34 protein-coding genes are annotated in these 44,097 nt (G+C 59.2%); 21 read left to right on the top strand and 13 right to left on the bottom strand.

Annotation, left to right across the window (positions count from 1 at the left end; genetic code table 11):
* Positions 1-107: 107 nt before the first annotated feature.
* A complete protein-coding gene (locus tag ABIA96_RS34630) occupies positions 108-605 on the bottom strand; it encodes a L,D-transpeptidase (protein ID WP_502918877.1) in 498 nt (165 codons plus the stop codon).
* A 441-nt stretch (positions 606-1,046) separates the two neighbouring features.
* On the opposite strand from ABIA96_RS34630, the gene ABIA96_RS34625 reads away from it, so the two are divergent.
* Together ABIA96_RS34625 and ABIA96_RS34620 are read left to right on the top strand one after the other, a co-directional pair.
* Positions 1,047-2,594, top strand: a complete 1,548-nt coding sequence (locus ABIA96_RS34625; RefSeq protein WP_354141399.1) for an acetolactate synthase large subunit — start codon at positions 1,047-1,049, stop codon at positions 2,592-2,594.
* 176 nt (positions 2,595-2,770) lie between these two features.
* Entirely contained in the window at positions 2,771-3,301 is a 531-nt protein-coding gene (locus ABIA96_RS34620) for a hypothetical protein (RefSeq protein ID WP_354141398.1), read from the top strand.
* Between the two features lie 408 nt (positions 3,302-3,709).
* On the opposite strand, the gene ABIA96_RS34615 is transcribed toward ABIA96_RS34620, so the two are convergent.
* Complete coding sequence (locus ABIA96_RS34615; protein WP_354141397.1) at positions 3,710-5,254, bottom strand: peroxidase family protein; 1,545 nt, start codon at positions 5,252-5,254, stop codon at positions 3,710-3,712.
* Positions 5,255-5,853: 599 nt separating this feature from the next.
* On the opposite strand from ABIA96_RS34615, the gene ABIA96_RS34610 reads away from it, so the two are divergent.
* From ABIA96_RS34610 to greA, 3 genes are all read left to right on the top strand, one after another.
* Positions 5,854-6,204, top strand: a complete 351-nt coding sequence (locus tag ABIA96_RS34610; RefSeq protein WP_354141396.1) for a hypothetical protein — start codon at positions 5,854-5,856, stop codon at positions 6,202-6,204.
* A 155-nt stretch (positions 6,205-6,359) separates the two neighbouring features.
* On the top strand, positions 6,360-6,839 hold the full coding sequence (locus ABIA96_RS34605) for a hypothetical protein (RefSeq protein WP_354141395.1): 480 nt from the start codon (positions 6,360-6,362) through the stop codon (positions 6,837-6,839).
* 98 nt (positions 6,840-6,937) lie between these two features.
* Positions 6,938-7,420: a transcription elongation factor GreA gene (gene greA / locus ABIA96_RS34600; protein WP_354141394.1), complete on the top strand. Its 483-nt coding sequence runs from the start codon at positions 6,938-6,940 to the stop codon at positions 7,418-7,420.
* A gap of 142 nt (positions 7,421-7,562) precedes the next feature.
* Here greA and ABIA96_RS34595 read toward each other — a convergent pair whose 3' ends face one another.
* The 4 genes from ABIA96_RS34595 to ABIA96_RS34580 all read right to left on the bottom strand — a co-directional run bounded on the left by ABIA96_RS34595 (position 7,563) and on the right by ABIA96_RS34580 (position 13,996).
* On the bottom strand, positions 7,563-8,765 hold the full coding sequence (locus ABIA96_RS34595; protein WP_354141393.1) for a calcium-binding protein: 1,203 nt from the start codon (positions 8,763-8,765) through the stop codon (positions 7,563-7,565).
* 250 nt (positions 8,766-9,015) lie between these two features.
* Positions 9,016-10,218, bottom strand: a complete 1,203-nt coding sequence (locus ABIA96_RS34590) for a calcium-binding protein (protein ID WP_354141392.1) — start codon at positions 10,216-10,218, stop codon at positions 9,016-9,018.
* 907 nt (positions 10,219-11,125) lie between these two features.
* The gene (locus ABIA96_RS34585) at positions 11,126-12,310 is read right to left on the bottom strand and encodes a tyrosine-type recombinase/integrase (RefSeq protein WP_354141391.1); all 1,185 of its coding nucleotides are present in this window, start codon (positions 12,308-12,310) and stop codon (positions 11,126-11,128) included.
* Between the two features lie 1,407 nt (positions 12,311-13,717).
* Positions 13,718-13,996 (bottom strand): hypothetical protein, encoded by a 279-nt coding sequence (locus ABIA96_RS34580; protein WP_354141390.1) that lies wholly within the window; start codon positions 13,994-13,996, stop codon positions 13,718-13,720.
* Positions 13,997-14,449: 453 nt separating this feature from the next.
* Between ABIA96_RS34580 and ABIA96_RS34575 the strand changes: the two genes are divergently transcribed.
* Positions 14,450-15,082: a DUF4145 domain-containing protein gene (locus ABIA96_RS34575; RefSeq protein WP_354141389.1), complete on the top strand. Its 633-nt coding sequence runs from the start codon at positions 14,450-14,452 to the stop codon at positions 15,080-15,082.
* A 339-nt stretch (positions 15,083-15,421) separates the two neighbouring features.
* Here the strand turns inward: ABIA96_RS34575 and ABIA96_RS34570 are convergent, their stop codons facing one another.
* From ABIA96_RS34570 to ABIA96_RS34560, 3 genes are read right to left on the bottom strand one after another with little or no spacing between them, the layout of a single operon-like run.
* Positions 15,422-15,802 (bottom strand): hypothetical protein, encoded by a 381-nt coding sequence (locus ABIA96_RS34570; protein ID WP_354141388.1) that lies wholly within the window; start codon positions 15,800-15,802, stop codon positions 15,422-15,424.
* A gap of 10 nt (positions 15,803-15,812) precedes the next feature.
* Complete coding sequence (locus ABIA96_RS34565) at positions 15,813-16,481, bottom strand: toll/interleukin-1 receptor domain-containing protein (protein WP_354141387.1); 669 nt, start codon at positions 16,479-16,481, stop codon at positions 15,813-15,815.
* Between the two features lie 6 nt (positions 16,482-16,487).
* Positions 16,488-17,567, bottom strand: a complete 1,080-nt coding sequence (locus ABIA96_RS34560) for a hypothetical protein (RefSeq protein WP_354141386.1) — start codon at positions 17,565-17,567, stop codon at positions 16,488-16,490.
* Between the two features lie 310 nt (positions 17,568-17,877).
* Between ABIA96_RS34560 and ABIA96_RS36660 the strand changes: the two genes are divergently transcribed.
* A complete protein-coding gene (locus tag ABIA96_RS36660) occupies positions 17,878-18,147 on the top strand; it encodes a hypothetical protein (RefSeq protein ID WP_502918876.1) in 270 nt (89 codons plus the stop codon).
* A 377-nt stretch (positions 18,148-18,524) separates the two neighbouring features.
* Positions 18,525-19,301: a hypothetical protein gene (locus ABIA96_RS34555; RefSeq protein WP_354141385.1), complete on the top strand. Its 777-nt coding sequence runs from the start codon at positions 18,525-18,527 to the stop codon at positions 19,299-19,301.
* Between the two features lie 221 nt (positions 19,302-19,522).
* Here the strand turns inward: ABIA96_RS34555 and ABIA96_RS34550 are convergent, their stop codons facing one another.
* The 3 genes from ABIA96_RS34550 to ABIA96_RS34540 form a co-directional block, all read right to left on the bottom strand.
* Entirely contained in the window at positions 19,523-19,975 is a 453-nt protein-coding gene (locus ABIA96_RS34550; RefSeq protein ID WP_354141384.1) for a hypothetical protein, read from the bottom strand.
* Positions 19,972-21,276: a recombinase family protein gene (locus tag ABIA96_RS34545; protein ID WP_354141383.1), complete on the bottom strand. Its 1,305-nt coding sequence runs from the start codon at positions 21,274-21,276 to the stop codon at positions 19,972-19,974. Before ABIA96_RS34545 ends, ABIA96_RS34550 begins: the two co-directional genes overlap by 4 nt.
* 77 nt (positions 21,277-21,353) lie before the next feature.
* The gene (locus ABIA96_RS34540; protein WP_354141401.1) at positions 21,354-21,650 is read right to left on the bottom strand and encodes a DUF2924 domain-containing protein; all 297 of its coding nucleotides are present in this window, start codon (positions 21,648-21,650) and stop codon (positions 21,354-21,356) included.
* A 533-nt stretch (positions 21,651-22,183) separates the two neighbouring features.
* Here ABIA96_RS34540 and ABIA96_RS34535 point away from each other — a divergent pair.
* The 10 genes from ABIA96_RS34535 (at position 22,184) to ftsZ (ending at position 36,368) form a co-directional block, all read left to right on the top strand.
* Positions 22,184-23,014, top strand: a complete 831-nt coding sequence (locus tag ABIA96_RS34535) for a hypothetical protein (protein WP_354141382.1) — start codon at positions 22,184-22,186, stop codon at positions 23,012-23,014.
* A gap of 90 nt (positions 23,015-23,104) precedes the next feature.
* Complete coding sequence (locus tag ABIA96_RS34530) at positions 23,105-23,326, top strand: helix-turn-helix transcriptional regulator (protein ID WP_247338414.1); 222 nt, start codon at positions 23,105-23,107, stop codon at positions 23,324-23,326.
* Between the two features lie 202 nt (positions 23,327-23,528).
* On the top strand, positions 23,529-24,401 hold the full coding sequence (locus tag ABIA96_RS34525; protein ID WP_354141381.1) for a helix-turn-helix domain-containing protein: 873 nt from the start codon (positions 23,529-23,531) through the stop codon (positions 24,399-24,401).
* A gap of 235 nt (positions 24,402-24,636) precedes the next feature.
* Positions 24,637-25,911 (top strand): site-specific DNA-methyltransferase, encoded by a 1,275-nt coding sequence (locus ABIA96_RS34520; RefSeq protein WP_354141380.1) that lies wholly within the window; start codon positions 24,637-24,639, stop codon positions 25,909-25,911.
* Positions 25,908-26,414, top strand: a complete 507-nt coding sequence (locus ABIA96_RS34515; protein WP_354141379.1) for a phage terminase small subunit P27 family — start codon at positions 25,908-25,910, stop codon at positions 26,412-26,414. The genes ABIA96_RS34520 and ABIA96_RS34515 overlap by 4 nt, the downstream gene beginning before the upstream one ends.
* A 439-nt stretch (positions 26,415-26,853) precedes the next feature.
* A complete protein-coding gene (locus tag ABIA96_RS34510; protein ID WP_354141378.1) occupies positions 26,854-30,372 on the top strand; it encodes a DUF3427 domain-containing protein in 3,519 nt (1,172 codons plus the stop codon).
* 294 nt (positions 30,373-30,666) lie between these two features.
* Complete coding sequence (locus ABIA96_RS34505; protein WP_354141377.1) at positions 30,667-33,003, top strand: NACHT domain-containing protein; 2,337 nt, start codon at positions 30,667-30,669, stop codon at positions 33,001-33,003.
* Between the two features lie 113 nt (positions 33,004-33,116).
* On the top strand, positions 33,117-34,352 hold the full coding sequence (locus ABIA96_RS34500; protein ID WP_354141376.1) for a hypothetical protein: 1,236 nt from the start codon (positions 33,117-33,119) through the stop codon (positions 34,350-34,352).
* A 301-nt stretch (positions 34,353-34,653) separates the two neighbouring features.
* Positions 34,654-35,160 carry a hypothetical protein gene (locus tag ABIA96_RS34495; protein ID WP_354141375.1) on the top strand — a complete coding sequence of 169 codons (507 nt, stop codon included), beginning with the start codon at positions 34,654-34,656 and terminating at the stop codon, positions 35,158-35,160.
* Positions 35,161-35,168: 8 nt separating this feature from the next.
* Entirely contained in the window at positions 35,169-36,368 is a 1,200-nt protein-coding gene (gene ftsZ / locus ABIA96_RS34490) for a cell division protein FtsZ (protein WP_354141374.1), read from the top strand.
* Between the two features lie 108 nt (positions 36,369-36,476).
* Here the strand turns inward: ftsZ and ABIA96_RS34485 are convergent, their stop codons facing one another.
* Positions 36,477-36,683, bottom strand: a complete 207-nt coding sequence (locus tag ABIA96_RS34485) for a hypothetical protein (protein ID WP_354141373.1) — start codon at positions 36,681-36,683, stop codon at positions 36,477-36,479.
* A 1,434-nt stretch (positions 36,684-38,117) separates the two neighbouring features.
* Between ABIA96_RS34485 and ltrA the strand changes: the two genes are divergently transcribed.
* The 3 genes from ltrA to ABIA96_RS34470 form a co-directional block, all read left to right on the top strand.
* A complete protein-coding gene (gene ltrA, locus ABIA96_RS34480) occupies positions 38,118-39,440 on the top strand; it encodes a group II intron reverse transcriptase/maturase (RefSeq protein WP_354141372.1) in 1,323 nt (440 codons plus the stop codon).
* 371 nt (positions 39,441-39,811) lie between these two features.
* Positions 39,812-40,492 carry a hypothetical protein gene (locus tag ABIA96_RS34475; protein ID WP_354141371.1) on the top strand — a complete coding sequence of 227 codons (681 nt, stop codon included), beginning with the start codon at positions 39,812-39,814 and terminating at the stop codon, positions 40,490-40,492.
* A gap of 1,060 nt (positions 40,493-41,552) precedes the next feature.
* On the top strand, positions 41,553-44,097 hold a 2,545-nt coding region (locus ABIA96_RS34470; protein WP_354141370.1), incomplete at its 3' end, for a S8 family serine peptidase.

The following is a 44,097-nucleotide window of genomic DNA, read 5'->3' as shown; positions in this document are numbered from 1 at the left end:
CGGTCGATGCTTGCATCAGACGCTCCGTGGGTTCGAGTGTGGAAACCCAAACCTAACGGATAGGGCCCGCTCACCGCCCCATGGAATCTACGAGAGTTTGCGCTTGGCTAGTTGTTGAGCACCACCACGGTGGTGCCGACCCCGACACGGCCGTAGAGGTCGGTGACGTCGTCATTGGTCATGCGGAAGCAACCGGACGACACCGCCTGGCCGATCGTCTCCGGCTCGTTGGAGCCGTGGATGCGGTAGAGCGTCGATCCCAGATACATCGCACGCGCGCCGAGCGGATTCTCGATGCCGCCCTTCATGTGGCGCGGCAGGTCCGGCCGGCGGGCGATCATCTGCGACGGCGGCGTCCATTCCGGCCATTCCTTCTTGGCGGTGATCTTGTGCACCCCGCCCCAGCGGAAGCCGTCGCGGCCGACGCCGATGCCGTAGCGCAGCGCCTGGCCGTTCTGGAGCACCAGATAGAGCCGGCGCTCCGAGGTGTTCACCACGATCGTGCCGGGGGCATAGTTGCCATTGTACATGACGGTGGTGCGGGGGATCGAGCTCGCGCCGCCGCCGAGAAAGCCGGTGGAGCTGGTGCCCGTGAAGTCCATCATCCCCGCTGCGGATGCGTCGACCGCGCCCGCCAGCAGCAGCGCCATTGCGGCAATCGACGCGGCAAAAAACCGGATCATTGGTTCCCCCAGAAAAAATCGATTCAACAAGAGTTAGAGGCCATATTTGCGCGCATTCCGCAAGCCACGGCCGCGTGAGGGGCGCCATGCCCAGCAATTGGCGTTACCAAATCGGCAACTGCGCCAATTTGCCGAAAAGCGTCAGAGCGTTTTCAAGCGAAGTGGATACCGGTTCGCATGAAGAAGACGCGTCAAAACAAGAATCCAATGCCCCGTTCCGACTTCATCGGAACAGGTCATTAGCCAAACCGGCGGGTCCCATGCGGGGCAGGGCCGCGATGCCGGCTATTGCTTTGACGGGGTCCGCGAACAATGATTGATCGCAGGGATCGTTGGAAATGGCCGGTTGCGGGAGCAGACAGAATGAACGGTGCGGAAAGCCTGGTGCGGACGATGGTCAAGGGTGGGGTGGACGTCTGCTTCACCAATCCGGGCACCTCCGAGATGCATTTTGTCGCCGCGCTCGACCGCGTCCCGGGCATGCGCTGTGTGCTCGGCCTGTTCGAAGGCGTGGTGACGGGCGCCGCCGACGGCTATTTCCGCATGAAGGGCACGCCGGCCTCGACGCTGCTGCATCTCGGCCCCGGCCTCGCCAACGGCCTTGCCAATCTGCACAACGCCAAGAAGGCCAATTCCGGCATCGTCAACATCGTCGGCCAGCACGCCGTCTACCACATCGGCTTCAACGCCCCGCTGACCTCCGACATCGAGGGCCTGGCCCGGCCGATGTCGTCCTGGGTCCGCACCTCGCCGGATTCCAAATCGGTCGCCGCTGACGGCGCCGCCGCGATCGCTGCCGCCAGAAGCGCCCCGCCGCAGATCGCGACCCTGATCCTGCCCGCCGACACCGCCTGGAACGAGGCCGACGGCATCGCCGAGGTGCCGGCCGAGCAGCAGCGCGCCAGCTACTCGCCGCAGGCGGTCGAGCAGGCCGCAAAGATTTTGCACGGCGACGGCGAAGGCACGCTGCTGCTGATGACCGGCAGCGCGCTGAGCGAGCAGGGCCTGGCGCTGGCCGAGCGTATCGCCGCCAAGACCGGCTGCACCGTGATGGGCCCGACCTTCCGTCCCCGGATGGCGCGCGGCCGCGGCCGCTATTCGATCGACCGCATCCATTACGTCATCGAGAACGCGCTGCCGATGCTGGCGAAATTCCGTCACATCGTGCTGATCGAGTCCGATGATCCCGTGGCGTTCTTCGCCTATCCGAACAAGCCGAGCATGCTCAAGCCCGAGGGCTGCGATGTCCATCGCATGACGTCCTGGGGCGAGAATTCGGTCGCAGCGCTGGAAGCGCTGGCCGGCGCCGTAAAGGCGAGCGCCAGGGACGTCAAGCCGCAAGCCGCGGCTGAGCTGGTCAAGCCGACCGGCGCGCTCACCTTCGCCTCGATCGCGCAGGCGATCGCATGTGCGATCCCCGAGAACGCGATCATGGTCGACGAATCCCTCACCACCGGCCGCGGCTTCTTCCCGCCGACGGCGGCTGCCGCCCCGCATGACTGGCTGCAGAACATGGGTGGCTCGATCGGATTCTCGACGCCGCTGTCGATCGGCGCCGCGATCGCCTGCCCGGACCGCAAGGTGATCTGCATGGTCGGCGACGGCAGTGCGATGTACACGATCCAGTCGCTCTGGACGCAGGCCCGCGAAAACCTTGACATCGTCACCATCGTGTTCGCCAACCGCATCTACCAGATCCTGCGCGGCGAGTTCGACAATGTCGGCGCCGGCGAGCCCGGCCAGCGTGCCAACGACATGCTGCGGCTCGACCGTCCGACGCTCGATTTCGTCGCGCTGGCCAAGGGCATGGGCGTGCCCGGCCGCGCCGTCACCAATGTCGACGAGTTCAACAAGGCGCTGGCAGAGGCCGTCGCCGAGCCGGGTCCGCGGCTGATCGAAGTCATAATGTAGGTCTGGCCGATTGCGCCGCGAATTCCGGCCTCATGTAGCCCGGATGGAGCCAACGGGTCGGCGCAAAGCGCCGCCCGATGACAGGCTCCGCGTAATCCGGGACGCCGTGCGTTTTGCGAGAACCCGGATTGCGCTACGCTCCATCCGGGCTACTCACGACTGAGCCCGGAGGCAACATGCAGACCGAGCTGAACAAGGTGATCGCGGCGCTCCGGGATTTCTACGCCCAGGAAGGATTTTTGTTCGAGAAGGACATCGGCGAGCGTGCCATCACGCACCGCTTCGCCGTCTATCTCGAGCGGCAGTTTTCGGGCTGGTCGGTCGACTGCAATTACGACCGGCTCGGCGAGCGCACGCTGCATCTGCCGCACGGCACCATCATCTCGACCGACGATCATCTGGGCAAGTCGATCTATCCTGATGTCGTCGTGCATCAGCGCGAGATCCCGAACAATCTGCTCACCGTCGAGATCCGCAAGGCGAGCAATCACACCTCGCTCGAGCACGACCAGCACAAGCTGAAGGCGATGACCGACCCGCATGTCTGGTTCGCCTATTGGATCGGCGTGCTGCTGGTGCTGGACAAGCACAACGTGACGATGTCGGAAGTCTATGTCAGTGGGGTCCTCGATCAGCCGCAGTCACTCTGGTTCGCGGAGCGGCTCGCGGAGAGCGGTCTCGGGACTGCGCATAGAACTGGGGCGTGATAGTTGGGGTCGCATCAAGTTCGACCGCGAACACCGCTCTCTCCGTTCCCTCCCCCCTTTGTGGGGCAGGGCAATCGCATATGGGAGCGATTCCCCCCGTAGCCATCCTTCGAGACGCCCGCCGTTGGCGGGCCCTCAGGATGAGGACCGAGTGTGCGGCCGTCGTTTCGACCAGCACCAATGCCACTTAGCCTCATCCTGAGGAGACCGCGAAGCGGTCGTCTCGAAGGACGAGGCGCGCGCTGCGATCGCGCAAACTGCCATATGCGATTGCCCTACCTTGTGGGGGAGGGAACGCACCCATCGTCGGGGCACGACGCGAGTCACAGCGCACCATGCTCTCCCGCGCGATAACAAGAGGCCGCCCGCGTGACGCGAGCGGCCTAGGCGTCGTCGACCGTCACCGCCCTAATGCAGCGGTGCGCCCTGGCCCAGCGCATAAGCCACGAGATCCTTCAGCTGGAAATTGGGGCCGGTCACCGGCGCCCAATTTGGATCAAGCGACAGCACGGAGGAGGCGTCGCCGAACATCATGCCGAGGAAGACTTCGGCGACGATGCGTCCGCCGACCGGGCCGAGCTGGGGCGTTTTGATGCCGCTCGCCGGCGCGCCGGTGGCGGGGATCGTGACCGAGGTCGGGAACTGGCGTGCTTCCGCGAGGATGTAAGTCCAGAGCGGGCAATTGCCCCTGAACACGCCGTTCGCAATCGACGCGATCGGCACTTGCGGATCGCCTGCCGGGTCGGGGTTGTCGACGGCCCGGCCGATCACGATCTGCTCGTCGGTCAGCGGCGTCAGGTGCATCGCCTTGGCGACCGCCTGGCCCGAGGGCAGGCCAAGCCGCCAGCCGCGTTCGAGATTGCGAAGCGCCAGCGACGACGGATTGGAGGCGACCTCCGGCGGCAGCTTGCGCAGCGGATCGACCAGCGAGGTGTCGATGCGATAGGCGAACTGGAGCCGACGCTTGTTGTCGAGACTGGTGCCGTCACCCTCGACACCATAGGCCCGCGTGTCGATATCGATGAAGCGGCCCCAATCCATAGCGCGTCCCGGACCCATCGCGCGGAAGCCGGTCAGCGCGTTGCTGTCGGGGTTGTTGGGATCGGGGAAGATCTGCAGCAGCATGTTGTCGGCGTCGTTCAGCCGATAGCCGGGCCGGATCATGGAATGCCCGAGCCGGTAGGCCGCGACCGAAAATTCGACCGGCATGAACGGATAAGTCTTCCAGTGATAGTAGGCGAGCCTGCTGCGATCGTAATGGCCGCCGGTCCTGAGATCGTTCAGCACGCCGGCATTGACGATCCGCGGCAGGAAGTCGTTCAGCACGACGTATTGATAGTGGAAGCGGACGCGCTGCTGCACAGCCTCGAAGGATAGCCCTTCATTGTCGTCGACCATGCGGTTGTGGAAGCGCAGCATCAGCCCCTGCAACTGCGAGACGATGCTGTTCTCGTCGTTGCGGGGGTCGCCGATCAATGCGCGGCCCTTGAAGCGCGGCAGGTCGCTTGCGTTGGACACGCCGGTGCCGGTCAAGGGATCGCCGAGGAGAAACTTGCCGCTGTTGTCGTACATGTAGGGCTGATCGTTCGGCCCGCGTCCGTAGACATTGTCCATGTCGAACGAGGGGGTGCGGAAATCGACGAGCCCGTCCGGATCCTGCTGCTTGGTCAGCGAGCTCACGGGATCGAAGGTGATGTCGTGATCGATGAACTGGCCGAAATAGGTGTAGAGCGCGGGAATTCCGCTCTCTTCGGCATCGGGGCTGTCTTTGGGCGCGTCGAAATCGCCGACCATGTTGTCGGCGAGCGCCGCGAGATTTGCGATGTTGTCGGCGTCGTTCGGGCCGAATTTCGCCGGCGTCAGATTGCGGAACATGCGCCCGAAGCGGCCTTGTGACAGCGGTGAACGGGTGGCGTTCAGACCGCGCGGCGTAATGGCGTGACGACTGCTCATAAAGTACCTCCATGAAAAATTACGACGGCAAGCAACTAAAGCTAAAGTTGTTCGTCCTGAAATATGCATCTGAGGCTAGATCGGGGGATTCGGCACCGCAATGCGCTGCTTCACACATCGCGCGGCGCCGCTGCGGTTCCATGAGCAAGCGTTGCGATCAAGCTGCGGATGTGCTTTGCAAATTTCTCCCGCATCGCTGCCGAATAACTTTCTCGTCATCGAAATTTCGACGCGAAGCCGTGTCAGCTTCACCGACCTAATCGGCGACGCGACGTGTCGTAGCAAACATCGTGCTCGCGTAAAAATTGCAAGCCGCGTGCGCACGCCGCCTCGTGGGCTTGCGACGTAGTGCGGGTTGATACCGCAACCTCGTGCGTGCCGGGACTCGCCCGACACGTTGTCGTGCGGGTCTTGGTCTCGGCGCGTGCGCCGCGTTCGACATCGGCCATGATGAGGCGAGCCGTCGTGGACCATGGTGGGCAATGTGATCTCGGCCACAGCTTGCAGCCCGGGTCCCGCCTATCTTCGGTGCACTTGCACGCGTCGATCCCGCGGGACTACGCTTCCGTCATTGGGGATCAGGCATTTTGGAGGTTCTGATGCAAAAATCATACTTACTGGCTGCGACTGCGGCGTTGGCGCTCATCATGCAGACACCGCTCGCGCTGGCGCAGACCACGCCGGCCGCAGGCGGTACGCCACCGGCCGCCGCAGCCACCACGACTCCTGCTGCGACCACTGCGCCGGGCGCAACCTCGACGCCGGCTGCGACCACCGACAATTCGACCCCGCCGGGCGGCTCGAAGAACAGCGCCGAGAAGAAGCCGAAGAAGAAGATGACGCGGCAGCAGGAGATCGATCATTCGGTCGGCAGCGGCACCGTTCCGGCGCGCTATCGCAGCTCCGTGCCGAAGCAGTACCAGCAGTATATTCCGTTCGAGAAGCAGTAACGGATCGTCCCGCGGCGCGACGTGCTCCCGCCTTGCGCCGCGGTGGAACTGGTCGGGCAGCCATGCAGGAGTGATGGCGTGATCTGATGGGCTGACCCTGTGGCGGTCTGCGGTGCCGGTGTTAGACTGGGCCAAGCTTGTGGGGGGAAGCCGTGATGAGTGACGACGCGAAGGATGCTGGCCTTGTGGCCATGATCAGCAGCATCCTGGGAGGCAACAGGCGCGCCGAGGCCCCCAGCCCGCCGCCGCTCGCTGACGTCATGCCGATCGCGCCGGCAGCCGGTCCGGTGCCGGACGTGGCGCAAATCCCGGAAGCGGAGTCTCCGGAGCTCCAGGATGTATCCGATGAAGCGGTGACCGCTGCGAAGCCGGTCGCGCCCGGTCCACCCCTGACGCCGGATGGCAAGCGACGTCTGCCGGCGGAGGCGATTGCCGAGCTCGTGCTCGGCGAGTTGCGCAAGATCGAGGATTTTCCGGCGTCCGGCGTCTCGGTCACGGTCTACGGCTATCGGCACTGGAACGCGATGATCACCTTCGCCCCATTCTCGACCACGTTCCAGAACGCAACCCGGTTCCGTCAGGCCCTGCCCGATCTCGTCTTCAAGCTCCGTCGTTTCGTCGAACTTGAGATATAGTGAGGGACGATGACCGGCGGCCTGGTGCGCTTCATTTCGGTGGATCGCGGTGTGATGGCGCGGTGGTCACTCCAAAACTGTTCGACAGGATTTTCGAATTGAGCGTCGCCTTTACCAAAGAAGAGAGCGCCGAGACCGCCTCCGAGACACTGTTGCCGGATCGCCCGATCTCGCCGCATCCGAACCTCGTGACGGAGACAGGCTTGCAGGCGTTGCAGACACAGCTCCAGCAAGCGCGGCAGGCCTATGAAGCCGCGCAAGCCATCGATGACGTCAACGAAAAGCGCCGGCAGTCGGCGGTGCCCTTGCGCGATGCGCGCTACCTGACCGAACGGCTGCGGACGGCGCAACTGGTTCCCAATCCAGCGTCGAACGCGACGGTCGCCTTTGGCAGCACCGTGACGTTCAGCCGCACGGACGGCCGCGTGCAGACATACCGTATTGTCGGAGAGGACGAAGCCGATCCAAAGGCGGGGTCGATTTCGTTCGTGTCGCCAGTCGCGAAGTCGCTGATGGGGAAGGCCGTTGGCGATGTCGTGGGTGCCGGCGCGCAGGAGATCGAACTCGTCGAGATCGCGTAGGGGATGCGGCCAGAAACTTGAATGGTGGGTGTCAGGCGGCACGCGCGAGTCAAGGAGACGCTGCCTGCGGGGCGGGGAAGGTGCAACCTGCATCTCGCCCCGCTGCAGGCGGGGCGAGATGGTTGCTCCCAGAGCAACTCGCTCAGACGAGGAAGTCGGTCGGGTGCAGGCTCGCGGTGTGGACGCCGTCGAGCGTGACGGTGTCGCTCGCCGACAGATGAATCACGGCATCGCCTGCGGCATTGTCGCTGATCACCTTCGAGAGCGCCGTCCAGTCCGCAAACCCGTAATCGTGCAGGTTGATCAGATCGTGTTCGCTCGCGGTGCTGCCGACCGCCTTGTTTCCTTGATCGAAGTCGGTGATGAGGTCATTGCCGGAGCCGGTGTTGAAGACGAAGGTGTCGCTGTTTCCTCCGCCCGAAAGCTCGTCATTGCCGGCGCCGCCGTTGAGGATATCCCTGCCGCCGGTGATCGAGCCCGGCGTCGCGGGGTTATAGACCGCCGCATCGCCATACAGACGGTCGGTGGCCGCTCCGCCGGTGAGGATATCGTTGCCGCCATGGGCGTTGCCGGACATGGTCGGAGCGTCGCCGAACAGCACATCGGACGCATCGTCGGTGTATTGGGTGCTGATCTTGACGGTGAGGATGTCGTCGCCGCCCTGAGCGTTGTCGGTCAGGGACGTGGAGGAATCTCCCGACAGCGAAGCGCCGGCAAAGACGTTCTCACCGCTCATGGTCAGCGTGAGGTTGTCGTTGCCGCCATGCGCGTCGCCGGCGATGGAACCGATGGCGTCGCCGCCGATTTTCGCTGAGCCCTCCCGGGTGTTCAGGCTGATGTCGAGCATGTCATTGCCGCCCTGCGCCGTACCGCTCATGGAACCGCCGGCATCGCCGGCGTACATATTGTCGTAGCCTCGCCAGCCCACCGCGCCGGTGATGGTGTCGTTGCCGCCGTGCGAATTGCCCGTCATGTCGCCGGCGACGTCGCCGAAAGCATGCACGTTGGTGTACATCGAGTTGTCCTCGAGGCTGATCGTGTCGTTGCCGCCCTTGGCGTCGTCGGCCATCGCCTGGGCATCGCCGACCACGAGGGCGGTGTTCCAGCCGTAGTTGAAATTGACCGTAAGCGTGTCGTTGCCGCCGTGGGACTGGCCATGCAACGTCGTGTTGTCGTCGCCGAAGATCGTGACTTGTGCTTCGGGCTGGCTGATGGTTGCCGTCACAGTGTCGTTGCCGCCCCAGGCGTCCGTGCTGGTCGGGAAGTTCGGGTCTCCGTTGACGGTCTCGATTTGACCAAACTGGTCGAGCAGGACGTCGATGGTGTCGTTGGGCAGATGTTGCATGGCGTAACTCCCAGTTCATTGTCGGAAACGGGGCTGACGCCGGCAAAATTCTTGCGCGACGCGCTGTGATCCCGCTTCACCGTGAAGAATCTACTTTCGGCAGACGGCGGAGGTTTGCTGGAATTCGGGAGAGAGTTTGATTGCGAGGAAGATTGGCGGCGCGGCGACCGGAACTCGTCGCCATGTTGTCGCAACCCCGGTGTCGCCCCGCGCGTTGCGGGGCGACACCGCTGCTTTTGATTCGACTTTCTCAGATGACGAAGTCGGTCGGATGCAGGTTGGCCGCCTGAACGCCGTCCAGCGTGATCGAGTCGTTGGCCGAGAGATGAACCACGGCATTGCCCGCGGTATTGTCGCTGATCAGGCTCGACAGTGCGGACCAGTCCGCAAATCCGTAGGCGTGCACGTCGATCAGATCGTGCTCCACTGCGGTGCTGCCGACGGCCTTGTTGCCCTGATCGAAGTCGTTGATCGTGTCTTTGCCGGAACCGGTGTCGAAGACGAAGAAGTCCCTGTTTCCCCCGCCCCACAGCTGGTCGTCGCCGGCTCCGCCGTTGAGCGTATCGCTGCCGCCGGTGATCGAGCCGGGCGATGCCGGTTCATAGATCCGCGCATCGCCATACATGAAGTCCCGGCCGGTGCCGCCATTGAGGATATCGTTGCCGCCATGAGAATGACCCGCCATGGTCGGAGCGTCGCCGTACATCGACGAGGCCGCATCCGCGTTCTGGCCGTCGACCTTGACGGTAAGGACATCGTCGCCGCCTTGGGTAAGATCCATCAGGGACGTCGACGAATCCCCCGACAGGGTTGCGCCGGATATGGCGCTGTCGCCGTCCAAGGTGACGGTCAGATTGTCGTCGCCGCCCTGCGCAAGGCCGCGCAGGGCACCGATGGCGTCACCGCTGACAGTCGCCGCGCCGTCGATGGTGAGCACGCTGACATCGATCGTGTCGTTGCCGCCGTGCGAGGTGTCGATCATGGAACCGCCGGCATCGCCGGCGAACTGGTTCTCGCCGCCGCGCCACCCGACCGAGCCGGTCATGTCGTCATTGCCGCCCTGCGCGTTGCCCGACATATCGCCCGCGACGTCGCCGAAGGCCGAGACAGTGGTGTAGACCGTGCCATGGGCATCCGCGACGATGGTGTCATTGCCGCCCTTGGCGTCGTCGATCATCGATTGGGTATCGCCCACCACGAGGGCGGTATTCCAGCCGCCGCCGATGTCGGCGATGAGCGTGTCGTTTCCGCCTTGCGAGTGACCAAGCAACATCGTGTGGTCGTCGCCGAAGACCGTGAGTCTCGTATTGAGTTCGGTGACGGTGGCCGTCACGGTGTCGTTGCCGCCCGAGACGTCCTTGGCCGCTGGAAAGCCGGGGTCTCCGTACACGGTCTCGATTTGACCAAACTGGTCAAGGGTGACGTCGAAGGTGTCGTTCGGCAGATGTTGCATGACGTAACTCCCATTTCCATTGTCGGAAGCGGGCCCGACGCCTGCAGAAATTTTTGCAAGACGCGTTGTTGACCACGCTTCACCAGGAGCAATCTACCTTTGGTAGATGGCAGAGATTTGCAGGAATTCGGGAGAGAGTTTGATTGCATGCATGGAACCGCGGCGGCAATCGTCGAGATCGCCTCGCAAGTTGTGCATCCCGTGAAGGTTTGATGATCATCTTGCAGGAACACGCTGGCGGAACAGGCCGGCATGCATGCACGCGTCTTAGTTCACCAGGCGGAAGTTGCCTCCTCCGCCTCGATCAGGAAGGCGGAACACTCGTCATATCCGTTGAGGCCGGCCCGGTTTTGGCCCAGGCTGTGTGAAGTGCGGCCTCATCGTTCAGGGCGCGGATGCTGCATCTTGGCATCGTGCCGCTGTTTTGCCCGACGTGTCAATCTGAATTCGGAAAATACGTAGCCCATCGATCCGACTGACGCCGGCTCTGTCTACCGTGCATGGGGTTGTTTTCGAGGTTTTCGATGAGACGGTTACGAAAGCCACCCGTGGCGGGGGGATCGTCCATGACCAGTCGGGTCCAGGATGATGAATGGTGGGCGCACAAGGGATCGAACCTTGGACCTCTCCCGTGTGAAGGGAACTCGGCCCCTCATCTATCGTATTGATTTAGCTAACATTTACTATCTTGGACCGCTGCAGTGGGCGGGTTTTGGGCGAGTCTTCCAAGTGCCGCGCCTCACTCGCGCCGGCATGGCCGCAACGATCAGAAGGCCGCGCAATCGGTGCGGTGTGTGTGGCCATTGTCGCAGGCACCGGCACCCGCGCTGCAGATGGCGGTGGTGCCTCTGGAAGACGACGCCGAAGCCGCAATGCATCGCGCTTGCTGCTTATGCCACCCTGCGCGTCACTTGTTTGATCGCCGTCGCGAGGGGCCCTTGTCGTATTGAACGGGCTCGTGCTTGGCGGCCTTCGCCTTCGGCTTTGCAGAGACCTTTGCTGGTCCAGGCGCGGCCGTGGGTGCGATCGAAGGCATATTGTTGATCGAGGGGGCGGCATGCGCGACGTTCACGTGAGCGTAGCGCAGAACCATTTGCAAGCTCGACCAACCGCCGAGGTGCATCAGCATGTTGAGATCGCGGTTTTCCTGGTAGTGCCACGTTGCCCATGTGTGGCGGCAATCGTGCGGATGAAAGTCGGTGATCTTGGCGCGTTTGACCGCCGCCTTGAATCCTTTCTTGATCCGCGATCCCGCCGACACGTCGCGCGGATCGTCCTCGTCGAGCGGCGCATAGGCTTCGCCGAGTTCGTATTCGACCTCGATCGCCTCGCCGCTGTTGCTTCCGGCCGGCAGGTAGCGTTTGACCATGCGACCTTGCTTGCGGAACACGCAGCCGTCGCGGTGCGGAAGGTTGGCGAGGATGGCGACGAGATCGGGGTGCAATGGCACGCCACGGTCGCGGCCGTTTTTGGTGTCGAGGAATTGGACTTGCCCGCGCTGCAAATCGACGTTGCGCCAGTCGAGCCAAAGCGCCTCGCCGACGCGCGCGCCGGTGTAGAACAGGAAGGCGACGAGCGGCTTAAGGTGAAGGGCGCACGCCTCGATCAGCTTGAATGCCTCGGCGTGGAGAATCCAGCGCACGCGGCCCTTGGGCAGTTTCGGCCGCTTGAATTTGACGGGGGCGCAATAGTCTTTGCTGGCTGCCATGTTGATGACGGCCGACAACGGCGTGTAAAGCTGGCGGTTAATCGTTGCCGGGGCGAGGCCAGGATATATCGCGATGGCGGCGGCGTCGGCGGCGGCTTGGTCGATCTTAGCGAGCGCGGTTGATCGGAAATGGTCGATCAGCGGTTGCAGGAATCGCGCGTCGCCGTCGTTCTCTAAGTAGATTGCGATGGCGCCGAGGAACGTCCCGCTCGCCTTGATCCCATAGACACTACGTTGCAGGATTTCCCATTCCCGCTTCGCTTTGATTTCTTCGGCGATCTTGCGGTCATCCGTCTGGCAGCTTTCGCGGACTGAAATACCTCGAAGGGTGCCGCGGAGGTACCAATTTGGTGATCCGGCGCGCTGGTAAAGCTTAAGGGGCATCTCTGAACTTCCGCTCGGCGCACCCCATGGGTGCTACCTCATTATTGAGCGCATAAGCGAGTTCCAGTCCAGTCGACTCCGATACGAAGATAAGGATCCCCGAGAGGGACGGCTGCGCAGTCTCAAATGATGAAAATTTGTATCGTACGAAACAGTATTGTCCTCAAGAACGGCCTCGAGTGCCGTACGCACGAACGTGTCGGGTCGTTGGACCCTAGCGTCCTGTTTCAATGCATGTAGCGCGCCGGCTGCGCCGGCGGCCGGCCGTCTAAGGCCTAACGTGGCAGCCCACTTCCAGCTTAATAAGCGTCAAGCCGGTTGCCGGCTGGACCGCGGAGCGCGTTGATACGGTGCCCATGGCCGCCAAGTCCGGAGCCGCCGCCACGGCCTCAAGTGGCGCGTTTCGGAGAACTAGGGCTATAATAAGCGACCTGCAGTGCAGCATTCGTTGGTCCTCCACAACAATGCTATGTCCGCGCTCAGCGCAGCGGTCCCGTCGAGTCACGATCAGCAATTTCGGGCAGGCTCATAACCTGAAGGTCATAGGTTCAAATCCTATCCCCGCAACCAAGTAAGATGCTGAATTTTCAGTATAAAATCGAAAGGCCGTCCGTAAGGGCGGCCTTTTGCGTTTCAAGAATCGCCACCGAGTCGCCACGTGTCAAAAGTCTCACGAAGTACAGTTCGTGAAGCGGTGATGATGCGCGCCGTAACGCGAGTTCGAATCCCTATCGCTCCGCCAGCCGGCCAAAGTGAGTTCGTACTCCGGTTTGTAGACAGGCCGAAAATCCGGCCATTTTCCTGCATTTTGCCTGCCAGAGAAATCCCATCGTCGCTCCGACTAGGCGTTCGAGAGGTCCGGAGAACCGAATTTTCTCCGAAGCTTAGTACCCGGCGAATTGGTCTAGTACGGCATTTTTCGGCAGACCAAGCGCTCGGCGGGAAAGCAGTTTGGATCGCTCTCGCTCAACCAACAAGTGGCCACAGCGGAATTTGCTAGTTCGATACCTGCCGCGCCAGCCAGCCGGTCCTGCGTTTAACGACGGTTTGCAACCTGCGCCTCACAGGCCCGGCAATGCGGGCATTCAACTTTGTCTCCGAACTCCCAATTGGCCGATCTTGATGTCGAAATCGCCAAAAGTCTCCGGGCTTGCCCGCGAATATTCCCGTTTTGCGGAGACTAGCGACGGAGACCGGTTTGATCACGACTGCCACCGGGCCGCAGTCGAATTCGCTAACGTCTCTGGCCTTAAGGAGGGGCTGATTGGGTCTGGTCACTCGAGTGTGCTGCCGCCCCTGGGCCAGTCGGTTCAACCACTCTCACTCACGTGAGGGCACTACAAATGCTGCTTTGAGTCTTGACAGCCTTCGTCCTCGGAATTCAACACCTGCTGGGGCGGCAGGGTACTATCCTTTCTCGTCAGCAAGCTGTTGTTGTCCCAACTCGGTCGTCTGGTAGACCGGATAAACGGTGTCTTCGAAAGTGCTGACTTTGACGATCCATCCAGCCGTAATCAGGTTGTACATCGTCATTCCGCCTGCCTCTTTTACGTGGGCCTTGGGCTCCAGGTATTCGGTAAGCAGTTTTCGTTGCCGCCAAGTAAGGGTCATGTCGCGCTCTTCTATTCCCAACCGGCATCTTGCACGATGCTCAACCGGTGCTTCAATAGGGATGGAAATGGTCACTAATCGGACAATCGCCGTGTCGAGCTTTAAGGGTATACCGTGTGGCATATTTTTAAAGTTCGACAGAGTGCATCATTTCCAACGGCGAGCCGCTTCATCCTTCTAGGGTGGAGGCTCTAAGTTGATGTGCGGCAATGAGCGCAGCCCAGCTATCACTCATGATCTCGGAAAAAACTTCGGAGTAAGCTCGTTTCCTCAGCAATCGCCCGCGCTGTCGGCCCTGACAACGGGCGACTTCATGGGATGCGAGACCGTGATATGTCGCTCCGACTGACATGAGCATGTTGATATGTCAGTTCTTTGCGAAATTTTCGCCGCTTAAATCCACTTTCCAGTCTTTGTTAGCTCAACCTCCAAGGGTAGGCTCTGAATTCACTGAAAGATGGACTGGCTACGCCCCACAACAGAGACAGAAACTCAAGAGCCTCCTGCTACTGAAGGGTACAATGGGCCATGGCGAAAACGCCAAGAAAGATCAAAGCGCCTTGCTCGACATGCGTAAGAGCGACGACGCACCTCCTGCTATTTCAAACTACGCAAACAGATGAAGAATACAACTACGCGTACGTTATGATTTCATGCGGCGGCTGCCAAACGATATCAATGGGGGTTCAAAGCCGCTACTTGTCCGACGGGACCATTACAAATCAGTACTATCCTTCGCCCGTCTCGCGCCAGCAGCCGACATGGCTTCAGTTTATGCGCTTGGGCATAGAGATCGAGGAAGAGAAGATAGGCGATCTTATCTTCGAGGTGTACCGGGCCGTCGATGCGAAGCAATACCGACTTGCCGCAATGGGCATCCGCGCCGCGTTGGAGCAGATCATGATCATGAAGGTCGGCGATAAAGGAACGTTCAACCAGAAGCTTGATGCGTTTCAGCAGGCGGGGCTTATCTCCTCGATTCAGCGGGATGCCATGCGCGCAACGCTGGACGTGGGCGATGCCGCGATGCACCGCGGCTATAGCCCCAAGGAAGGCGAGCTCAAGATTGCGCTGGACGTACTTGACGGCGTGTGCGCCCCGATCTTCGGCCACGTTGACGAAGCAAAGAGAATGGCCAAAGGGGTGCCGCCGCGTAAATAGCTAAAAGGGAATGTCGTCGTCGAGGTCTGATTTTGGCGACTCGATCCTGGGCTTCGGTGGCTCAATGGTTTTCGGGCCTTTCGGCGCGGGCAGCTCCGTCTGTCTCTCGGTCTGTGCGCCCCAAAAGACGCGGGCGATAGCATCCAGAGTATATATATGACTTTGGAGCGCTCTAAGCCGTCTCCGACGACGCCCGAGATCTCCATTGAAAGCGCGGCGAAGCGGTCAAAGCGGGTTCGCGGCTGGTTGACTTCGCTTTGGAGTTCGTTGAGTCGGGAGATGAGCTTCTCGCGCTTCCTATCCTCAATCTCAAGCTTGCCAAATATCTCAAGCACCTGGTCAAGGTGGTGGTGGATTTTGCGCTTGGCGGTTTCGTCGAATTGGACGGAATAACCCTCCGCCTCGCTGGCTCCACCTGATCCGGAGCATCGTGATGTAGTGCGTCACGTCTTTGTTGAAGTCGAGGTAGGCGTTGAAGCTCACGTTTTCGATCGAGGGCACCTCGGTTTTGAACTCGCCGCCGAGGCCCAGTGCCGCAATTGCGGCTTGTACTTGGACGATGTAGTCGAGATAGAATACTTCGACGCGGTCGTCTTGGATCACAGCTGCGAGCTGTTGACCGCATACGCGGCGAAAATGCGCTTCGAGTTTGAGAAAGGCTTCCTCAGGCTCCTCCGGCAAGTCCTCGTAGGGGTCTTGGTCGTTTCCAAAATCGTTCATCTGCACCTACTCAGCGGGCTACCGGCGGGGGAGCAGAATATTGCACGAGCACCTGCTCCAGGCCGCCCCGCACCTCCGGCGGGAGAAGGTGGCCGTGCGTGCGCATCAGCGGCGGCAGATATTCCCGCGCGCACAGTGATGCATGCGCTACTTGGTCGTTGTGATGGGCGATCTGCAGTAATTCGACGATCTGGCGGTCGGTAGCGCGGGCAAGATACGGAAGAATGAGCTGGAAGTGATACTCGGCGCTCCGGAAACTCCGGGAGCCGGCGATGAGCGCGGTTGCCGCGTTTATAGCAAAGGCGACGTCGTGAGATGCCAGTCCGGGCAAGATCTGCTCGTAGGTCGCCCTGCCGCCCTGGAGAAGAGTTGATTGGATGTGGTTGATCGCGCCCTGCGGAATCGAACCGTCGAGCGAGAGCGGGATGATGGTCATGCGCCTGAACGCCGCTATCCCGGACTCCTGTTTGCACCAGATGGAGGCATAGTATCGCTGGCTCAGTATAGGCACGAACAAGTCGGCCAAGCCGACCTGTCGAAGTATCTCGTCGCGCCACTGCATCGACACTTCGATGTGCTCGTGAGCCATAAATGCCGGGACGCCTAGGCTTCCTAGGAGAGCCGCGACGCCAGCCGCGATCTCCCGTTCTTCGGTCTGATAACTCATGAAGGCCAGCATCCTACGTTAGTCCTCTTCCCAGTTCGCAACAGTCAGGATCTTCGGGAACTCTCCGAAGCGGTGCCAGAACGTGGGCGGTATCTCGATTCGGAGCGGGTGGTTTTCGTCGCTGCCGATGTAGAAATTGCACTCGTCCCCGGAGATCGCAAGGTGCACCGGGCAGCCAGCGTGCCTCGCCCAGCCCTTGAGGTTTGCGATGCTCATCGGGCCAAATCCGTTCCGGATCGCGTTGGCCTCTTTGAAGATATCCGCCGCCGCGCTGATGCCCTTCGAGAGGATGCGCGCCGCTTTGGCCTGCTCCTCAGTGGTCATGGCGCGGACGCGCTCCTGCACCTCGTCGCCGAAGTCGATTAGGCTGAGCCGCTTCGCGCAGCCGGCTGCGCGGGACGCGAGCCGGGAAGTCCTCGGGCTGAACATGGGAAACCCGGGAAACTCCGCGAACTGCCTGACGTCCAGGAAGGTCTCGACCTCCTGCGCTCCGCCGCGCGTACGTTTCAGCCTGCGGCCTTCCACGTTGACGGTGAGGCTGCCCCGGCCGACGTGCCGCCAGAGATCGATCCTCAAAACCTCGTTTATGCGCTGCTGGAGCGTTCCGTGCACGCGGTCTACGGCTTCGAGGACCGGCAGCGCGCGCTGGATCACGTCGCGCGCCGGCACGTTGAGATGCAGGTTTTTTACCAAGTAGGCGATGGTGCGCCGCTCGGCTTCCTCGCGATTGAAGACTTCGACGGCTTCCCAGTGACCTTCGGGGTTGAGCGTCTGGAAGCACTCCGGGCCGATCATCCGGATAACGTGCTCGTCCGGAAACCAGGCGATCTTACCCTTGCGGGAGTACTTCGGCGCTCTGGGTGAGCAGCAAGGGCAGGGAGCATGGCGGTCGGCCGCCTGATGGCTCTCCGGAAGATCGAACTCGCCGATGTAGACGATGCGGGAGCCGACCACCGGCTTTGAATGCGTGTGATGCCGCCACGTGTGCGGCTCGCCCGTCTTCTTGATGTGCTCCTTGATATCGCGGAGCACGGCCTGGGCGGCGTCGCGGTTGCGGTAGAAAGGCTTCGAATCAAAAAACTCGTCGGGGAGGTCCAAATGCAAGGACATTGCGATTCGCTCCTGAGTGATGTTCTGTCACGCTGGCGGTCCTCCCAATTTTCGGGTCGTTTATTCCGCCCCATATATCCTGCGGCTCCCGATTCGTAAGGATCGAGCGCCGTCTTTCTCGGGTATAACCTGTACAATCCTCCTCAATTATTGCTCCTAAGAGCTCTTGATGGACGAATGACCTTCGCCGGCGATAACCGAGTCGCAGCGCGAATCGGGCCGGTACACTTTAAGTGTATGCCAAAAAGCATGAAGGCCCTCATCGGCCTCGTTTCGTTAGTGTCATTAGTCGTAATCGGTGCACCGGTACTCGCTTCTGCGCGCGGCCAATGCAGCCACTCTAACGGCCAAAATAAGAGCCAGTACGACGTCGGGGCGCACCGGTATAAGAAAACACCCGCTCTACGCTTCCGGTGACAACGCGCCCGCCGGCTCGACACAGGTCGACCTGGACGGCCACTCCGATAACGCAGGCGGCACAGGCACGTTCAACGACCCCGTCACCCTTGCGGTCGGCGGCTCGATTATCAACGGCAAGGAAGTCGACGACTGTACGGCCGCGGGATGAAGTCGATCGACGGCTGATCTTCCGCGGGCTAGGTGAGTTTTGGCATAATGACAAAATCGGCTATTGATAATGAGTTGATTGTAGCGCGGGAAAATCAACGTCAAGCTCGGGGAAAGTCTTACCCGTTTGCGCGTCGGCTTCCCTCCTTTTGCCTTGCGCTTCGGCCCGGCTGCAGGGCCATCGCTTTCAGGCGCATCTGCTGGTCGGTGGAAAGCTCAGCGACCGCCGGGAGACCGCCGTATACCTCGACGTAGTCAAGACATTGCTCAAAATCGGGGGTAACGCTCCTGGATCGCGCGCAGCTCGTACTTATTCACGTGGACTTTCATGCCATAAGTGTATCACGGTTTGCATACCCGCGGTGATTGGGGTGGGGAATGGAAAAGGACGAATTTTTGCGCACGGCTCCCGCGTACTACTACGCGGCGACTGCTATCGCTCTGGAATCGACGTACGGGTATTTCTCCCTCAATTCCGTCAAAGAATACTACCGCGGTTACCAGGAAGAAGCGGCGATCGACTTCCTCGCGCATGACGAGCTTGTAAAGCGTGCGCTCGACCAGATGCTGGCGAAGGGAGCGGTAAGCGAGCTGCCTGATCCCTTCGGCGAGTCCCTGTATCAAAAGACCGACCAGTTCAACGCGGCCGTGATCGAGCCGCTGAAGGCCGACACGTCTGGGCCGTACTACAAAAACGAATCGGCTAACAACCGCGGCGGCTGGATGCGTGGTGCGCTCGCCAAGATCAATGAGCTGTATTTCTCACTTGGCGTCTCGCCGAAGGATTTCGAGCAGGAGCCGCCCGATGAATGGGCTCCCATACCGCTCGAGCAGAGTGATCCCGTGCTGCAGGACGCCATTGTGGCCTTGGACAGGACCATAGAGCAGGTCGAGCAGAGTAACGGCTACGCGGATAAGCATTCGGAAGAGCGCAGGTATGTCCTTGATGGACTCAAGCAGCTATCTCATACGCTGAAAACCGCGACATCGGTGTCCGCTCGATACCTGAAGACCTATGGGATTGAGCTCCTGAAGAAGGTGCGGGACCGATTTACCGGCGGGCTCATCGACATAAGTGCGAAAACCGCGATCGATGCGCTGCTGCACCTGGTCAAGGAAAAGGCGGCCGAGTTTCTCACGTGGCTCTTAAGCTAGAAGGCAGCGAGCGGGGGCCAATTAAAAAACACTACTCTTATCAACCTGGAGACCTTTGAGTGGCGCCAGTCGCTTCGCGGCGCGAGACGAAAAAGTACGCCGGCCGCCGACGTGGCCAAGCGCCTCGGGCGCATCGACGCGTGAGGGGGCCACCAGGGATATTCATTTTCCATAACATTCGATTTGCGAATCTGCCCGCCAAATTACTCGTTGAAGCTTCCTCAGCTCCGGGTCGGCTCGGTCGAGAACAGTCTTAGCTGCTGATCCCACTCCGCCGGAATGGATTTTAGGAGCTGGGCCAAGTCGAGCCCGTCTGGCTGGAGGCCATTCAGGATCGCCTCGGTGAGGGTCGGTGAGAGCAGGGTTAGCCGAAGCACCCGGCAGAGATAGGACTCGTTGATTTTCTCCGCCTTCGCAAGCTTTCGCACAGACGCAAAGAGAGACGTTTCAAGCATATTGCGCCAACGATGAGCGCGCACCACGGCTTTGATCAGCGTATTGTCGACGCGGGGCGGGGGAGGCGACCAGGTCGGCGCATTTTCCGGAGTGACCATGCGCTTGCGACCGCCCTGGCGGCGGAAGGAAATCGAGATGCTTACTACCATGGTGCGGCCATCGCGGCTCAGCTTGGGCCGGCTAATCTTGCCAAGCGTAATCGTCGTTGGTCGGTTCATTCGGCGGCTTCCTGGAATGTTGTCTGCGGCTGCAATTCGGATGAGAGCGAAGTCAGCCCCTCTATCTTCAAGGTGATATCGAGCTTCTCTGCCCCAATATCGACGCGCTCGACCAGCAGTTCCACCAAGCGCGCCTGCTCGGCAGGAAACAGCTCGTTCCAAAGCTCATCAAAGCCTACGAGCGAATTGCGAACCTCGGCCTCGCTGACCTCAACGCGCTGCTTGCGTAATGCGCGCCAGGTCTGGATGATGACTTCCGGCGTTTGCAGAAGCAGACGAACATGATCGATAACAATCCGCTCGAGCTCGGCTGCAGGTGCTAACTTGACCGGACAGTCTGACCGTCCGTGCTTCATTGCAGTCTGGCTGATGTAGTAGCGATAGAGCCGCCCGGATTTCCGGGTGTGGGTAGGGGACATGGCCGCTCCGTCTGGTCCGAAAAGAAGGCCTTTCAACAGCGCGGGAGTCTGAGCACGTGCGTTGCCGGCCCGGGTACGTGGGCTCACCCTCAAGATCGCATGAACTTGGTCCCAAAGCTTGCGATCGATGATTGGTTCGTGTTCGCCAGGGTAGGACGTCCCCTTGTGAACGGCCTCGCCGATGTAGACCCGATTGTTGAGCATCTTATACAAGACGCCCTTATCCAATAGGTGCCCGTAACGATTCGTTTCGCCGGCAGCGACAAGTTCGCGGGCCAAGAGGGTGGCGGACTTAAGCCGGACGAACCGTTGGAAGATGGCCCTGACTCGCCCGGCATCAATCTCATGGATCAATAGCTTGCGATCCCGGACCTCATAGCCCAACGGAGTCCAGCCGCCCATCCATTTGCCGCGCCTGCGGGAGGCCGCGACCTTGTCGCGAATGCGCTCTCCGATAAGCTCGCGCTCGAATTGCGCGAACGTGACGAGGATGTTCAGGGCCATCCGACCCATCGCATCCTTGGTATTGAAGGATTGCGTGACCGAGACGAAAGTGACGCCACTGCGTTCGAACAACTCTACCAGGTTGAGGAAGTCGAGCATCGAACGCGATAGTCGATCGATCTTGTAGACGATGATCACGTCAATCTTCGCGGCTTTGACATCGGCCAGCAGGCGCTTCAGTGCCGGTCGCTCCAGGGTGCCTCCGGAAAAGCCGCCGTCGTCGTAGCGGTCTGGCACTGGAGACCAGCCCTCGGCCCGCTGACTCACAACATAGGCCTCACAAGACTCCCGCTGTGCATCGAGCGAGTTGAAGTCCATATCGAGGCCTTCTTCGCTCGATTTACGCGTGTAGATCGCGCACCGGAGCTTGCGCGTCATCGAAACACGGGCTGATAATTCCTCGCCGAAGGGATTGGCAAGCGGCCTGTCTGCCTTCTTTGACCGACTTCGGGACGTCATTGCCGGCCCTGCGAAGTCTTAAGGCCGAAGAAGACCCAGCCATTCCATTTCGTCCCGGTAATCTCGCGGGCCACCGAGGAGAGGGACTTATACGGGCGACCCAGATATTCGAAGTCGCTGTGCCGGACAGTCACGCAATGGTCAATGCCCTCCCATTCCCGAACCAACTTGGTCCCGGCGACTGGGTGCAGCATTGGCCGCGCTTTGCGGTCAGCCGGCTTTTGGTCAGCATATTGCCTAGCCATGGCCTTAAGCCGGTCAAGGGTGTCCCGGCTCAGGCCGCCGTAGGCCAGTTCCTGGATTCGATAGGCCAGCCGGTTCTCGAGGAAGCGGCGATTGTAGGCCGGGGGGCTCGGTATCGAATAATTCGCGCCAGCGGGCCTTCAGAGCGGCTGCGGACGCATTCTTCAGGGCCGCCAATTGCGATAAAACGGTCTCTCTCACGGTGTAAAATCCTCGCATTTGCGGTCGACATCACCCCCACACCCCACCTCACAGTCGAGCAGAGTTTTTGCAGTGTCGGGCAAAACAGGACTGGACTTCCGCGCCAAAACACGCAGGAAGCCGGACGATAGGATGATCGCGAGCTCGGTTAGGTTGTCATCGTGATTTGGAGTCATACGCCGTTACTCGGCGTAATCGTCCCACCTGATCCAATGATTTCATATGAAACGGTAGAGCCGCGTATCGCTTCGCAATGGGACGTAGTTGGTGCGACTGTGTTGTTGTGGAGTAGTGCCAGCTGCAATCTTCCGTTTCGTCTCGGATAGCGAAAAAATGTGCCGCTGATTCGCGGCAACGATGAGCACAGAAGGCGTGAGGCGGGATGCTATCAGAAGCGGTCAAACGCGCGCCGGATGATCTGGGCGGCCTACCCCTGGCGGAGGCCTTCCATAGGCATGTCATCCAGGATGACGAGATCGCCGAGATAGGCCGGCGAATCATGCAGGTACGGCCCGGCAATTCGCACGTGTTTCTAGAGGGGCAGTTTCCGGGGGCGTTTGTTAACTTTCACTGGCCCCTGCATATCTCCGCAGCGGATATCGCCTACGCGTTCGTAAGCTCGCCTGTTATGTTCCTGGATCGACCGCTGCCAACTCCATCTGAGCTGGAAACTGCTGCTTCAACATTAATCGCGGATCGTCTCGCTGCGCTTGTCAGTTACCTCGCACAGGGCCAGCTCATTGCAGTTGGTACCTTCAACGCCACGGGAGTTGAGGGGCCGATCGGGACTGGCCAGTGGAGGCGCGCGGACCTTGTCATAGACGTCAAAAATAGTGCGATTTGCGAGATGAAGGATCATCGCCCCGTTGCTCTCTGGACGGGTGTCTGCCTTCAACTTCCCGATCAGCATCCATCAAATGCGCAATTCGTTGTGTCCCGGCCAAATGCCGAAGAACCGACTAGGGCCCGAAAGCAGATCCAGACCAAAGAGAATTCCCGCCGTCGATGTGTAGACTGGCTCGGCGCCATGATGTCCGATCCGAGCGCCTCCCCATTGACCAACACTCAGCTATGGAGAGATGCAAAGTCGAAATGGCCAAAAACACTTAGCAAAAGAGAATTCGATAGATGCCGGGCAACTGTCCTTAGTACCTTGAGCGAGAAGCAGAGGTATTTTTGGGGCCGCCCAGGACCCAGGCGCAAGCAGTCGTAATTCTAATCACCGCACTTCGAAATCGCGTCAGCTATTTTCAGCTCGCAAACGTAGCCAGTCTTACTGCATCGAAACCAATGCAGTAGTGACATGACCCTCGCGAATCCCACCAAAGACCCAGACGCCCTGTTGAGGGAGCAGGAGGCGGCAGACCTGCTGTGCCTCTCCATTCGGACGCTTCAATCGTGGCGCATCCGATCGGCCGGCCCACCCTTTGTTCAAGTTGGTCGAGCCGTGCGGTATCGGCGCCGCGACCTCATCGCCTGGATTGATGCAAATACCTGTGGTCGCTCTTCGGAGTGCCGATCGTGAAGAATCGTCGTCTTGAGAACAGGCGTGATTGCTGGGCAGAAAACCCGCTCGAATATTCTGTTTATTTCGGTCGCGCGCGGCTTGGTCGCTTCGTTCGGTCGGGAGAGCGAGAATATCAGGCTTTCGATCAAGACGACCGGAGCCTGGGAATCTTTCGCAAGCGGAAGCAGGCTCTTCATTGCATCTACGCGGCAGTGGATGGATGCCGATGAGTTGGCAAGCTACAGCCTGGGCTATGCGCCAGAGGGTCAAGCCGCCTGCACGCAAGCTTCTGCTTCTCGTCTTAGCGACTTATGCCGATAAGCACGGTATCTGTTGGCCTTCTCAAGAGACGCTAGCCGACGACGCGGGTATGTCGCTCGATACGATCCAGCGACACACAAAAAAACTTAAACACGGAGGACTTCTGTCGATTACACGTCCGCCGAAGCGTCGCGGGCAATGGCAAACTTTCGTTTATCAGCTGAGCATGTCCACCCCTGAGGCCGGACCACAAAATGCATACCAATCGCAGAACGCGGACCGGCCGCTCCGCACGAAGCCGGGTGGGCAGGGAGGTAACCGTCCTGCGACCTCTGGCAACTTCGCAAAACATTATAGCGGTGAACGGCTGGCAGCATCAGGAAGCCTCATCGAAGCCGCAGATTGCCTCATCCAAACGATCAGGTCTTTCGACGCTGGACCGCGCGATGTTTCGGGCACTTGCCAGGCCGCGGCGAGGACGATTGATGTAGACAGTGGGCTTTCGGATTGCGGCATGGCCGCGCCGCATACAGAGCGCCAGCCGGGCCGCGCAGCTATGCGGCTTAAACCTTCAATAGAACCTTTAAGAGAACCGTCAGCCGCAACATCATCGAACGACGCCGGGGCAAGACTGCAGGCTTTTCGGGACAAGCAAGAGCCAACAGAGGCTATTCAGAACCGAATAGCTTGCAAGTTGGGGCCTGACGGTTGGGTGCTTCTGGGTGAACTCGACAACGCAGAGCTTGAGCGCCTCACGGCGTTGGAGCGCCGTCACCAACTTGACGACGAAACTTTAAGACTGACGAAGCTGCGCGCGCGCTCCGCGCGTTAGCAATGAAGGTCGCGGGGGCCGGCCAAAACTTGGAAGGTTACCTCGCGGACCGGTCCTCTAGTGACGGATTTTTTGCCGCAAAATTCCGCGGAATTATTTTTTGTGTGCGCGCGGTGCAGCCGAGCTTCGCGGGCCGCAACACGACAAGAAAATCATGAGCGGTACGTTCGAAAAAGCAGTCGCGAAATTCCCTAGGGGGGAGGGCTGCAGATCGGGACGAAATGGGGAATGACGAATGAATGAACAAGATGTGCCAGGTCTGGAATTGGGGACCGCTCTGCAAGTCGAATATTGGCCACTCGACCGATTGATCCCATATGCGCGCAACGCGAGGACGCACAGCGCCGGACAAATTGCTGAGATCGCCGGCAGCATTCGTGCGTTCGGTTTCTCAAATCCTATCCTGGTCAGCGAGGCCGGCGACATCATAGCCGGCCACGGTCGGCTGGCTGCGGCGCGCAAGCTAGGACTGACCGAGGCACCAGTGGTCGTTCTTCATGGTCTGACAGAAGTTAAGCGGCGGCAACTTGTGCTCGCCGACAATCGGATTGCCCTGAATGCCGGCTGGGATGCCGAAATGCTTAGCCTTGAGTTGGCTGATCTATCGGGGATGGGCGCCGATCTTTCGACCCTCGGCTTCAGCAGCAGGGAGTTGGCGAGAGCGCTTTCGCGAGTGGAAGGTGGTCTGACGGACGAGGACGAGATCCCCGAGGTAGCCGAAATCGCCGTGTCGCAGCCAGGCGATATCTGGCAATTGGGCGCCCATCGGATTGCATGTGGCGACAGCAGGGAAGCCAGCCTGGTGGAGTCGCTCTTCGGGGGCACTGCGCCCCAGTTGATGGTCACGGACCCGCCCTATGGTGTCGAATACGACCCGGAATGGCGGCACCGCCGAGGGGTCAACACCTCTGCGCGCAAGGGCAAGATCCGCAACGATGAAATCGCGGATTGGACCCCGACTTGGAACTTGTTCCCCGGCGAGATCGCCTACGTCTGGCACGGTGCACTCCGTTCGTCGATCGTCGCCGAAAGCCTCGCCAAGAGCGGCTTTACGGTCCGGGCGCAGATCATCTGGGCCAAGGAGCGTCTGGTGATGAGCCAGGGCGACTACCATTGGCAGCACGAGCCCTGTTGGTACGCGGTGCGAAAGAAGGGCTACTGGACCGGCGACCGCAAGCAGACCACGTTGTGGACGATCGGTAGCGGTGGGCAAGACGCTGAAACTCGGCACGCTACCCAAAAGCCGGTCGAGTGTATGCGAAGGCCTATGCTGAACAATTCCGGCCCTGGGCAGACCATCTACGAACCGTTTCTGGGTAGCGGGACCACGCTGATCGCAGCGCAATCGTGCGGACGAGTTTGTTTTGCACTCGAGATCGATCCGCTCTTCGTCGACCTTGCGATCCGTCGCTGGCAGACCTTTACGGGCGAGAAGGCGAAGCGTGCGAGCGACAGCGCCCTGTTTGACGCCCTCGCGGCAGAGGCGTCGTCAGTTGGAGAAAAGTCATGATGCGCGGCCGCCGCCCGAAGCCGACCAGGATCAAGGCGTTGACCGGCAATCCTGGCAAACGCCCTCTCAATCCCCATGAGCCAAGGCCCGAGCCCGCAATGCCGGATTGTCCCCCTCAGCTAAACCCTGTCGCCAAGCAAGAATGGATCCGTCTAACCGCGGAGCTGTCCAAGCTGAACTTAGTTACACACCTGGATCGCGGTGCGCTTGCCACCTATTGCGGGGCCTACGCGCTTTGGGCGGAAGCGATGGAGCAGATCCAGAAATATGGGACGATGGTGAAGTCGCCGACCGGCTATCCCATCCAGTCGCCGTATCTCTCGATTGCCAACAGGCAGGCAGAGCTCATGATGCGCATTGCGTCAGAGTTCGGCTTTACGCCGGCAAGCCGCAGCCGGATATCAGCGCCTCCACCTGATCAGCTGCCGCTGCTAGAGCTGGCGGCAGAGGAGTATGAGGAAGACGTTGTCGATGGCGGGGGTAGTCAAAACTCTAGGGATTGATGCCCCGGACCGGTCTCCCTGGTTCATGCGCAAAATCCAGGAATTAAATACTAAAAGCCGCTGGTCGAGCCGCTGATGTCGGGAGGGGTGGGGGGTAGTCAATTCCTCAGGGCCTCCCGCCCCGCGGACCGGCCCCACTCTCATTCAGGGATTTTTTTTCGTCGGCGGGTCTTTTGCAGCGAGGTCTCTCAGCCTGCAGCCCGGTTGAGTTTCGAGAGAGTGAGGAAAAGCGTTGTTGCATCGGGCACTTGAGAGTGCTTGGGAGAGGCCCTATTAGCAATCGCGAGTGTGAACGACCGCGATTCTTGGCATTTATTTTCTGTTGGGAGGTCGCCGACTGGCGCCCTGGAAAATGTCGCGTAATTCAGGGGGAGGGGGTGCCCATGCCAATGCTCGGTGACCATCATGAGCGAAGACCTATGAAAGCGATTGGGGTGCAATGAACTGCCCATTTTGTTCGGTCGATCCAGGTCGCATCGCATTCGCAACCGATCTAGTGATCGCCATTTGGGATGCGTTTCCGGTCAGCCCCGGTCATCTTCTAATTATTCCGCGAAGTCACGCGGCTGTCTGGTCAGAGCTCAGCCCCACTGAACAGGCTGCGATCTGGTCAGCTGTGGAACGGGGAAAGTCGATCGCTTCCGAAAGATTCCGACCCGATGGGTTCAATGTGGGGTTCAACGAAGGACAAGCGGGAGGCCAAACTGTCTTTCATTTCCATCTCCACATCATCCCGCGCTATTCCAACGACATAGCCGATCCTCGTGGCGGCATTCGGCACGTTCTGCCCCACAAGGCTAACTATCTTGCTGGTAGCGTGATTCAACAAAGTCCGATGGTCGGACCAAGGCTTGTTACGGGAGGCGCTGATCCTCTTTTGCCCCATCTTCTCTTAAACCTCGACAGGTCAACAGAGTGCGATATCGCCGTTGCGTTCCTACTCGACAGCGGCGCCCGTATGATTGGTGCGCACCTTCGGGACTTCTTGAGACGCGGAGGGCGAGCGCGAGTGTTGGTGGGGGATTACTTGGATGTCACTGAACCCACGGCCTTGCGACGACTTAATGACCTATCAGGAAATATCGATGTTCGCGTTTATGAAGCACGAGATCGCGGCTTTCATCTAAAGACCTATATATTTCACGCGCACGGCCAGGGCATTGCCTTTGTTGGGAGCTCGAATCTCTCGGGCCCTGCGCTAACCGATTCGATTGAGTGGAACTATAAGGTAGTCGCCCAAGATGAGCGGGCGGGCTTCTCGGAAATCATTGCGGGCTTTGAGAACATCTTCGCCGCAGACGCTACGGTTCACGCTGACGAAGCCTGGATTAGCGAGTACGAAAGTCGTCGTGTTCAACCAGACTGGCGTGCCGCTGAAGTCGCCGAAGAGGCGCCATTGCCGGCGGCAGTCCCTCACGCTCTCCAGCAAGCTGCGTTGGCCGCGCTGGTGGGAACCCGGCAGGAAGGCTTTTCGGCAGGCTTGGTCGTTTTGGCTACGGGCCTCGGCAAGACCTGGCTGTCCGCGTTCGACTCGGATCGGCCGGAGTTTCGCCGCGTTTTATTTGTCGCTCACCGCGAAGAAATCTTAAATCAAGCCATAGACAATTTCCGTCGTGTGCGACCGAAAGCGTCCATAGGACGTTTGGCTGCGGCTGAAAGGGAGGTTGATGCAGATCTGCTCTTTGCGTCAGTGCAGACTCTCAGCCGTACGCAGCATCTCAGCAGCTTTGACCCGTCCACCTTCGACTACATTATCATCGATGAATTTCACCATGCCGCCGCCGCGACCTATCGGCGGATCATCGACCACTTCCAGCCGAAATTCCTGCTTGGCCTGACGGCGACGCCAGAGCGAATGGATGGCGGCGATCTCCTCGCTCTCTGCCAGGAGAACCTCGTATTTGAGGCTTCCGTGCCAGATGGCGTCTCTGCAGATTTGCTTTGCCCGTTCCAATACTGGGGTGTTCCGGATTTGGTCGATTACACCAATATCCCTTGGCGTAACTCTCGCTTTGACCCGACCGAACTGACGGCGGCCGTCGCAACCGAAGCGCGGGCGGCAAATGCACTGGAGCAATTCCGAAAATATGACGCGAAGCGGTGCATCGCGTTCTGCTGCTCCCAGCGGCACGCAAATTTCATGGCAGAGTTCTTCAATGCGCACGGCGTGCGATCGGTTGCGGTTCATGCCGGTGATGAAAGTGCTCCAAGGACAACGTCGTTGCAGCAGCTCGCGAGTGGCGAACTTGAAGTCATTTTCTCCGTAGACATGTTCAATGAGGGGGTGGATGTTCCCAGTATCGATACGGTGTTGATGCTGCGACCAACCGAATCGACGGTTATTTGGATGCAGCAATTCGGCCGAGGCCTTCGTAAGGCCCCAGGCAAGCCGCATCTGAAAGTCATTGATTATATTGGCAATCACCGATCGTTTCTGATGAAATTGCGCTCTGTCGCGGCCCTTGCTGATCGAGAAGCAACCAGCATGGGTGCCTTGCGGGCTATTCTCGACGAGCTTATCAAGCAAAAACTCAATTTGCCTGAAGGTTGCTCCGTTACTTACGAACTCGAGACCGTCCAGATCTTGGAAGAGCTATTGAAGCCCTCGCGCGCCGAGACCGCGATTGAGGCGTTTTACAAGGACTTCCTCGAGCGACACGGCGTTCGTCCATCGGCGACCGAAGCGTTTCACGAAGGGATCAATCCGCGCAGCAATAGCGAACGGTCCTGGCTCGGCTTCGTTTTGCGTATGAACGGCTTATCCGAAGAAGAGGCCGCAGCCTTCACTGCCGCACGGGCATTTCTGGAAGCCATGGAAAAAACGGAGATCTCGCGGAGCTACAAGATTGTGCTTCTGCTTGCTCTCCTCTCCGCTGACGCGATACCTGGCGAGATTGGGATTGATCAGCTCGTTGAGCACGTTGCCGCCTTCGCTAATCGATACCATCGAGTTCGCGACGATTTCTCCGTCGATCCCAACGACTCGAAGGGGTTACGACGTCTGCTTCTCGAAAATCCGATCCGGGCGTTTGTGGAAGCAAGAGGGACCGATGAGATATCCTTTCTTCGGTTTGACGGCGATCGTCTGTCTACAACTTTCGAGATCGAGGAGGTCGATGCCTTCCGAGAGCTACTTCGTGAGGTACTAGACTGGCGGCTGGCACAATACCTCAGTCGACCCACGGCCGCTAATGCGACAGCCGATGTTGTTTGCCGAGTAGCTCGCTCCGGCGATCGCCCGATACTGTTCCTTCCTAGCTCCGCAATGAGCCTCGACCTCGATGTTGGCCCGGCTTCGGTCGAAATCGATGGTCAGGTCTATGAGGCGGTGATCGCGAAGATTGCGATCAATGTCCTCCGCCGAAACGAGCAGGGTGAAAATATTCTGCCTGAAGTTCTCCGCGGATGGTTTGGGGAAGACGCGGGCCTTCCCGGTCGCGGCGAACGCGTGAGATTGAAACGTGGTCTATCCGGCTTTGCCATGGAGCCGTTAAAAGTATCTGCCTCCCAGGGGGTGCAGGTTTGGGGACGCTATCTAAGGGAAGTCATACCACCCGCCTTTAACCTGACGTTCAGTCAAGCCATCTGGAATGCCGGCTTCGTCGCTCAAGATCCCGACATCTTTCTCTTGGTTACGTTGTCAAAAGACGACATGAATCAGGATCATCGATACGTCGATCACTTTGTGTCCGATCGCGAGTTCGCTTGGCAAAGTCAGAGGCGAACGACACAAGCGTCAAAGCATGGACAGCTACTACGGAATCATCAATCGCGTGGTCACAGGGTCCATCTATTCGTGCGGCCAACGAAGAAGACGGGCTCAAAGCCGACGCCCTTCGTTTATTGCGGCCAGGTCGACTTTCTCTCCTGGGAGGGTGAGGCGCCGATCTCAATCAGATGGCAGTTGCGAGAGCCGGTCCCGCCGACCCTGCACACGACGCTAAGCGTACCGCCGTAGGGCCGCTTGCTCGGCCACTGGCCAACTTCTTCCATAACATCTCATATCTGAAGATAAGGAAGAGTTCCAGGACACGCGCCGTCTGCAAGGAAACTGGGGCTTGGAAAGCGCGGCGCCGTGGAAACAGAATGCTCGCAGGGCCGTGTAACTATTTGCACGGCAGCTCACTCACCCAGCCTCTTACGCAGCCCCCTCTTGCTTCGACTAATGTGGGGTCTTTGAAGCGTCGATGTTGGTTGCGGTGGGGTGGCATTCAGCTAATAGTAGAAATGATTCTTAGGATGGGGGGACGGGATGATTGATGCAGGTCGTGGCTTCGAACATCTCGTTCTCGAGTTTTGTAAGAAGAATTGGCAGAACGTTCAGGAAAACCGAAGCTTTGATGGCCGAGAAGTCGACATCTTGGTTGATACCGGCTCCGAGCATTTGATCATTGAATGCACTATCGAGCGCTCAAAGAAGAAGGCCGAAAAAGACATCGGAAAGATTCGTGATCTAAGGCGTCCCATTTTTGGGGATGCGCTGGGCAAACCGATAAGAGGCTTCTTTATAACACCCACTGACCCATCACCGGACGTTCACCGCGTTGCTGAGCAAAATGGATCCTGGATCACGGCATGCTCTTTGCCTGCGTTCATCAATCAATATAATTGCAGCTCGACATATCTTATCGAGCGCTCAAAACGCCCATTTGGGAGCGTTCGCAATCCGACCGACGACAGTCTCGAGGTCTCTCGCAATCAGTTTGTGAGCGTTCCGCTGCGCATTGCAGGAACGGCGCAAGAGCTGTCGCTAGATCGTCTCACCGAGGACCTTGTTCAGAAGAAGCGCTCCAGGATTATAGTCACCGGCGATTTTGGCGTTGGGAAAAGCATGACCTTCCGAGAACTTTTCTTCCGCTTGCAAGAAAAGTTCAACAACGGCGAAATCACACGGTTTCCTCTCTACGTCAACCTGGCCGACTCCGCCCTTGATGATCACGACGATGCGGTAGATCTGATTGAGCGTCATGCCAAATGGGTTGGTCTCAGAAGTGAGCGCGATAAGCTCGTTCATGCCTGGACGTCGGACGGCTGCATCGTGATTTTGGATGGCTTCGACGAACTCATTCGGACGGGTTTCACGCGACTGACGACGTCTTCCAAGGACATTCGGTTTGCGTCGTCCCACATAATCCGTGCTTTCATTCAGGATTCGCCAGCCCAGACACCGATTTTCGTTTCTGGCCGCGAAAGCTATTTTGCAACCTTCGATGAGATGAAGGAGAGCCTCGGCGCTTCGCTGTTCTCCCACGTATCACTGCACGACCTAAACGAAACGGAAGTTAAGGCGTTATTTCGAAAGATCCTTCCGAAAGCGAAAGATCCAATTATCTTGGAATGGCTGCCCCAACGCCCGTTGTTGCTGTCCTATATTTATTTCCAACTGCGAGAGGAAGGGGGCGAGTTGGATGGCATTTTGTCTCCTCCTTCTCCGGGCGATGGGTGGAACAGCTTGCTCGATAAACTTTCGAAGCGAGAGACGAAGGTAGCGCGCGGCGCGGAGCCAGCGCAAATCAGACGTCTCGTAGAACGCGTCGCATTGCATGCTCGAACTAATATCGCTGATGTTGGGCGGGTGACTAGCCTCCACGTGGCGCAGGCTTTCAGGGAAGTATTTCAGATGGAGCCTGAACTGTCTGTTCAACAGGTATTAATGCGATTGCCAGGACTAACGGCGGGAAGATCCAATGAAGAGCGGAGCTTCATCGATCAAGCGTTCTTCGAGGCAGCTCAGGCTGGTTCGATCGTGGAGGCCGTGGGAGTTCTCTCAAGCCGGGACAAGCAGTACATAAGGTCCGAGCCAGTTCGTCCTCTGTTGGAATCTCTTCTGAACACAAGGTCAGCAATCTCTGATCTGACCGTAGATGTCGTTATCTCAGCCCTTAAGGCAACCAATCAGTTGGGCGCTCTTGGTGTTGCGCTGCTGGAGGTCTCAACCGACCATATGCTAAGTCGAGGAAATCTCCTCGCGGATCTGCTGTTGTGCGCGATGAGAGAGCCGGAGATTTGTTTAAGGAGCGATCTTCGCTCGGTGCGTCTTCGAAGCGCCCTGCTGCCCGCCATTGAGATTGAAGCAGCTGTGGCAAGCCGCCTGCGTCTCCTCTTTGAGGATTGCGTGATTGAGCAGTTAGACGTCTCCGCAGACTTCGCAGCGCTGAAGACAGTGCAGTTCAGTAATAGCCGAATCGGGCTTCTATATTGTTCCTCAGCTATGGCCGAGCATCTGGAAGGATTAGGAATCCGTAACGATAAAATCGCGACGCTAGAAATTGCTGATGGCACAAACGCAGATGTGCTTGAAATGTCAATTCCAGATCATTTCAAAGTGCTAAAGATTTGCCTTCGTAAGCTGTTTCGCCAGCCGGGATCGGGAAGAAAGCGCGCTGCATTCTTTCGCGGCATCGGAAGGCTTGCCCCAGGTCTTGTAGAGAATTGCCTCATAAATCTAGCCAAGCATAAAGTCACTTATACCAGTGGGCGAGAAAGGTCTGATGGTTCGATCGTCCATCCAAATAGGGCTCACACCAAGCGCGCCAACTTTCTCATTGATACTCTAGCAATTCCGGATGATGTGCTGCTGGAGTTTTAGAGAACGCCGTTGGGCGTCGCCCTATTTCCCCTAAAGGCAGGGTCGAAGAGCTCGCCTCACGGCGAGCATCGCGGGACGAGAAGTCGGTTGTAACGACGTCCACGGAGCGAACATTGGATCGGCAACATAGCGCGCCTATTCTTCTCACTGCGGAAGGGAACTCAGCGGTTCTTGAGCTTGTCCCGCAGCACGGATCCGCAGCAACTTTGCTCGAAGCACAAATACAGGAGTTAGTTCACGCTCACCCGTCGGCTCTGCCAGTCGCAGAAATTGACCCAATGTTTGCGGGGCCAATTAGCGTCTGCCGTGAGATGCAGCTTGGCAAGGCGGGCCGGGTCGACAATTTTCTGATCACTCCCACCGGCCTGCCGGTGCTTGTGGAGTGCAAACTGTGGCGCAATCCGGAAGCGCGGCGCGAGGTGATCGGCCAGATCCTCGACTATGCCAAGGTGCTTAGTCGATGGTCCTTTTCTGATCTCCAGCGAGAAGTCGGGAGCCGCACAGGCATGGGGCCGAACGCACTTCTCCAACTTGTCCGCAGAGTAGCCCCGAATACTGACGAGATCCAATTCACCGACGCTGTCACCGCAAACCTTCGCCGCGGTCGCTTTCTGCTACTAATCCTTGGTGATGGAGTGCGCGAGGATGTCGAGGCAATAGCAAGTTATCTGCAGATCCATGCCGGATTGCATTTCACCTTTGGTCTTGTGGAGTTTCCGATCTATCGGTTGCCTAGCGGAGATCATTTGGTCGCTCCCCGTGTCGTCGCCCGCACAACATCCATTTTGCGCAATGTCGTTGCGGCGCCCGAAGGCTTTGTTGTGCAGGATCTGAACGAAGTCGCAGCTGAGGATGACACAGAGATCGATCCAGACCGCGCTGCTTTGGTCGCTACACAGCAGGCATTCTGGAAAGAGTTTTTGGACTCTCATTTGCGGCTGGACGATCGGACGCAGGTCGTCCCGAAGCCTGCGCGTCAGGGCTACCTAGCCTTTATGTTGCCGGCTCCCCAAGGCAGTAGCTGGCTCACTGTCTACCGAGACTTTCACAAAGGAGAGGTCGGCGTTTTCCTCTCTGCCAGTCAGAACAGCCCCGGCGAGATCGCTATGAATGAAATCATTGCCAACTGGGACGAAGTCAAACCCGCTTTGAACGGCGCAGCCCGGCTGATCGACGACAAATATAATCGCAAGAGGATCATCGATTCCAAGACAGTAGGAAACTTGAACGACACTACCATTCGAAAGGCGGCCTTTGACTGGTTGGCGGAGCGCGTAAACACCTTTGTGAACGTCCTGCGTCCCAGAATCCGCGACGTGGTCGCGGATGAAGCGGGACACGCCGACTAGCGCTGCTTTAGCACGCTGCTGTTCTTGCGCTCCCAGTCATGCGGAGAAGGAGCTAGGCCTCTGGCCATCTTCTTCCATAACATTTGATGTGCGAACGCAGCCACTCAGCTGCCGCTGCACCAAGTCATCGCCCCTTCGGCCGGCGCCCTCCCGAGGCGAGGTCAGTCGGTTTGACGTACCCCCTCCGCCACGCGCCCAATCGGCAGATCACTGCTCGCGCGTTAACGATCTCTTAACCATGGCGGCCTAGCCTTTGGTTATCAGCGCACACTGTCCGGTTCGTTCCCAAGGAGGACAGCCGATGCCCATTGAGACGCTGACATATGTCGCACTTGCTGCCCGCCTGAAAATCTCGCCAGTGGCCGCTCGTTCGCCTGCCAAGCGGCGCCACTTGCCGCGCTCACTTTCGGATAATGGCAACGCATTGGTGTGCGTTGATCTCGCTGAAATGCCGCATACGCCACGGCGACCACGCAGTCGCCAGGCGGGAGACGCCCTGCCAACAAAGATCGTGATGTTGCAGGCGGAGATCGCGCGGCTCGAGGCGACAGCAGCCGCTCATCGGGCAGATTTCGAGCGCGAGCGCGCTGACCGCCTGATGGCAGAAGTGCTGCGGGCGACTGCTGAGGCTACGGCGGCCAAGGAGATGACGGCGCGGCTTGAAGGCTCTCTGCGGGCCGGTGTCCAAGCTAGTGGCGCGATCGAGAGCCACGGACAAGCCGCTTCCCGGCTGGGCGATCTAGTCGCGGACTTGGTGAAAGCAGATCGCAAGGCTTGCAGGTTCCCCAGCTTGCCGCCGCAATCGTGAGGCGGAAAATGACCAACATCACCGATATTCGCGAGCTGAAAGCGCGCATTATCGTATTCGGGGTCGGCGGCGGCGGCGGCAATGCCGTCAACAACATGATCGCGGCCGGGCTGCAGGGTGTCGACTTCGTCGTCGCCAATACCGACGCACAGGCGCTCACCATGTCGAAGGCCAAGCTCCTCATCCAAATGGGCACCCAGGTGACCAGGGGCCTGGGCGCCGGCTCGCAGCCCGATGTGGGGCGCGCCGCAGCCGAAGAGGCAATTGATGCAATCCGCGATCATTTGACCGGCGCACACATGGTGTTCGTTACCGCCGGCATGGGCGGCGGCACCGGCACCGGGGCAGCGCCTGTTATAGCCAAGACCGCGCGTGAGCTTGGCATTCTCACCATCGGTGTAGTGACCAAGCCATTCCAATTCGAGGGCCAGCGCCGCATGCGCTTTGCCGAAGCAGGCATCGAAGATCTGCTGAAGGCGGTGGACACCCTGCTGATCATCCCAAACCAGAACTTGTTTCGGGTGACCAACGAGAAAACCACATTCGCCGAAGCTTTCGGCCTAGCCGACCAAGTGCTCTATTCGGGTGTGGCCTGCATCAGCGACCTTATAGTCAAGGAGGGCCTGATTAATCTCGATTTTGCCGACGTTCTCTCCATCATGCGAGAGAAGGGCAAAGCCATGATGGGCAGGGGTGAGGCTTCTGGCGCGAAGCGTGTGCTCAAGGCCGCTGTGGCCGCGATTTCCAATCCATTGATCGAGGACCCCTCGATCAAGCGAGCCAGTGGCCTCATCATCTCCATCACCGGCGGCCACGACCTGACACTATTCGAGATCGACGAAGCGGCTAGCCGCATTCGCGAAGAGGCCGACCCGGACGCCAACATCATCGTCGGCGCCACTTTTGATGAAAGTCTGGAAGGGATAGTCCGCGTCTCGGTGGTAGCGACCGGAATCGATAATCTTGCCCCGGCGCGCCAGATGCAACCAACTGAAAGCTCACTCGCAGAACTCGCCGGCAGGCTAGGCAACGACAGTCGTCGCATCGCCGACTGCACTGAGCGTAAGGCACCGGAGCCGCCGCCATTGGAGAGCTCGCCGCTCCCACCGACGACGGCCCAACCGGCAAAGCCAATTTCGGAGTATGCGCGCCGTGTGGCTCCGCAAGCCCTCGATCCGTACGGCCGCTCCTCTACTGTGCGCAATTGAATCGAGGAAGACGTTCTCGACATCCCGGCCTTTCTACGCCGCAAGGCGAATTGAGACGTCTTAAGAACCAAAGTAACTCATTTCGAACGACCGTTGCTACGTCTGCCTTTAGGGCTTCGGGGCATTCTGGTCCTCGACCTTGGTAACGGAATATCCGGCTTTGCGAAGAGCAACCAGAACAGCCTTGGCGAGATGAATACTTTCTTCGTCGCTTTTCGTGACTTGGTCCCACGTCGTGCCGTGCCCAGAACCGGGATGATCAATGAAAGCGGTTTTGATGGCGCTCGTTATGACGATAAGGGCGTCTTCTGACATCTAGGTCTCCCGCTGCTTTCCGCCAAGCGTATCACGCTTTTGGCAGGTATGATGGCTCAACGGCACCCTGCGCGAGCATCGTCTCGTTCCAGCAGTCACAGCTTTTTCGGCGCGATCGAAAGGCGCGATCGGAAAGAGACGGCGACTACGGCAGTAGCACTGTCTTGAAGTCGCCTCGCGACCAGCCACGTTAGGTTGGTCGATGAGACGCGTAGGACTTATCGACATCACGGTAGGCAACGCGGCGCGCCTGGGCGCATCGCAACGTTCCACCACGCGACGCTGCGCGTCGCACCACATCGCTACGCAACGCGCGAGCTGCTGGGGACATCCCGGCGGCTCTCGCGCGTTTAGCGCGGACGGTCCGCATGACGCCGTACAGAGGGCTGCCGACGAGATTGAATTCGCTCTGCGTAAGGATGACGAATGCCGAAGGCGCGAGTTCTAGACGCGATCATCCAATACGCATGCAATGACCTTGTATGACCGCTCCTGGCACGAAACAGACCAACCGGATCGGTCTGACAATGTCCGTTCCTTGGGGTAGACCGGAATTGACCGCAGAGGGTTAAAACGGCGCATTTTGACCCTCTGTGGACTTTGCCTTAGGCCGCCTCGGATGCCGGCGCCGCTCGCATCTCGCGCCGTCTGCGTTTGGAACCGAAACATTTTCCAACCTGAATGATTTACTCCCGGGGCTTCGCAAGACGCGAGGCATTCATGAATCCTCTCTCGGCGAGCGACGTGTTCCTTACGGTCGCGATCATGAGCGTCACTTTCCTGACCGAGGTCGGGCTTTTCATTCTGATTGGAATGTTTTGAAAGGAGCGCGCGATCTGGGCAACGTGCAGCCGATGCGAGGTCTAGGACTCCGCAAGCTTGATGGTTGAGACCGGCCATCTTCCCCGGAAGTCAACGGCTGCGGCCAAACCGACGCTATTGACCGTGCGCCCCGAGGGCGCGAACTACCAGTGAGGGAGGGTCTCACCCGGATAATTGTCGATTGGTCCGGAAGCTGGCAGGCGGCTCGGTCGGGTAACTGGCTGGGTCGGAGCCCTGCGACAAAGGCGGCCTTGGGCTGCTGAGCGATCCGGTGGGCCGTAACAGAGTGAAGCCCGAGCAGGCCTCGAAAGTTCTAATGCGGATGCCGACCCTCCGGTCATTTGGGGAAGGCCGCACGTGTGGGGAAGCAATCGACACGCGCACCCACGCGATCCGCCGGGGTAGTGGGTACGGCACGTCGGTAGGGTAGTTCGTAGTTACAGGGGGAGACCCGTCGCGGACGAGGGTAGCGGCCTCAGCATCGCATCAGGCGGTGGTCACGGCGGGAGTCGGACGGGGCAATAGGAGCGTTGATGCCGGGTAATGCCGGCGGAGCAAAGGGCCCCGACTTCTGGTGCGCTTTTGAAGATGGTGAGGTGAAGGTGATTGGTGATGAGCCTGACAACGCCTGATAAGATCCGGAGCCTTCAGAGAAAGCTCTACTGCAAAGCGAAGGCGGAGCCCACCTTCCGCTTCTATCTGCTCTACGACAAGATCTGTCGCGAGGACATCCTAGACCACGCCTATCGGCTCGCGCGCGTCAATGCGGGTGCGCCGGGTGTGGATGGGACGACGTTTGCTCAGATCGAGGAGCAGGGCGTGGAAGCATGGTTGGCGGGCTTGCGCGCGGAACTGGTCTCGAAGACGTACCGACCTGATCCGGTGCGGCGGGTGATGATCCCCAAAGCGAATGGTGGCGAGCGTCCGCTCGGCATTCCGACCATTCGTGATCGTGTGATTCAGACTGCCGCCAAGATGGTGATCGAGCCGGTCTTCGAGGCTGACTTCGAGGACAATGCCTACGGCTACCGGCCCGCTCGCGGGGCGGTGGACGCGGTCAAGGAAGTGCACCGGCATTTATGCCGGGGCTATGCTGACGTAGTTGATGCCGATTTGTCCAAGTACTTCGATACGATCCCGCATTCCGAGCTGGTAAAGTCAGTAGCCCGGCGTGTGGTGGATCGAAACGTCCTGCGCCTCATCAAGATGTGGCTGAGGGCGCCGATCGAGGAACGGGACGCCGACGAGACCCGGCGCATGAGTGGTGGCAAGCGAAACACGCGCGGCACGCCGCAAGGCGGCGTCGCAAGTCCATTGCTGGCCAACATCTACATGAATCGGTTCCTGAAGCATTGGCGTTTGACTGAAAGCGGCGACACGTTCCGCGCTCACGTCGTCTCCTATGCCGACGACTTCGTTATCCTCAGCCGCGGTCGCGCGGCGGAGGCATTGGCGTGGACGAAGGCGGTGATGACCAAGCTCGGGTTGACGATCAACGAGGCGAAAACTTCGTTGAGAAACTCCCGACAGGAACGCTTCGACTTCCTCGGCTACTCGTTCGGCGCGCATCGGTTTGAGGCGAACGGGAATTGGTATCTGGGTGCGAGCCCGTCCAAGAAGAGTGTGCAACGGCTCAAGACAAAGATCGGCGATCTACTGGTGCCGAGCAATATCGATCCATGGCCGGAAGTATGTGACAAGCTGAACAGGTCTCTGCGAGGCTGGTCCAACTACTTTGGCTACGGCTCGCGGAGCAAGGCATACCGTAGCGTCGATCAATACGTCTCTGAACGTCTGCGCAGGTTCCTCGCGCGAAGACACAAAGTGCAAGGGCGCGGCAATCGCCGATTCACGTTCGATGTCATTCATCGAGAACTCGGCGTTCTGTGCCTTCAACGCCTGCCCAAAGCGGTCCCGTCGCGTGCATTGCGGTGAAGCCGGTCGGAAAGCCGGATGCCGGAAATCGGCTCGTCCGGTTTGATGAGCGGGGATGGGAAACGGGGCGTTGGCCATAGGCCCCAAGCTACCGCGCCCATCCTCGACTCTACCACGCCGACTTAAGAGTCTGGGAGAGCAGCAAGCGCCCGACCGCACTTCCGCTGTTGGCCCATCAGCGAAGTGGCAAGCGAGCCTGAGCACGTCTGATCATCGGAGTAGACCGGAAGTGAACGGCGGCGTGCCAGAGCGACGCTTTTGACCCATTGCGGACATCGACCGATCGTTACAAATTGAGCATTCCACGCCGCGAAAGGTTGATATATTAGCATTATGCAACCAGGTGAACCTCTGGCATTTCGATTCAGGTAATGAGTTTGCAAATCAATCTCGGGGAGGCGGGGACCTTAATCCTCGATGAACAGTCCACCCAAATTGTTATTGTCAGCGCGGCCGGCATCGTCGTTCTGTTGATCTTGATCCTCACGCGAATGCAGCGGACGAAAGCTCGTCTATTGCTAATCGCTCTCGTGATAACCGCGGTGCCTATCTTGGCGGTGTGTATTCCTGCCTCCTGGTACGTCGTCAGATCGATGCTTATCCCCGCCAAAGCTGCGGAGATCGAGCTTCCTGATTTGAAATCCACGCTAAGACTTGAGTTTTACTTGCACTGGAGCACCGACTCGGGGCGCTACCTCGTCGTGAGAAACTCTGCAGGTGTGGTCAGACATCACCTGGCTGCCTTTGATTGGACGCACTGGCCCAGAACCAGCGTCTATCTCGTCAATGACGGACGGGTCGCCGTTTTGGGCCCAACCTATGACGATTACATCGTTGATCCAAAGAGGCGCTCCATTGAGCCTCTATGGAACGGAACACCTTCCGATACCTGGACCTATTTCGGCGCGTTTGATTTCAGGAACGAGAAGCTCGTCTTCGTTCCTGCATCAGAGCAGCGCGAGTGCACGGCGACACGGGGCATAACTGATCCATCGGCCGCTAGGCCCGAAGGGCGTAGTGATCGATGCGATCAGGAGGCACTCAAATATTGAGATGCTTGCAATAGCAGGACCTTATTCTCCGCACATGGCCCAACGCTGACGTCAGATTTACAACTTTGTTTGTCCGCTGAGTGCACCGGAGCGGACCTCGCATGAATCATTCCATAACATCGGATGTGCGAAACGCAGCCCATGGTGCAAAGTGAATCCATAGATTGTGCCGTTGGGAAAGTTCTAATCACCCTCCAAAAGAGGAGGGAAAGCGACTTGCGTTCGAGAGGACTCCTTTCGACAAGAAAAGTTCACTCCAGGATGCAGTCGGGTCTCATAGCCGCTCGTGCGCACTTCTAACCACCGAAATACGAATATGTCGTTTCTCAGTGGTAGAGAGACTAAACCGAGAAATCCGTCCTGGACGCTTCTTTCGCCTCCTGAGCTTAGGGAGTGGTGGCCGGCTGACAGAAATCCAATGCTGAGCTTAGTCGAAGGCGCTCCGATTACACCACACATGTCGGCCTCTTTCAAACGCCGGAATAGATTATGGTCATGCCCCGGCCGGGGCTGCCGGTAGCAACGCCTACTTTCCGAAAACCGGCGCGGTGAAAAATGATCCGAAATGATCAAGGGGCTCCGCCTTAGCCAGGCAAAGCCTCTAATTATCGAACGGCGATAAGGCTGACGGCGTTCAGGGGCGAGCGGCAGCGCTTCTCCAGCGTTGCAATGGACGTCGGGGCGGACGAGCGCATCCATGGGCACGCGCCGGCCAAAGAGGCACGCGCCTTCGGCGATCTTTGGCCCCAGACAGCGCAGCGCGAAATCCAGAAAATGCCGCGCTACGTCGGGATACCAGGCGATGTTCGTTAGAAAACGCGGCCGCGAAGTCGGTAGCTTTGTGCATTTTTTGTCGGTGTGCCCGGTCGTTGAAAAGTCGGCAGACGGCGCTGGCGACGCGCCGCGGCCTCGCATAGCGGCATTAGCGGTCTATGACAGCACAATCAGCCATAGACAAACCGGAGAATAAAGCGTTCAATCCATAGTTGCTTAATTTCCTAATGCTCGATTCTTCGGTAGTCATTACTCGGCGCGACATATTTTTATTGTGGTGAGCGCGATGGGAAACTCGAATCGGGGTGGTTCGGGATTCGAACTGGATTTGCTGCGCCTAATTGCCCGGGCCGCGAAGGGCACGGCGAGCGGGATGCCGCCGGGCATCGTTCGCTTCACACTTGAACTGCCACATGGCCTGGAATTCGATGACCTGCGATCCCGGCTTATCACATTGCTGGGCGTCGAAACTTTCACACTGGAGCCGCTTGCCGCAACGGCGCCGGAGTTTGTTGTTCTCCAATTTCCTGGAGTCCGCCGGGCCATTGCGCCGCCTCGGCTCTTTGCCGTCTCTGCCTATCTGGCCGACGAACTCGGTCTTGTCTCTTGTGTGCCGGACATCGGATCGACGCTGTACGCCGAGCCAGACGCGCGGTTGTTACGTGATGACGTGCCGGAATCCGTCATCACGAACGCGTTCTGCTGGTCCGACGCGGCAGTACCGACCGACACGCGCTGGGCCTTGAACAAGATTGGGGCCGTCGAGGCGTGGTCACTTCCCAATGGTCGCGGCGAAGGCGTGATTATCGCGCAACCCGATACGGGTGTCTCACAACACGCCGAATTGGAAGCAGGCTCGCTTGCATTGGAAAAGGCCGCCAACATTCTCGAAGGCGGGAGCATTCCGACCGATCCGCTGCGCGAGGGCACCGCAAACCCGGGGCATGGCACGGCGACGTCCAGCACCGCTGTCAGCCGCGAGCAGGGATCGATGACAGGTTCTGCACCGCTGGCACAAGTCGTGCCGATCCGCTGCATCGAGGATGTCAAAATATTCGATGGCGCGCCTGTCGCGCGGGCAATCCTTCACGCCGTCTCGATCAACGCCGACGTTATCTCGATGAGTCTCGGCGGCATTTACAGCCCGCCGATTGCCGCCGCCGTGAAGAAGGCCGTTGCGGCCGACTGCATCGTGGTGGCGGCGTCGGGCAATTGCGTAGGCTTCGTGGTCTATCCTGCTTCCGACCGTAACGTGATCTCGCTCGGCGGGACCGATATTGGCGATAAACCCTGGAAAGGCACCAGTCGGGGCTCGCGCGTCGATATCTCTGCGCCAGCGGAGAATGTCTTCGTGGCGCGAAGAACGCCTGGCGACGATGGAAACGGAATAGTTGCGGGTGGGCAGGGCACATCGTTTGCGACCGCGCTGACCGCCGGCGTCGCCGCGACCTGGATCTCGCATTTTGGTCGCGACAACATACGGGCGGAAGCCAGAAAGCGTGCCATCAGCGTTCAGGAGCTTTTCCGCGCAGCGCTCAAGAATACCGTGCGAACGCCAGATGGATGGCAAGCGCGTCTCAATGGTGCCGGGATCGTTGATGCCCATGCACTGCTTCGGCTCCCCTTGTTAGACATCCAGCTTTCGCCTGGCGCAGTCGAAATGGCTGCTCCGTCAGTTCTGGATAAAGGCGATCGAGACATCGAGGAAATTTTCAAACTCGCCGAAACTCGTCTAAATCAGGATGGCTTCGACTGGGCGCGCTTTGGTGCCGAGGCGTCTTTCCTTGCCGCCGATGAGCGCCGCAGGACCGATCCCAAGAAGGCGGGATTGGTTGAGTCCCGCCTTCGGCCAAAGCCTTCCCGCGCCGTCGCCGCCTCCGCGCCGCCTGTACTGAACCGCGTGCTCCTGCGGGCTCGCTCCGGCCCGGAACTGGTTCGCCCCCTCGAACTTCCTCTGTCCGTCGCTCGGAACAGACTGAAATTGCTTGGCAAGCGACCCGGCGAACACGAAGCCTCTGTCGAATCCGCACAGGCATACCTGACGGAGGGGGGCCGAACTGAGATCCTGCGCCACGTCGAGAGTACATTGAACTCGCTCGATGCAAAGCTGGGGGTGTCGCCGGAAAGTACGGAAGCGCGGCGGAATCTCATCGACCGCGCCGACCAGATTTTGTCGGACCTCGCAGATAACGGCGGCTCCGGAATTCGTGGCAACGTTGATATCGCCAATCTCGAGGCCCTCGTCATGATGAAAGGGCGACCGGCAATCAAGATCACCGAGGGTGTGTTCGATCAGGACTCGCTGAAAGGCAGCGACTGGGCAGGCCCGTTCGCCATTGCTCCAGACGACTTAAAGAAGATGGCGGGCCAGGTCGGTCGGGTCGACATCGATGGCGACCATGTCGGGACGGGCTTCGTCGTCGGTGACGGTTTGATCATGACCAATCGCCACGTCGCCGAGGCCATCGCGGACCAAGTCGGAAGCAAATGGATTTTGCAGGACGACGTCACGATCAACTTCGATGATCGCGGCGAGGGCGATGAGAAGCGGTTCAAGATCAGGTCGCTCGTCTACGCGGGTGCGGATCCGATTTCTGATGCCGTCAACTTTGCACATCTTGACCTCGCAATCTTTGAGGTCGAGACCTCAAATGCAGCGAAAGCCAAATTTCCGTCTCGGATGCTTTTGTCGAAGAGCACAAAGAAGCCGACGACCAAGGATGTGATTGTCGTGGGGAGAGCTGGTCCCGGTTGTCTGAACAGAATCTCCGCGCGGATAAGTGGAGCGTCTGCCGGGGTTAGGCCGCCATGCGGATTGGCAGCGGGTTGGA

This window comes from Bradyrhizobium sp. LB11.1, from assembly GCF_040549385.1.
GTDB lineage: Bacteria > Pseudomonadota > Alphaproteobacteria > Rhizobiales > Xanthobacteraceae > Bradyrhizobium.
Note: the sequence above shows the minus strand (reverse complement) of the source record. Positions and strands in the feature narration are given on the sequence as shown.

Bases quoted from the DNA above. Each gene is read 5' to 3' on its own strand.
- ABIA96_RS34510 (WP_354141378.1), top strand. From the start codon at position 26,854: ATGAACTGCCCATTTTGTTCGGTCGATCCAGGTCGCATCGCATTCGCA.
- ABIA96_RS34505 (WP_354141377.1), top strand. From the start codon at position 30,667: ATGATTGATGCAGGTCGTGGCTTCGAACATCTCGTTCTCGAGTTTTGT.
- ABIA96_RS34525 (WP_354141381.1), top strand. From the start codon at position 23,529: ATGCCGATGAGTTGGCAAGCTACAGCCTGGGCTATGCGCCAGAGGGTC.
- ABIA96_RS34585 (WP_354141391.1), bottom strand. From the start codon at position 12,310: ATGCCCCTTAAGCTTTACCAGCGCGCCGGATCACCAAATTGGTACCTC.
- ABIA96_RS34615 (WP_354141397.1), bottom strand. From the start codon at position 5,254: ATGAGCAGTCGTCACGCCATTACGCCGCGCGGTCTGAACGCCACCCGT.
- ABIA96_RS34605 (WP_354141395.1), top strand. From the start codon at position 6,360: ATGAGTGACGACGCGAAGGATGCTGGCCTTGTGGCCATGATCAGCAGC.
- ABIA96_RS34620 (WP_354141398.1), top strand. From the start codon at position 2,771: ATGCAGACCGAGCTGAACAAGGTGATCGCGGCGCTCCGGGATTTCTAC.
- ABIA96_RS34555 (WP_354141385.1), top strand. From the start codon at position 18,525: ATGGAAAAGGACGAATTTTTGCGCACGGCTCCCGCGTACTACTACGCG.
- ABIA96_RS34550 (WP_354141384.1), bottom strand. From the start codon at position 19,975: ATGAACCGACCAACGACGATTACGCTTGGCAAGATTAGCCGGCCCAAG.
- ABIA96_RS34575 (WP_354141389.1), top strand. From the start codon at position 14,450: ATGGCGAAAACGCCAAGAAAGATCAAAGCGCCTTGCTCGACATGCGTA.
- ABIA96_RS34610 (WP_354141396.1), top strand. From the start codon at position 5,854: ATGCAAAAATCATACTTACTGGCTGCGACTGCGGCGTTGGCGCTCATC.
- ABIA96_RS34625 (WP_354141399.1), top strand. From the start codon at position 1,047: ATGAACGGTGCGGAAAGCCTGGTGCGGACGATGGTCAAGGGTGGGGTG.
- ABIA96_RS34630 (WP_502918877.1), bottom strand. From the start codon at position 605: ATGATGGACTTCACGGGCACCAGCTCCACCGGCTTTCTCGGCGGCGGC.
- ABIA96_RS34590 (WP_354141392.1), bottom strand. From the start codon at position 10,218: ATGCAACATCTGCCGAACGACACCTTCGACGTCACCCTTGACCAGTTT.
- ABIA96_RS34565 (WP_354141387.1), bottom strand. From the start codon at position 16,481: ATGCTGGCCTTCATGAGTTATCAGACCGAAGAACGGGAGATCGCGGCT.
- ABIA96_RS34475 (WP_354141371.1), top strand. From the start codon at position 39,812: ATGAGTTTGCAAATCAATCTCGGGGAGGCGGGGACCTTAATCCTCGAT.
- ltrA (WP_354141372.1), top strand. From the start codon at position 38,118: ATGAGCCTGACAACGCCTGATAAGATCCGGAGCCTTCAGAGAAAGCTC.
- ABIA96_RS34530 (WP_247338414.1), top strand. From the start codon at position 23,105: ATGACCCTCGCGAATCCCACCAAAGACCCAGACGCCCTGTTGAGGGAG.
- ABIA96_RS34485 (WP_354141373.1), bottom strand. From the start codon at position 36,683: ATGTCAGAAGACGCCCTTATCGTCATAACGAGCGCCATCAAAACCGCT.
- ABIA96_RS34570 (WP_354141388.1), bottom strand. From the start codon at position 15,802: ATGAACGATTTTGGAAACGACCAAGACCCCTACGAGGACTTGCCGGAG.
- ABIA96_RS34535 (WP_354141382.1), top strand. From the start codon at position 22,184: ATGCTATCAGAAGCGGTCAAACGCGCGCCGGATGATCTGGGCGGCCTA.
- ABIA96_RS34515 (WP_354141379.1), top strand. From the start codon at position 25,908: ATGATGCGCGGCCGCCGCCCGAAGCCGACCAGGATCAAGGCGTTGACC.
- ftsZ (WP_354141374.1), top strand. From the start codon at position 35,169: ATGACCAACATCACCGATATTCGCGAGCTGAAAGCGCGCATTATCGTA.
- ABIA96_RS34495 (WP_354141375.1), top strand. From the start codon at position 34,654: ATGCCCATTGAGACGCTGACATATGTCGCACTTGCTGCCCGCCTGAAA.
- ABIA96_RS34595 (WP_354141393.1), bottom strand. From the start codon at position 8,765: ATGCAACATCTGCCCAACGACACCATCGACGTCCTGCTCGACCAGTTT.
- ABIA96_RS34545 (WP_354141383.1), bottom strand. From the start codon at position 21,276: ATGACGCGCAAGCTCCGGTGCGCGATCTACACGCGTAAATCGAGCGAA.
- ABIA96_RS34520 (WP_354141380.1), top strand. From the start codon at position 24,637: ATGAATGAACAAGATGTGCCAGGTCTGGAATTGGGGACCGCTCTGCAA.